General features: G+C 61.2%; 57 protein-coding genes and 1 other RNA gene (2 of these 58 only partly in view). 24 read left to right on the plus strand and 34 right to left on the minus strand.

All coding sequences use genetic code 11. The annotated features are described in order from the left end of the window. The 9 genes from JS82_06880 to JS82_06920 form a co-directional block, all read left to right on the plus strand. On the plus strand, nt 1–183 hold the end of the coding sequence (locus JS82_06880) for a hypothetical protein (protein QHK17846.1). The gene continues 372 nt to the left of window position 1, outside the view; the window shows 183 of its 555 coding nt (coding positions 373–555); its start codon lies beyond the left edge, outside the window; its stop codon occupies nt 181–183. A gap of 3 nt (nt 184–186) precedes the next feature. Beyond that, nucleotides 187–411: a hypothetical protein gene (locus tag JS82_06885; protein ID QHK17847.1), complete on the plus strand. Its 225-nt coding sequence runs from the start codon at nt 187–189 to the stop codon at nt 409–411. Between the two features lie 103 nt (nt 412–514). Next, nucleotides 515–676 (plus strand): hypothetical protein, encoded by a 162-nt coding sequence (locus JS82_06890; GenBank protein ID QHK17848.1) that lies wholly within the window; start codon nt 515–517, stop codon nt 674–676. A gap of 21 nt (nt 677–697) precedes the next feature. Further along, nucleotides 698–1,114 carry a hypothetical protein gene (locus JS82_06895; GenBank protein QHK17849.1) on the plus strand — a complete coding sequence of 139 codons (417 nt, stop codon included), beginning with the start codon at nt 698–700 and terminating at the stop codon, nt 1,112–1,114. Beyond that, entirely contained in the window at nt 1,111–2,859 is a 1,749-nt protein-coding gene (locus tag JS82_06900; protein QHK17850.1) for an ATP-binding cassette domain-containing protein, read from the plus strand. The genes JS82_06895 and JS82_06900 overlap by 4 nt, the downstream gene beginning before the upstream one ends. Continuing rightward, nucleotides 2,856–4,661 (plus strand): ATP-binding cassette domain-containing protein, encoded by a 1,806-nt coding sequence (locus JS82_06905; protein ID QHK17851.1) that lies wholly within the window; start codon nt 2,856–2,858, stop codon nt 4,659–4,661. The genes JS82_06900 and JS82_06905 overlap by 4 nt, the downstream gene beginning before the upstream one ends. A 101-nt stretch (nt 4,662–4,762) precedes the next feature. Beyond that, a complete protein-coding gene (locus JS82_06910; protein QHK17852.1) occupies nt 4,763–6,295 on the plus strand; it encodes a sodium/solute symporter in 1,533 nt (510 codons plus the stop codon). 92 nt (nt 6,296–6,387) lie between these two features. Continuing rightward, nucleotides 6,388–7,014, plus strand: coding sequence for a YigZ family protein (locus JS82_06915; protein QHK17853.1), 627 nt, complete (start codon nt 6,388–6,390; stop codon nt 7,012–7,014). A 69-nt stretch (nt 7,015–7,083) separates the two neighbouring features. Then, complete coding sequence (locus tag JS82_06920; protein ID QHK17854.1) at nt 7,084–8,889, plus strand: ATP-binding cassette domain-containing protein; 1,806 nt, start codon at nt 7,084–7,086, stop codon at nt 8,887–8,889. Nucleotides 8,890–9,129: 240 nt separating this feature from the next. On the opposite strand, the gene JS82_06925 is transcribed toward JS82_06920, so the two are convergent. Next, on the minus strand, nt 9,130–9,291 hold the full coding sequence (locus tag JS82_06925) for a 4Fe-4S dicluster domain-containing protein (GenBank protein QHK17855.1): 162 nt from the start codon (nt 9,289–9,291) through the stop codon (nt 9,130–9,132). A 185-nt stretch (nt 9,292–9,476) separates the two neighbouring features. Then, nucleotides 9,477–10,673 (minus strand): MFS transporter, encoded by a 1,197-nt coding sequence (locus JS82_06930; protein ID QHK17856.1) that lies wholly within the window; start codon nt 10,671–10,673, stop codon nt 9,477–9,479. 152 nt (nt 10,674–10,825) lie between these two features. Here JS82_06930 and JS82_06935 point away from each other — a divergent pair, with 152 nt between their 5' ends. Continuing rightward, nucleotides 10,826–11,239, plus strand: coding sequence for an NfeD family protein (locus JS82_06935; protein ID QHK18425.1), 414 nt, complete (start codon nt 10,826–10,828; stop codon nt 11,237–11,239). Between the two features lie 19 nt (nt 11,240–11,258). Beyond that, nucleotides 11,259–12,335 (plus strand): SPFH/Band 7/PHB domain protein, encoded by a 1,077-nt coding sequence (locus tag JS82_06940; GenBank protein QHK17857.1) that lies wholly within the window; start codon nt 11,259–11,261, stop codon nt 12,333–12,335. A gap of 48 nt (nt 12,336–12,383) precedes the next feature. Here the strand turns inward: JS82_06940 and JS82_06945 are convergent, their stop codons facing one another. The 4 genes from JS82_06945 to JS82_06960 form a co-directional block, all read right to left on the minus strand. Next, nucleotides 12,384–13,076, minus strand: coding sequence for an iron-binding protein (locus JS82_06945; GenBank protein ID QHK17858.1), 693 nt, complete (start codon nt 13,074–13,076; stop codon nt 12,384–12,386). A gap of 65 nt (nt 13,077–13,141) precedes the next feature. Further along, a complete protein-coding gene (locus tag JS82_06950) occupies nt 13,142–13,453 on the minus strand; it encodes a heavy metal-binding domain-containing protein (protein ID QHK17859.1) in 312 nt (103 codons plus the stop codon). Next, nucleotides 13,434–13,661 (minus strand): hypothetical protein, encoded by a 228-nt coding sequence (locus JS82_06955; protein ID QHK17860.1) that lies wholly within the window; start codon nt 13,659–13,661, stop codon nt 13,434–13,436. Before JS82_06955 ends, JS82_06950 begins: the two co-directional genes overlap by 20 nt. A gap of 46 nt (nt 13,662–13,707) precedes the next feature. Further along, nucleotides 13,708–14,061, minus strand: coding sequence for a hypothetical protein (locus JS82_06960; protein ID QHK17861.1), 354 nt, complete (start codon nt 14,059–14,061; stop codon nt 13,708–13,710). A 134-nt stretch (nt 14,062–14,195) separates the two neighbouring features. Between JS82_06960 and rnpB the strand changes: the two genes are divergently transcribed. From rnpB to JS82_06975, 3 genes are all read left to right on the plus strand, one after another. After that, nucleotides 14,196–14,488: RNase P RNA component (gene rnpB / locus JS82_06965), an RNA gene on the plus strand. Nucleotides 14,489–14,518: 30 nt separating this feature from the next. Continuing rightward, nucleotides 14,519–15,733: a YcaO-related McrA-glycine thioamidation protein gene (locus JS82_06970; GenBank protein ID QHK17862.1), complete on the plus strand. Its 1,215-nt coding sequence runs from the start codon at nt 14,519–14,521 to the stop codon at nt 15,731–15,733. Nucleotides 15,734–15,763: 30 nt separating this feature from the next. Then, nucleotides 15,764–16,429 (plus strand): HAD-IA family hydrolase, encoded by a 666-nt coding sequence (locus tag JS82_06975; GenBank protein QHK17863.1) that lies wholly within the window; start codon nt 15,764–15,766, stop codon nt 16,427–16,429. 198 nt (nt 16,430–16,627) lie between these two features. Here the strand turns inward: JS82_06975 and JS82_06980 are convergent, their stop codons facing one another. The 10 genes from JS82_06980 to atwA form a co-directional block, all read right to left on the minus strand. Further along, entirely contained in the window at nt 16,628–19,378 is a 2,751-nt protein-coding gene (locus JS82_06980; GenBank protein ID QHK17864.1) for an FAD-binding protein, read from the minus strand. Between the two features lie 62 nt (nt 19,379–19,440). Further along, complete coding sequence (locus tag JS82_06985) at nt 19,441–19,878, minus strand: DUF123 domain-containing protein (protein ID QHK17865.1); 438 nt, start codon at nt 19,876–19,878, stop codon at nt 19,441–19,443. Further along, complete coding sequence (locus tag JS82_06990) at nt 19,875–20,810, minus strand: methanogenesis marker 7 protein (GenBank protein ID QHK17866.1); 936 nt, start codon at nt 20,808–20,810, stop codon at nt 19,875–19,877. The genes JS82_06985 and JS82_06990 overlap by 4 nt, the downstream gene beginning before the upstream one ends. Continuing rightward, nucleotides 20,803–21,369 (minus strand): methanogenesis marker 17 protein, encoded by a 567-nt coding sequence (locus JS82_06995; GenBank protein ID QHK17867.1) that lies wholly within the window; start codon nt 21,367–21,369, stop codon nt 20,803–20,805. The genes JS82_06990 and JS82_06995 overlap by 8 nt, the downstream gene beginning before the upstream one ends. Before the next feature lie 9 nt (nt 21,370–21,378). Beyond that, on the minus strand, nt 21,379–22,602 hold the full coding sequence (locus JS82_07000; protein ID QHK17868.1) for a methanogenesis marker 15 protein: 1,224 nt from the start codon (nt 22,600–22,602) through the stop codon (nt 21,379–21,381). Continuing rightward, nucleotides 22,599–23,036 carry a methanogenesis marker 5 protein gene (locus JS82_07005; protein ID QHK17869.1) on the minus strand — a complete coding sequence of 146 codons (438 nt, stop codon included), beginning with the start codon at nt 23,034–23,036 and terminating at the stop codon, nt 22,599–22,601. The genes JS82_07000 and JS82_07005 overlap by 4 nt, the downstream gene beginning before the upstream one ends. Further along, complete coding sequence (locus JS82_07010; protein ID QHK17870.1) at nt 23,033–23,452, minus strand: DUF2102 domain-containing protein; 420 nt, start codon at nt 23,450–23,452, stop codon at nt 23,033–23,035. Before JS82_07010 ends, JS82_07005 begins: the two co-directional genes overlap by 4 nt. Next, nucleotides 23,449–24,966: a methanogenesis marker 3 protein gene (locus tag JS82_07015; GenBank protein QHK17871.1), complete on the minus strand. Its 1,518-nt coding sequence runs from the start codon at nt 24,964–24,966 to the stop codon at nt 23,449–23,451. Before JS82_07015 ends, JS82_07010 begins: the two co-directional genes overlap by 4 nt. Continuing rightward, entirely contained in the window at nt 24,963–25,583 is a 621-nt protein-coding gene (mcrC, locus tag JS82_07020; protein ID QHK17872.1) for a methyl-coenzyme M reductase I operon protein C, read from the minus strand. The genes JS82_07015 and mcrC overlap by 4 nt, the downstream gene beginning before the upstream one ends. 2 nt (nt 25,584–25,585) lie before the next feature. Next, a complete protein-coding gene (atwA, locus tag JS82_07025; GenBank protein ID QHK17873.1) occupies nt 25,586–27,193 on the minus strand; it encodes a methyl coenzyme M reductase system, component A2 in 1,608 nt (535 codons plus the stop codon). 139 nt (nt 27,194–27,332) lie between these two features. Here atwA and JS82_07030 point away from each other — a divergent pair, with 139 nt between their 5' ends. The 5 genes from JS82_07030 (at nt 27,333) to JS82_07050 (ending at nt 30,557) form a co-directional block, all read left to right on the plus strand. Continuing rightward, entirely contained in the window at nt 27,333–28,292 is a 960-nt protein-coding gene (locus JS82_07030) for a DUF2111 domain-containing protein (GenBank protein ID QHK17874.1), read from the plus strand. Beyond that, the gene (locus tag JS82_07035) at nt 28,285–28,632 is read left to right on the plus strand and encodes a hypothetical protein (protein ID QHK17875.1); all 348 of its coding nucleotides are present in this window, start codon (nt 28,285–28,287) and stop codon (nt 28,630–28,632) included. The genes JS82_07030 and JS82_07035 overlap by 8 nt, the downstream gene beginning before the upstream one ends. A 61-nt stretch (nt 28,633–28,693) precedes the next feature. Continuing rightward, the gene (locus JS82_07040; protein QHK17876.1) at nt 28,694–29,257 is read left to right on the plus strand and encodes a hypothetical protein; all 564 of its coding nucleotides are present in this window, start codon (nt 28,694–28,696) and stop codon (nt 29,255–29,257) included. 207 nt (nt 29,258–29,464) lie between these two features. Further along, nucleotides 29,465–29,986, plus strand: a complete 522-nt coding sequence (locus tag JS82_07045; protein QHK17877.1) for a hypothetical protein — start codon at nt 29,465–29,467, stop codon at nt 29,984–29,986. Continuing rightward, nucleotides 29,979–30,557, plus strand: a complete 579-nt coding sequence (locus tag JS82_07050) for a cytidylate kinase-like family protein (protein QHK17878.1) — start codon at nt 29,979–29,981, stop codon at nt 30,555–30,557. Before JS82_07045 ends, JS82_07050 begins: the two co-directional genes overlap by 8 nt. 274 nt (nt 30,558–30,831) lie before the next feature. Here the strand turns inward: JS82_07050 and JS82_07055 are convergent, their stop codons facing one another. The 9 genes from JS82_07055 to JS82_07095 all read right to left on the minus strand — a co-directional run bounded on the left by JS82_07055 (nt 30,832) and on the right by JS82_07095 (nt 39,370). Further along, the gene (locus tag JS82_07055) at nt 30,832–31,110 is read right to left on the minus strand and encodes a DUF2098 domain-containing protein (protein QHK17879.1); all 279 of its coding nucleotides are present in this window, start codon (nt 31,108–31,110) and stop codon (nt 30,832–30,834) included. Nucleotides 31,111–31,115: 5 nt separating this feature from the next. Then, nucleotides 31,116–32,774, minus strand: coding sequence for a coenzyme-B sulfoethylthiotransferase subunit alpha (mcrA, locus tag JS82_07060; protein ID QHK17880.1), 1,659 nt, complete (start codon nt 32,772–32,774; stop codon nt 31,116–31,118). A 5-nt stretch (nt 32,775–32,779) separates the two neighbouring features. Continuing rightward, complete coding sequence (gene mcrG, locus JS82_07065) at nt 32,780–33,556, minus strand: coenzyme-B sulfoethylthiotransferase subunit gamma (GenBank protein QHK17881.1); 777 nt, start codon at nt 33,554–33,556, stop codon at nt 32,780–32,782. Between the two features lies 1 nt (nt 33,557). Further along, complete coding sequence (gene mcrD, locus JS82_07070) at nt 33,558–33,992, minus strand: methyl-coenzyme M reductase operon protein D (GenBank protein ID QHK17882.1); 435 nt, start codon at nt 33,990–33,992, stop codon at nt 33,558–33,560. A gap of 9 nt (nt 33,993–34,001) precedes the next feature. Then, nucleotides 34,002–35,336 carry a coenzyme-B sulfoethylthiotransferase subunit beta gene (gene mcrB / locus JS82_07075; protein QHK17883.1) on the minus strand — a complete coding sequence of 445 codons (1,335 nt, stop codon included), beginning with the start codon at nt 35,334–35,336 and terminating at the stop codon, nt 34,002–34,004. Between the two features lie 279 nt (nt 35,337–35,615). Then, nucleotides 35,616–36,326, minus strand: a complete 711-nt coding sequence (locus JS82_07080; protein ID QHK17884.1) for a hypothetical protein — start codon at nt 36,324–36,326, stop codon at nt 35,616–35,618. A 74-nt stretch (nt 36,327–36,400) separates the two neighbouring features. Beyond that, the gene (locus JS82_07085; GenBank protein ID QHK17885.1) at nt 36,401–37,171 is read right to left on the minus strand and encodes an ATP-binding cassette domain-containing protein; all 771 of its coding nucleotides are present in this window, start codon (nt 37,169–37,171) and stop codon (nt 36,401–36,403) included. Next, entirely contained in the window at nt 37,168–38,205 is a 1,038-nt protein-coding gene (locus JS82_07090; GenBank protein QHK17886.1) for an iron chelate uptake ABC transporter family permease subunit, read from the minus strand. The genes JS82_07085 and JS82_07090 overlap by 4 nt, the downstream gene beginning before the upstream one ends. A 4-nt stretch (nt 38,206–38,209) precedes the next feature. Beyond that, complete coding sequence (locus JS82_07095) at nt 38,210–39,370, minus strand: ABC transporter substrate-binding protein (GenBank protein QHK17887.1); 1,161 nt, start codon at nt 39,368–39,370, stop codon at nt 38,210–38,212. A 379-nt stretch (nt 39,371–39,749) separates the two neighbouring features. Here JS82_07095 and JS82_07100 point away from each other — a divergent pair, with 379 nt between their 5' ends. Beyond that, nucleotides 39,750–41,546 (plus strand): ATP-binding cassette domain-containing protein, encoded by a 1,797-nt coding sequence (locus JS82_07100; protein QHK17888.1) that lies wholly within the window; start codon nt 39,750–39,752, stop codon nt 41,544–41,546. 2 nt (nt 41,547–41,548) lie between these two features. After that, nucleotides 41,549–43,291, plus strand: a complete 1,743-nt coding sequence (locus JS82_07105; protein ID QHK18426.1) for an ATP-binding cassette domain-containing protein — start codon at nt 41,549–41,551, stop codon at nt 43,289–43,291. A 149-nt stretch (nt 43,292–43,440) separates the two neighbouring features. Here JS82_07105 and JS82_07110 read toward each other — a convergent pair whose 3' ends face one another. From JS82_07110 to JS82_07120, 3 genes are all read right to left on the minus strand, one after another. Then, nucleotides 43,441–43,605 carry a 4Fe-4S dicluster domain-containing protein gene (locus JS82_07110; protein QHK17889.1) on the minus strand — a complete coding sequence of 55 codons (165 nt, stop codon included), beginning with the start codon at nt 43,603–43,605 and terminating at the stop codon, nt 43,441–43,443. Nucleotides 43,606–43,845: 240 nt separating this feature from the next. Beyond that, nucleotides 43,846–45,228, minus strand: a complete 1,383-nt coding sequence (locus tag JS82_07115) for a single-stranded DNA exonuclease RecJ (GenBank protein QHK18427.1) — start codon at nt 45,226–45,228, stop codon at nt 43,846–43,848. Nucleotides 45,229–45,238: 10 nt separating this feature from the next. Next, entirely contained in the window at nt 45,239–46,009 is a 771-nt protein-coding gene (locus JS82_07120; protein QHK17890.1) for an exonuclease, read from the minus strand. 376 nt (nt 46,010–46,385) lie between these two features. On the opposite strand from JS82_07120, the gene JS82_07125 reads away from it, so the two are divergent. Beyond that, the gene (locus JS82_07125) at nt 46,386–47,108 is read left to right on the plus strand and encodes a phosphoesterase (GenBank protein QHK17891.1); all 723 of its coding nucleotides are present in this window, start codon (nt 46,386–46,388) and stop codon (nt 47,106–47,108) included. A gap of 111 nt (nt 47,109–47,219) precedes the next feature. After that, nucleotides 47,220–48,254 (plus strand): MtaA/CmuA family methyltransferase, encoded by a 1,035-nt coding sequence (locus JS82_07130; protein ID QHK17892.1) that lies wholly within the window; start codon nt 47,220–47,222, stop codon nt 48,252–48,254. A gap of 159 nt (nt 48,255–48,413) precedes the next feature. Here the strand turns inward: JS82_07130 and argF are convergent, their stop codons facing one another. From argF to JS82_07145, 3 genes are all read right to left on the minus strand, one after another. After that, nucleotides 48,414–49,334: an ornithine carbamoyltransferase gene (gene argF / locus JS82_07135; GenBank protein QHK17893.1), complete on the minus strand. Its 921-nt coding sequence runs from the start codon at nt 49,332–49,334 to the stop codon at nt 48,414–48,416. Nucleotides 49,335–49,419: 85 nt separating this feature from the next. Continuing rightward, nucleotides 49,420–50,520 (minus strand): GTP-binding protein, encoded by a 1,101-nt coding sequence (locus JS82_07140; GenBank protein QHK17894.1) that lies wholly within the window; start codon nt 50,518–50,520, stop codon nt 49,420–49,422. A 47-nt stretch (nt 50,521–50,567) separates the two neighbouring features. Next, nucleotides 50,568–51,500 carry a hypothetical protein gene (locus JS82_07145; protein ID QHK17895.1) on the minus strand — a complete coding sequence of 311 codons (933 nt, stop codon included), beginning with the start codon at nt 51,498–51,500 and terminating at the stop codon, nt 50,568–50,570. A 116-nt stretch (nt 51,501–51,616) separates the two neighbouring features. Here JS82_07145 and JS82_07150 point away from each other — a divergent pair, with 116 nt between their 5' ends. After that, a complete protein-coding gene (locus tag JS82_07150; protein ID QHK17896.1) occupies nt 51,617–52,774 on the plus strand; it encodes a zinc-ribbon domain-containing protein in 1,158 nt (385 codons plus the stop codon). Between the two features lie 129 nt (nt 52,775–52,903). Here the strand turns inward: JS82_07150 and JS82_07155 are convergent, their stop codons facing one another. From JS82_07155 to JS82_07165, 3 genes are all read right to left on the minus strand, one after another. Beyond that, nucleotides 52,904–54,079 (minus strand): CBS domain-containing protein, encoded by a 1,176-nt coding sequence (locus JS82_07155; GenBank protein ID QHK17897.1) that lies wholly within the window; start codon nt 54,077–54,079, stop codon nt 52,904–52,906. Between the two features lie 170 nt (nt 54,080–54,249). Beyond that, the gene (gene glyS, locus JS82_07160; GenBank protein ID QHK18428.1) at nt 54,250–55,935 is read right to left on the minus strand and encodes a glycine--tRNA ligase; all 1,686 of its coding nucleotides are present in this window, start codon (nt 55,933–55,935) and stop codon (nt 54,250–54,252) included. 19 nt (nt 55,936–55,954) lie between these two features. Further along, nucleotides 55,955–56,750, minus strand: partial view of a CBS domain-containing protein gene (locus tag JS82_07165; protein QHK18429.1) — the 3' portion only. The gene runs 35 nt beyond the window's last position; 796 of the gene's 831 nt are visible here — the last part of the coding sequence; its start codon lies off the right edge, out of view; it ends in the stop codon at nt 55,955–55,957.

Raw genomic sequence — 56,750 nt, forward strand, 5'->3', positions numbered from 1 at the left:
AAGAACGACGGGTCGGGGTTCTTCGCTGTCCCGGTGTACGCGACGACCGAGGAGCTGGAGGACATGTACAGGAGGATCCTGGACATCATCCGTCCCGCTCAGGTACGCCAGAGCGCCGATCAGGATCTGCACACGCTCGCCTTCATCGCCACACCCCCCAATCGCACGAAGAGGGAGGCATAAACAATGGGACTAACTAACTTCCGCATAGTCAGACTCAGACGCAAGGACCTTGAGAAACTCAAGGAGACCGGTGAGAAGAGAGACATCGAGGTCGTCGGCATGGTCTACGCAGACGAGGACGTGGACCCGGAACTGGTGAAGGCGACCATCTCCAGCACCAAGATCTATGGCTCGATCCTCGGCAGGGCCGACACCAGGGCCGCGCTGCTCAACGTGAGCGCAATCTGACGGCGGGGCCATCCCCGCCCAATTCCCTTTCCAGAAACATTCCCTCAAAAGAAACGTTACCATTTTGGAAACATTCATATAAGCGCGTGACGAACGCTCCGCCATGACTCTGGAACTGGCGGAGATCCATGACTGCGTCGGGAATCCGCTGAAGCTCAGGATAATGATGCTCATCTCCCGGAACGGTCCGATGACGCCGAAGCAGATGCTGCAGGAGACCGGCGCGTCGCAGACCACTCTGTACAGGACGCTCAACTCGATGTAGAGCGATGGAATCCTCCGGATTGTGCAGGAGACGAAGGTCCGCGCAATGACGGAGAGGACGTACGACCTCTCCATCGACTTCAAGCACTTCGACGTGGACCTGGTGAACAGCAACGACCTCGACGGATACTGCAGCATGTTCAGCTCCTTCTCCCTCGGACTCATCAGGGACTTCCAGGAGTACGCGGACGACCCGGACGCGGACCTCGGCAGGGACAGCACCGGGTTCGCATCCGTGGGACTCTACATGACCGACGAGGAGGCCAAGGAGCTATCGTGGAAGATCGCCAAACTTGTGGAGCCGTACCTGTCCCGCTCCTCGCCCGAACAGAGCCTCCACACGATGGCGTTCATACTGACCCCTCCGCAGAAGAGGGAAAGCGTGTCCGAGAGCGGCGCCAACACCCTCGGGGTGAGAATAACAGGAGTGAATGAATGATACTGAAATACCTCAGAGGCCGCGAATGGGCGGCCATAGCGCTGTGCGTGGTGCTGATCGCGTTCATGGTCTACCTGGAGCTGGAGATCCCCGGCTACATGTCCACGATCACGACCGAGATCGTCAGCCCCGACACGGACATGGACGTCGTCTACGAGGACGGCGGAATGATGCTGCTCTGCGCGTTCGGAAGCCTCGTCGTCTCGATCGTCGTGGGCGGACTGGCGGCCTGGATCGCGACGTCGTTCTCCAGACGCCTGAGGGACCTGGAGTACTCCAGGGTCCAGTCGTTCTCGCTGGAGGAGATGAACAGGTTCTCGACCTCGAGCCTCATCACCCGCTCCACCAACGACATCACGCAGATCCAGATGACCACCGCCATGGGCCTGATGATCATGATCAGGGCCCCCATCATGGCCGTCTGGGCAGTGATGAAGATCCTGGACAAGAACTGGGAGTGGACCATGGTCACGGCCCTGGCCGTCGTCGCGATAGTCACGATCATCTCGGTGATCATGCTCTACGCCATCCCCAGGTTCAAGAGGATCCAGGGTTTGACCGACAACGTCAACAGGGTCACGAGGGAGAACCTCGCCGGCATACGCGTGGTCCGCGCCTACAACGCGGAGTCATACCAGGAGGAGAAGTCCGAGACCGCCAACAGAGAGCTCACGGACACCAACCTGTCCGCCAACCGCGCCCTGGCCGTGATGTTCCCGACCATGATGCTGGTCATGAACGGGCTCTCTCTGGCCATCTACTGGATAGGCGCCATGCTGATCGACGCCGCCGGAATGCCGGCGGACAAGATGGTCCTCTTCTCGGACATGATCGTGTTCTCGTCCTACGCGATGCAGGTGGTCATGTCTTTCATCATGCTGGTCATGATCTTCATGATCCTGCCTCGTGCCATGGTGGCCTCCAAGCGTATCCAGGAGGTCATCAACACGGAGCCATCCATCAGGGACGGCCACGGCGCCGATGCGCCCCGCGAGGGGTCCGTGGAGTTCAGGAACGTCTCGTTCAGATACCCCGGCACGTCTGGGTACGTCCTGCACGACGTCAGCTTCACAGCGTCGAAGGGCGAGACAGTGGCGTTCATTGGCGCCACGGGAAGCGGCAAGACCACCATCGTGGACCTGATCCCCAGATTCTACGACGCCACCGAGGGACAGGTCCTGGTCGACGGAGTCGACGTACGCGAGTACAGGCTCCACGACCTCAGGGACAGGATAGGGTACGTCCCCCAGAAGGCGTTCATGTTCAAGGGGACCGTCGACTCCAACGTGAGGTACGGGGACGGCTCCGAGGAAGTCACCGAGGAGCAGGTCAGGAGGGCGGTCCGCATAGCCCAGGCGACGGAGTTCGTGGAGGCCAAGGAGGGCCAGTACGAGTCCGAAGTCGCCCAGGGCGGTTCCAACCTCTCGGGAGGCCAGAAGCAGAGGCTCTCCATCGCGAGGGCGGTCTGCCGCGACCCCGAGATATACATCTTCGACGACTCGTTCTCGGCCCTGGACTACAGGACCGACAGGGTGCTCAGGGAGACCCTGAGGAACGAGATATCCGACGCCACCACGCTGATCGTGGCGCAGAGGATAGGCACGATAATGGAGGCCGACAGGATCGTCGTCGTGGACGACGGCGAGGTCGTCGGCATAGGGAAGCACGAGGAGCTGCTCCGCAACTGCTCGGTGTACCTGGACATAGCCAGATCGCAGTTCTCCGACGAGGAGTTGGGAATATGAGCCCCGCACCTAGGAGAGGGCCCCACGGGCACGGCCCCGCGATGCGCGGGGAAAAGGCGGACGACTTCAGGCTGGCCTGGAGGAGGCTGTTCCAGTACATGGACCGCTACAGGGCCCCGTTCATCGCGGCCCTGGTGATCGCATGCGTCGGGACCGTCCTGACACTGGCCGGACCGAACCTGATCAGCGACGTCACCGACCTGATACAGGAGGGCCTCTACGGCCCGATGGACCTGGACGGAATAGTCTCGATATGCCTGATCCTCGTGGCGCTGTACGCCCTGAGCGCCGTCCTGACGTTCGTCCAGCAGTACATCATGACCACGATCTCCCAGAGGACGGCGTCCAACTTCCGTCGCGACATATCGACGAAGATCAACAGGCTCCCCCTACGCTACTTCGACTCCAACACCACAGGGGACGTCATGAGCCGCGTGACGAACGACGTGGACACCCTGGGGCAGTCCATGAACCAGAGCATCAGCACCATGGCGACGGCCATCACGCTGCTCGGCGGGTCCGTGATCATGATGCTGTACACCAACGTCACCATGGCCGCGACGGCGATCCTGTCGTCCCTGGTGGGGTTCGCGTTCATGGCGGTGGTCATGGGGAGGTCCCAGAAGTACTTCGAGCGCCAGCAGTCCGACCTAGGCGACATGAACGGCCATGTGGAGGAGATGTACTCCGGACACCTGGTCATGAAGGCCTACGGAGGGGAGGCCGCCGCGAAGAGCGACTTCGACAGGATCAACGACAGCCTGTACAGGTCCGGATTCATGTCCCAGTTCCTCGGCGGAATGATGATGCCGTTCATGAACTTCATCGGGAACTTCGGCTACGTCATGGTGTGCATCGTCGGTGCCCTGCTGTGCATCGACGGCAGGATCTCCTTCGGGGTCATCGTGGCGTTCATGATCTACGTCCGCCTGTTCACGCAGCCGCTGACGCAGATCTCCCAGGCAGTGGTCTCGATGCAGTCCGTGGCGGCCGCGGCCGAGAGGGTGTTCGAGTTCCTCGACGAGCCGGAGATGGAGGACGAGTCCGAGAAGTCGGTGAAGCTGGAGAACGTCCAGGGACACGTCGAGTTCAGGGACGTCCGCTTCGGGTACTCCCCGGACAAGGAGATCATCCACGGCTTCTCGGCGGAGATCCTGCCCGGGCAGAAGGTGGCCATCGTCGGCCCCACCGGGGCGGGCAAGACCACCATGGTGAACCTGCTCATGCGCTTCTACGAGGTGAACGGCGGGGACATCCTGATCGACGGCGTCTCGACGAGGGACATGAGACGCGAGGATGTGCACGACCTGTTCTGCATGGTCCTCCAGGACACATGGCTGTTCGAGGGCACCATCAGGGAGAACATTGTGTACAGCAAGGAGAGCGTCACCGACGAGAGGCTGGACGAGGTCTGCAAGGCGGTCGGCCTGTACCACTACATCCAGACCCTGCCGGACAAGTACGACACGGTGCTCGGCGACAACGCCAACCTCTCCGCCGGACAGAGGCAGCAGGTCACGATCGCCCGCGCGATGGTCGACGGTTCGCCGCTGCTGATCCTGGACGAGGCCACGAGCTCGGTCGACACCAGGACGGAGAGGGTCATCCAGGAAGCGATGGACCGCCTGACCGAGGGCAGGACGTCGTTCGTCATCGCCCACAGGCTGTCCACCATCAGGAACTCGGACCTGATCCTGGTCATGCGCGACGGCAACATCGTCGAGCAGGGCACCCACGACGAGCTCCTGGCCAGAGGAGGCTTCTACGCCGACCTGTACAACAGCCAGTTCGACCCGGAATGAAACCCTTTACCCCTTAAACCCCTTTAACGCCGTTTCCCCGAGTTGGATGCAAGGGTCAATGTTTTATGTCCATTACTACGTGCCAGTCCCCGGTACATAGAATGGACGCAATGACACTGCTCGCGTTCGTCATCTACTTCATTGCCCTGATCATCATCGGAATCCACTTCTGGAGGACGAAGGACAGGGACAGCATGGAGGACTACATCCTCGGGGGTAGATCGTTCGGACCTTATGTAAGCGCCATGTCGGCGCAGGCATCCGACATGAGCGGCTGGCTCCTGATGGGTCTCCCGGGATCCATCGTCCTCGCTGGTCTTGGACAGGCGTGGATCGGAATCGGCCTTCTGATCGGATCGTACTGCTCCTGGCTCTTCGTGGCCAAGAGACTCAGAAAACACTCAGTCGTATCGAAGAACTCCCTCACGATGCCCGAGTTCTTCTCCAACCGTTTCGCGGACCACAAGGGCTATCTCAGGATCGTCTGCGCCGTGGTCATCCTGTTCTTCTTCACGATTTACGTGGGATCCGGATTCCAGAGCTGCGGTATCGTCCTGGACATGCTCCTGGACAACGGCGGATTCGAGGTCGGAATCCTCGTCGGAGGAATCGTCATCATCCTGTACACCTTCCTCGGAGGGTACAAGGCGCTCTGCTGGACCGACTTCTTCCAGGCCATCCTGATGGTCGTCGTCATCGTTCTCGTCCCGCTCGTCATCATCGGGCAGACCGGATGGGACACCATCTCCGCCGGATGGGACGAGCTCGCGACATCCCAGGGCCTCGAGGGCTACACCAGCCTGTTCTACAACGCTGGCGTCCCGATCAGCGCCGTGGTCATCATATCCGGACTGGTATGGGGACTCGGGTACTTCGGAATGCCCCACATCGTCGTCAGGTACATGTCCATCAGGAAGGTCTCCGAGATCAAGGTCGCACGCAGGGTCTCCCTCATCTGGGGTATCCTGGCGCTCTCCTTCATCTGCCTCCTGGGAGTCATCGCGGGAGTATATCTGCCGGACCACGGCATCAACATATTCGACTCGTCGATTTACGACTCCGAATACGTGTTCATGTACACCGCCCAGCAGCTGTTCCAGGACACCGCGCCGTTCATCCTCGGAGTCGTGTTCGCGGCCATCCTCGCCGCCATCATGTCCACGGCGTCCTCCCAGCTCCTGGTGTCCGCCTCGTCCATCACCAACGACATCCTCGCCAAGACCGACAGGGTGCACATCTCCGCGAAGAACCTCATGTGGCTCGCCAGAGGCATCGTCGTCGTGATCTCCATCATCGGCATGTGCCTGGCGCTGTTCGGCAGCGACAACATCATGGGCCTGGTGTCCTACGCCTGGTCAGGATTCGGATCCGCGTTCTCACCGGTCATGATCCTCGCCCTGTTCTGGAAGCGCATGAACTGGCAGGGAGCCATGGCAGCCATGATCACCGGATTCGCCGTCGTGGTGTTCTGGGAGACGTTCATGGACTTCACCGGCATGTACTCCCTGTTCCCCGGATTCGTCCTGGCGTTCATAGTCGCGGTCGTCGTCGCGAAGCTCACCCCGCCCCCGTCGCAGGAGGTCCTGGACGAGTTCGAGGCCGCACAGAACTACAAGGATCCCGAGGAGGCCTGAAACCCCTGACAACAGGGGCCCCAGGAGGGGCCCCTTCTTACCACTTCTTTCTGACCCCAAAGGTTGAACAACACCTCCCGCATGCACCCGTCATGGACCGCATCGCCGACTACGACACGATCTCGGACACAAGAGAGGCGGAGATCACCCTGAAGGGCTCTCGCTTCATCGGGATCGTCATGCCCTGCCCGTCGGAGGGCGACATCCAGCCCAACCTCGAGAGGGTTTCCCAGAAGTACAGGGACGCCACCCACTACTGCTGGGCCGCCGTGTACGACGGATCGTCCAGGCACGAGAGAAGCAGCGACAACGGGGAGCCGTCCGGCACCGCAGGGAAGCCGATACTGTTCAACCTCAAGGGGTCGGGGCTGTCGGACATCATGTGCGTGGTCGTCAGGTACTTCGGGGGCACTCTGCTCGGGACCGGCGGACTCGTCCACGCGTACGGCGAGACGTCGAAGCTCGCCCTCGAGGGTGTGGCGAGACGCACCAGGAGGTCGTGCGCGGTGTACAGGTTCACCCTCGACTACGGCTACTACAGCCAGTTCGAGAACAAGATGCGCGACCTTATGGCGAAGCGCCCTGATTGCGAGTACTCCGACAAGGTGGACGTGAGGGCATGGATACCCGTGGGCAAGGACGAAGAGTTCGAGCGCAGGATCACCGACCTGACGGAGAGGCACGTCAGGCTCTGGAAGATGGACGACGAGTACATCTGACCCGCGTCTCGCGGCCGTGACGGGGCGCCTCGACGAAATGATATCTACGATGAACCCATGGCCCAGACCATGCTCATAAAAGCCCAGTCCATCACGAAGGCGTTCGGACCACACAAGGTCCTGAAGGATGTCAGCCTCCAGATCAACGAGGGGGACAGCATCGGCCTCATCGGGGTGAACGGGGCGGGCAAGACGACTTTTCTCAAGATCATGCTGGGCGAGATGAAGCCGGACACCGGCGAGCTCACCCGCAACACCGAGAGGATAGGGTACCTCGAACAGTTCGCCGAGGACTCCCCCGACGTCACCGTCCGCGACGTTCTCGGCAGGCCCTACGGCCACATCGAGAACATCAAACGCAGGATCACGGAGATCGAGGAGCAGATGATGGCCGGCGGCGACATCGACTGGAACGCGCTGGCCGAGGAGAACGCCGCCCTCGAGGCACAGCTCGCCAAGTCCGACATGGACGACGAGGGCAACAAGATCGCCGCCCTGGAGAAGGTCGGTCTCTCCACCGACCTCATGGACCGTCCGATGTCGACCCTCTCCGGAGGGGAGAGGACCAAGGTCATGCTCTCCAGGATCGTGGTCCAGGCCAACGACTGCGACATCCTCGTCATGGACGAACCGACCTCGCATCTGGATATCACCACCGTGGAGTGGCTGGAGGACTACCTAATCGACTCCCACTGCTCCGTCCTGGTCATCAGCCACGACAGGTACTTCCTCGACAAGATCGCCACACGCATGCTGGAGATCGACCACGGGAAGTCCCGCGAGTACAAGGGGAACTACTCCGACTTCATCATGAAGAAGATGATCGACCTGGACAGGATGGAGAAGGAGTACAAGAAGTACGCCACCCAGAAGAAGAAGCAGGAGGAGATCGCCAGGCAGCTCCACGCCGACCAGTGGTACATGACCACCCACAAGACCAGGGAGAAGCTCATCGCCAAGATGGAGGAGAAGGAGAAGCCCGAGAAGAACAGGGAGATCACCGTCAGGATCCAGGCCGCCCACAAGTCCGGGAAGAACGTCATCACCACCAAGAACCTAAGCGTGGAGTACGACGGGAGGACCGTCCTCTCCGGCGTCGACCTGGACATCCAGAAGGGGGACAAGGTCGGAATCTTCGGGGCCAACGGCGAGGGCAAGTCCACCCTCGTGAAGGCACTCCTGGGCCTGATCCCGTCGAGGGGGGACCTCTGGGTGGCGCCGGGCGCCAAGATCGGCTACTACTCCCAGAACCACGAGCGCCTGGACATGAAGCTCACAGCCGAGGAGCAGCTCCTGCAGGTCACCGGCAAGGAGCGCAGGGGTGAGGTCAGGAAGCTCCTGGCGAGGTTCCTGCTGTTCGGAGAGGAGGTCGAAAGGCCCATCTCCACCCTCTCCGGAGGACAGAGGGCCAGGGTCGCTCTGTGCCTGATGCTCCTCGACGAGACCAACGTCCTCGTCCTCGACGAGCCCACCAACTACCTTGACATCCCCGCCAAGCACGCAGTCGAGGAGGCCCTGGTGGAGTACGACGGCACGATCATCACGGTCACCCACGACAGGTACTTCCTGGACACCGTCTGCACCAGCGTCATCGAGGTCAAGGACGGCACCGCGGTGGAGCATACGGGCACGTACTCGGAGCTGAGGGGGAGGCCCAACGTCAGAGAGATCGTCATGGACGCGGACGAGTACCGCGTTCTGGCACCTTTCACGAACTGGGTCACCGGCAGGAAGTACGCCAAGGGCGACAGGGTGCTCGTGACACCTGCGGAGCAGAAGAGCTTCCAATGGGCCCTGGACCAGGGCAAGCTCAAGAAGACGGGCGGCCGCCAGAGGAAGAAGGTGGACGTCAAGGACGAGCCGAGTCGGAAGTGAGCGTTGGGATCCGTCCCCGGACCGGCCTCCGATGTCAAGGCAACAGATTCTACACTATGCGGTCAGTGCCTCAGTACCTCTTTTCAGCCCGACGAAGACGTCCAGCTGAAGGCGAGCTCATTCATTTTCAGAATAGATTGCAGATTGAACGTCGTAGACACGAACAGTTGCTTAAAATGGGTAAGAAGGAAGGAAAGGAGTTTGGGTGACCTCGGTCACCCGATGATTCCCTGTTCGGAATCACTCGATGGCGCTGGAGGGGCACTCGTCGATGCAGGCACCGCAGTCGATGCACTTGGCAGCATCGATGACAGCGATGTCGTCGCAGGTGATGGCACCCTCGGGGCACACATCGACGCAAGCTCCACAGCCGACACACTCGGACTCTTTGATTGTTACCATCTTGATAACCTCTAATCATGGGACGGCAAGACCCTATAAAAAGGCATCGTAACGACGTTAAGGGATGGCTAAAAATTATGCGAATCCGTTAGGACATCCTAACAGTTCTAGACACAGATTTCGGATGTCTGGCACATCCGACGGAAGACGACACACGACACTGTCGAGAATCAGCCGTTCCGAAATCATGTGACTGAAGTGCCACGGCCCTCAGCCCGGCAGAGACGGCACACCGCGAACGTCATGGCGCTCGCCATCAGGATGCACACGCAGCCCGCGTAGCCAAGGTAGTTTATGCCCACGGTGTCGTAGATCACACCTCCGAGCAGGGAGGCGAAGGTTATCCCGATGTTGAAGGACGTGGGGTTGAGTGACGACGCCAGGGTGATGGCCTCCGGATAGTCGCGGTTGGCGATCTCCATCAGATGCATCTGCACCGACGAGTTGAACAGGTACATGAACAGGCCCATGATGAGGAGGTCTGCCATCCCGAGCACGACGCTGGCGACTGCCGTGGGCAGCAGGAACATGATCGCCGCCTCCGCGATGTATGTGAGACGGACCGTCCTGAGACCGCCCTTCTCCGAAGCTATCTTCCCCGAGACCAGGTTGCTGACGAGCATGACGATGCCCATCGCCATCAGGCCCACGCTCACATAGGCTTCAGGGAACCCGATCTCCTCCTCGAGTATCGGTGTGATGTAGGTGTAGATCACGTACATCCCCATGGCGCCGAAGACGGTGACGCAGGCTCCGAGCAGAACGCGCGGATCGCGAAGCATGCGGCCGGCACCGCCGATGCCGCCCCTAGCCTCAGGAGCGCCCAGTCTCGGTAGCGTCCTGAGGGCGAGAAGCGTCGCGCCCACGCCCATGACGAGGATCAGGACGAACACGCTCCTCCATCCGAGGAGGTGCGACATCGCCGTTCCCAGCGGGACCCCGATGACCGATGAGATGCTGAACCCGGCGAATATCCAGGAGACGGCCTTGGCCCGGTACCTGGGTGTGACCAGGTCCATGACGAACGTCATGCCTACCGCCAGCAGAGAGCCTGACGAGGCCGCCGTGACCACACGGGACAGCGCCAAAGACCAGTAGTCCCATGACACCAGGGTGAGGACGTCGGACAGGAGGAACACGCACATCAGGATGAGAAGAATCCTGAAACGCCTGAACCTCCCTGTGACGGCCGTTATCAGTGGCGTGCATACGGCGTAGCTGAGAGCGAAAACGGACACCAGACCGCCCACGAGGCTGTATCTGACCCCGAGGCCCTCGGAGATGTCCGGAAGGATGCCCATCACGATGAACTCGCTGGTGCCCATGACGAAGCTCAGGAGTATGAGCGTGACGACAGCGGGCGTGAAGAGCCGGTCCTCCATGAGACCGGGGAATGTGAAACTGCCGATAAACATGTCTCCCCGACGGCTCTCTGGTAAGGACCGATGAGTGTTTCGGTGAGCCTTCGGTCACCCATTATCTACATAGAGGTCGATACGGTAGCATGGATCCGTTCACCGTGGCGATAGCCCTGATAATCGTCGGGGCGATACTCCTCATCATAGAGGCTTTCAGCCCGGGCGCCTTCATGGTCATCCCAGGGACCGTCCTGGTCATCCTGGGTCTGATAGGGGCAGCCTTCCCAGACATCCTGTACTCATGGTGGTCGCCAGTCATCGCGCTGGTTGTCGCCGTACCCGTCACACTGCTCACCATCAAGGGCTATCAGCGCCTGGCGAAGCCGGAGCCGCCCACAACGACGGTGGTCGAGTCCCTCATAGGGAAGACGGGCACAGTGACCGTGGCGACGGAGGTCGGCAGCATGAGGGGCAAGGTGAGGATCGGATCCGACACGTGGTCGGCGACCTCCGACGAGCCCATAGAGGCCGGAGAGACGGTGGTCGTTGAGAGCAGCGAGGGCGTGCACGTTCACGTCCGCAGGCCGTGACCGCGGAGGTGCTTTTCCAATGGACAGTATACTGCTAACGCTAGTCATAATCGTGATAGTAGCGGCAATCGTGGTCATCACGAGCGGTGTCAAGATCGTCCAGCCGTACGAACAGGCCATCTACATGAGGCTCGGTAAGTTCGTGAGGGTGCTGAACCAGGGTCTGAACATCGTGTGCCCGCTGATCAACCAGGTGGTGAAGCTGGACCTCCGCACCGAGGTCCTGGACGTCCCCAAGCAGGAGGTCATCACCAAGGACAATTCCCCCGTCGAGGTCGACGCGGTCATCTACATCAAGGTCACCGACCCGAAGAACGCTTTCTTCGAGGTCACGGACTACCGCTGGGCCACGGTCAACCTGGCCCAGACCACGCTGAGGTCGATCATCGGAGAGATGGAGCTGGACCAGATCCTGTCCTCCAGGGAGAGGATCAACGTCAGCCTCAGGGACATCCTCGACGAGAACACCGACAAGTGGGGTGTCAAGATCGAGGCCGTCGAGATCAGGGAGGTCGACCCCGCGAGGAAGGTCAAGGACTCCATGGAGGAGCAGACCTCCGCCGAGAGGAAGAGACGCGCCGCCATCCTGGAGGCGGACGGTCAGAAGAGGGCGGCAATCCTGGAGGCCGAGGGTAAGAAGAAGTCGATGATCCTCGAAGCCGAGGGTAAGAGGCAGTCCATGATCCTGGAGGCCGAGGGAGAGAGGATCGCCACCATCCTGCAGGGTCAGGGAGAGGCGCAGAAGCTCAGGATAATGTCCGTCGGAGCGGCCTCCATGGACTCCAAGGCCATGTCCGTCCTCTCCATGCAGACCCTGCAGGAGGTCGGAAAGGGCGAGTCGTCTAAGTTCTTCTTCCCCATGGAGCTGACGAAGCTCGTCGAGGGCGTGTCCGAGTACATAGGTTCGGCCAATAAGGTCCCCGACAGGGAGGTCTCCGACACCGAGAGCATCAGACAGGCCGTGGGCGACCCGGAGGACATCCTCGGGCCCATCCCCTCCGCAGAGGAGATAAAGATGGAGACCGAGAGCGTCAAGGACCTCAAGAAGGAGATCGAGGAGGTCGACGAGATCGTCTCCGAGACCCCCAAGGCCTGAGAACGGTCACAAGAGGGGCGGTCGCTCGTCCGCCCCTCACTTTCAGTTTCACCTCTTCTTGAAAATCGATCCGCCGCGCGAATCCTTGAACATGCTGTTGATGTGCGTGGCGTCGCAGAACGGCTTGTCCCTCGAGTTCCCGCATCTGCAGAGGAGGACCCTGTTCCTGACCTCGTAAGGTTCCCCGTCAGCGGACGTGATCGGTATCCCGCCCATTACGTATATCCCGCTGCTGACGCCCCTGTCCTCATCCTGGACTATGTAGATGGACGGTTCTAGGACGTCCTCATGGACGGTCCCGTCCTTGTCCACCGCGACCGTCCTGCCGGTGGGGCACTCGCACGCCGCGCGGATGAGCTCGTTCCTCACCTCCGGATCGTCGGAGTCCTTCAGCATGTCCCATGTGGACCTCCCGCGGCGGTGGCAGAACATCGCCTTCCCGCAGCGGACGTCGTCCAGGAGATCGATCCCCTGTCCCTCCAGCCTCTCGGCCCTCTCGGCGTAGGGGCGCTTGTCCGCGGTCTCCTGGCCCTTGAACCTCTTGTGGGACCTGCCGTCGCAGAAGGGGGCATCGTCGGACCTCCCGCACCTGCACAGTGCGTAGGTCTCCGACTGGGGGAGCTCCCTGCCGTCCTCCCAGACGTACAGACCGTCCCTCCGGACTATCCTCTTCTCGTAGATGGGGACGCCACCTGTGACTATGTACGGCCCGTCCTTCGTTATCCTGATGGCCTTCTCCATGCTATCGGATACGAATCGACGGGTGAATCAAAAAAGGAATCGTCCCGGATGGGACGGAAGACGTTTCAGATGAACTTGACCGCGGTCCCGTACGCGAAGACCTCGGCGGCGGCCGCTGCGATGGCGGATGTCCCGTACCTGATGGCGACGATGGCGTCGGCGCCCTGACTCTCGGCCTCCTCGACCATCCTCTTAGTGGCGACGGCACGGGACTCGTTCATCATCAGGGTGTAGTCCTTGAGCTCGCCGCCAACGACGGACTTCAGGCTCTGACCGATGTCGCGTCCGATGTTCTTCGACTGGATCATGCTGCCCTTCACGAGGCCTATGATCTCGTAGTTCCTTCCAGGTATCAGATCAGTAGTAGTCAACAGCATCGTCCAATCCCTCGTCAATTTCCCTGAACCTCTCCAGAGCGTAATACACCATGAGAACCGCCAGAGCTATGTAGATAATCGCGGCGATCGCGACAGCGAACAGCGGCATCTCTATCACGAAGTAGAATACAGGAAGCGTCATGAAGAGCGCCACTATGACGACGGTGGTGGCGACCACTCCGAGCTTCTTGATCGAATTCTTCTCCATGATACAGGTGATGGATGACATGGATTTAATGTTTATCGATAAATCCTCAGATCCTCCGACCCTTCTCCATGGCTTCCGGCGTGCCCATGGTGACCGGCCCCATCTTCCTGTATATGCCGGGGGACAGCATCCCGCACTCCATCCAAGCCGCCTGGTACACGGCGATCGGGGCGGCGCATATCATCGACATGTTGCCGCGGACGGATTCCCTGTTGATCACGCTGGTCTCGAAACTGGTGATGTCATCCATCGAGATGACCCTGAGGCTCTCGGCGTAGTGGGCGAGCGCGGGACAGTCCGAGACTATCTCGACATCCATGTCCCCGTCGTCCCTGGATGTCACCCTGACCTTGATCCTCCTGTCGCAGATCGGCATGTCCACATCGATTTCGGAAGTCATGGACTTCCATCTGTCTGCGGATGTTTTCAAGATGTCGTTGTAAACACGACGTCCCGCCGTCGACCCTTTTCCATCGGATGCGATGGAGGGTGACCGACGCTGTTATAACCGCGTTCGCTTTCACTCGTGAGGCTGAGAGATGGAGGGTGACCGACGGTAGCCGCAGGGCAGCTGAGGAAGTTCCCCTCTCCAAGGGCAAGGTGGACGGACGCAAGTCCGTGCGGCGAGAGCCGTGGCAAGGGCACAGAAACGACACAGACCCGGTCCAAGGATGATCCGCTAGGCGGTGACGTTCCCGGGGATTTGGTGAAACGGCGACTCCCCACCGGAGCAAGTCCGCACAGCGGGGCAGACCGGCCCGGGACCCGCGGGTAGGACGCTTAGTTGAATGTCACCTGAAACAGAAAGGGGGCTACTACCATCACTCGGCTCTTCATATCCACACGAGGGACCACACATGATGCTGAACCGCTGTCCGAAGTGCTCGCCAGAAACCGGGATCAGGACCGTCCCGCCCGAGGAGACCCTCGAGAAGGTCCTGCCGCTGCTGAAGACGGCCGGCCTCGGCGAGCCCGAGGACATCACGGGCAAGGACGACGTGGGGATCCCCGTGTTCTCCGTGGACAGGCAGGAGACCGCCCTGGGCGTCCCCAAGTACTACAACGGCAAGGGCGTGACCAGGGACCAGGCGCTCGCATCCGCCGTCATGGAGTCCCTCGAGAGGTACAGCGCCGAGATGCGCGACTCGGACGAGGTCGTCTACGGCACGTACGAGCAGGCCTGCGACGTCATGATGACCGTGGACCCCAAGGACCTCATCCTCCCGATCCCCATCCTGGACAGGTACATGAACGACACCATCGCCTGGACCGAGGGGTGGGAGATGTTCAGGGGATGCCCCATATGGGTCCCTGCATGCGCGGTGTACTATCCGTACTATCCGGACGGCGACCTGCAGCTCTTCAGGTTCCACACCAACGGCATAGCGTCCGGGAACACCCTCGAGGAGGCCATCCTCCACGCCCTGTTCGAGGACATCGAGAGGGACGCCTGGTCCATATGCGAGTACATGGACATGACGAAGGGCGATGTCATCGTCGACGATGACGACTCCGTCCCCGCGCAGCTGATCGCCAAGTTCGCGGACCAGGGCATCGAGATCCACCTCAAGGACCTGACCAGCGACATCGGGATACCGACCATCGGCGCGGCTGCCGACGACGTCCGCACCAAGGACCCTGAGATGCTCACCATCGGTGTCGGGACGCACCTCAACCCCGAGATAGCGGCCATCAGGGCGATCACCGAGGTCGCACAGAGCAGGGCCACCCACAAGCACGGGGCCAAGATCAACGCCCAGCTCCAGAAGGTCACGCAGGACATGGGGTACGAGCGCATCAAAGAGGTCAACCGCATGTGGTTCGGGGAGAGCAGGAGGAAGATCAGGCTCAGCGAGATCCCCGACAGATCGACCCCTTACGTCCTGGACGACATCGAGGTTGTCCTGGGCAGCCTCATGAACGCCGGATTCGAGAGCGTCATCGCCGTGGACCTCACGAGGCCAGAGCTGAACGTCCCCGTGGTCAGGATGATCGTCCCGGGACTCGAGGTCAGCACCATGGACCCCGAGAGGGAAGGCGGCAGGCTGAGGGGCATGTGGCCCCCTCAGTGAGCCTTAATAGGACGTCGACGATTACCGTACATGGACGGGATTAAGGCGGTCGGATTCGACCTTGACGGCACCTTCATGAGGACGCGCGTGGACTACGCGAGGCTCAACGCCGCCGACCGCGAGGTCTGTCTGGACCACGGCATCCCGTTCGACGACATCGATTTCGGGGATTCCCCCAAACGCCCACGCGCACCCATAAGGGCGTGGCTCGAGGAGCACAGCCGCGGCGACGAGTTCTGTCAGGTGAGCAGGGACATCGACACGGCGTTCACGGAGTGCGAGTGCGAGTTCGTATCGGAGGCCGTCCCCTTCCCGGGATCGGCCGAGTGCCTCCCGGTTCTGAAATCGATGGGGTACAGGGTCGGGATCCTCACCCGCGGGAGCCTGGAGTACGCCACCAGAGCGCTCGGTCCGCTCTTCGACGAATTCGACGTCGTCATGGGCAGGGACCATTCCGAGTACGACAACGCCAAGCCGTCCCCGAGGGCGATGGTCGAGTTCGCGGAGGAGCTCGGCGTCGAACCGTCCGAGATCCTCTACGTCGGTGACAACTCCACGGACTGGATGTCGGCTCACGGTGCCGGGGCAAGATTCGTCGGAGTGAGGACCGGTTCCGGATCGGACGACCTGTGGGCGTCCGTCGACCCATCCATCCCGGTGATAGACCGCGCGGGGGATGTCGTCCGCCTTCTTTGAGCACACGTCTGGCCGTCCCTCTTCCTTTCTGTGACCGCGGACCCGGATGTCGGCGACACCCACGGTTCAAATGACACGATAATCCTCAGATGGGGGGACATCGGTCGGGTCTGGATTACGGTCGGTGAGAAACCGACGGAGAAATCGTGTGTGGGAAGGGGTTTGCCCGGCGGCCGATGCCGCCGGGCCTGGAATTGTTTACTCTGTTCCGTCTCCGAGCTTGTGGACACGGTCCAGGGTCTTCATGTGCTCGAGGTCGTCGTACCTGAACCTCTCGAGGTTGTAGGCGAAGGTCCTGTCAGCGGGCATGATCTTCTTGACGACCTGGATGAGGGTGCTTCCCATGGACATCAGGCCCTTGTTCATGTCGACTCCGAACCTGGTCATTCCGCAGACCACGTGTCCGGGGCTGACGACGTCGTGGGGGTCCAGGACGGTCTTGATCTCCCTCTCCATGGAAGCGGTGGCGGCGTTGTGGATGACGTCGGTGTTCCAGGCGAAGAAGACTCCGAATCCGGTGGTCCTTCCTCCGTACTTCATGGCGACGTCGCCGAGGTAGAAGTTGAATCCGAAGGACAGCATTCCGGTGAGCATCTCGTCGTCCTTGAAGTAGTAGGGCATGAACAGGGTGGTGTTCCTGTCGACGAGGACTCCGATGACTCCTCCGGCCTCCATCTTCATGTTGACGAATCCCTGGTAGCACTCGTCGGTGAACGCTCCCCAGTGGACGGTGGGCACGATGACCTCGGCGGGGATCTCTCCGACTCCGACCCTCCTGGCCCTGAACTCGTAGCACCTCTCCTCCCACTCGTGCTCGGCGATCTCTCCGGCGATCTTCCTTCCGCCGGCCTTCTCGGCCATGGCGTCGACGGCGGCCTCCTCGAGGTCGTTGTGCTTCTCGTCTCCCTGGAGGGTGACGAGCCAGAGGTTCTTCACGTCGGGGGCGTGGCAGCCGGCCCTCTTCTGGTTCTCGAAGTGCTTGTAGTCGGACCAGGCAACGTGCAGGGGCCTGACGGACGGGTGGTGGACGAGCTCCTGCATGGGTCCGTCCATGTCCTTGAGGTTGTCGAACTCGTAGGCGAGGCACCTGATCTGTCCCATGGGGTGCAGCCTGAAGGTCATCGTACCGATGACTCCGAGGGTTCCCTCCGCTCCGGAGAAGAACTGGTTCAGGTTGAAGGACGCCCTGTAGGACCCGGTGTCGGGGAATCCGGTGTTGACGACGGATCCGTCGTCCACGATGATCTCCGCGTTGACGACGTTCTCCCTGGCGCTTCCGTACTTGTAGGAACCGATACCCATTCCGTTGGTGGAGTACCAGGCGCCGATGGTTCCCGAGGGGAACGAGGAGGGGTAGGATCCGATGATGTAGCCCTCCTTCATGCAGGCCTCGAGGAGGTTCTTCCATGTGCATCCTCCCTGGACCTTGACGGTGAGGTTCTCCTTGTCGATCTCGACGACGTGCTTCATCTTGGAGGACATGTCGAGGAGGATTCCGGCGTTGGTGGGCATGCATCCGCCCAGTCCCCAGGAGGCGTTGCCTCTGGGTGTGACGGCGATTCCGTGCTCGTAGGCGAGGGCCATGACCTGGGAGATCTGCTCCACGGTCTCGGGCCTGACGATGACGTCGGGGATGTTCTTGAAGGCGAGTCCGGCCTCCTTCGGGAGGGGGGCCATGTCGTGGCTGTAGAGGACCTTGTCCATGCCGCTGACGGAGACGTTGACGGCTCCGACGATGGCCTTGAGCCTCTCGATGATGGCGGGGGTGACCTGCCTGGAGAGCTTGACGTCCTCCACGGGCCTTCCCATGTAGGCGTCCTCGATCCTCCTGATGAACTTGTTGGTGGCCTCGTCGCGGTACTTGCTGGGGCACCTGGTGCTGGACCTTCCTCCGAGCTCCTCGGCCTTGTCCGCGGCGGCGTCGTAGTCCGCGTCGGAGACCTCTCCGGTCAGCTTGATGGCGACGGTGCTCTTGTCGGGGACGTTTCCGGCGATGTCGAACCCGGCGACTCCATTGAAGGCGTCGATGGCCGTGGCCATGTTCCTCAGGGGGACGTACATGGTGGCCGCCTCGGGGTTGACGCAGGCGCCGACTCCGATGTTGCCGAACTTGTCGTCCGCGACGGACTGCTCGGCCTTCACCGCTCCGGCCTCGGCCATGATGGCGTCGAGGGCCTCGAGGTCCGCGTCGACGAACTCCTCGGCACCCTGGAAGGCGATGATGCTCAGCATGCCGTTGAAGGAGATTTGCAGGGGCTTGAGCGAGGGGCTCTGCCCGATTGCCTGGAAGACCTCCTGCATCTTCTCCACGGAGGGGAACTCGTATCCGACGGCCTTGGTCACTCCCATGGGGTGGATCTTGAAGGTGGCCTCGGTGACGATGGCGAGCCTTCCGGAGGACGCGGCGAGGGTCTGGATCATGTTGTATCCGGACATGTAGTAGCCGATCTCGTCGTATCCGGTCTCCAGGAGCTTGCCGGCGGCGTCGACGGCGCGGATGTTGATGACGGAGTCCTTGACGGTGCCGTACTTGTAGGATCCGATGCCCTCGGACTCGGTGTAGATCCAGTCCTCGACGGTGGGGTCCGCTCCTGCGGGGCGGACGCCGATGGTGTATCCCTCGGCCTCGACGGCCTTGATGATGGCGCTGAACTTGCATCCCGCCTGGGCCCTGACGACCTGGGCGTCGGTGTCGACGTCGATGAGGGCGTTCATCTCGGACATGTCGACGAGGACGTCGCCCTCGGTGTGGCTGCCCTTCCTGCTGAGGGGGGAGATGGATCCTCCGGCGGCCATGACCGCGGAGACGACCTTGGAGAGCTCGTCGGCGTTGGCGGGCTTGACGACAGTCTTGCCCTCGCACTCGGAGACCTTCGAGTTGCCGATCAGGGAGCACACGTGCTCGAGTGTGTCGGCGGACACTTTGGTGCATTCTGCGTTGCTTTTCATGATCTTGACCTCCACTGTTCGGCGCAGTGGCTGTATCTGAGAAAAGGGTACCGACTGATGCGTTATAAGGGTTTCCCGCTCGGAAAAGAAATGAGAGAAAATGAGATAAGCCCGGCCTCCCGGATGAGTCTGGCTATGGAGTCGGGGTCGGCTCTGAACAGGTGCGTGCGGCACCTGCAGTCGGAGCATCCGAAACCGTCCGCGAAGGGGACCATCCCGCAGGCCTCGGCCATGGACGCCAGGGTGCACTCCCCGATGAAGTCCGGGTACGAGACGTACGCATCGACGGAGTCGGCGGCCAGGGTGAGACGGTCTATGTGCCAGCGCACCTTCTTCTCGCGGGAGATGTGCCTCGAGACCCTCTGGTCGAGACCCCCCATGGCGCTGCCGACGTAGCAGTATGTGCCGCGGGGGAAGTTTATCTCGCCCAGGGCCCCGACCTCCAGTACGGTGTCGGAGCCGAGGGCGATAAGAAGTATGTAGGTTCCGGGGCGCTTCATGCGCTTGCGCGACGGCGGTCCTCGTCCTCGACCTGCGAGCGGGTCTTGATGCGGACGATGATGCTGCTGTCGTCGATCTTCGACGGGCTGATGTCGGCGATCTCGCCGAGCTTCCTGCCGTAGATCTCCACGTTCTCGAGGTACTCCCTGTGCTCCTTGTACGGGATCTTGATCCTGATCCCGTCCAGGTGCAGGACCATCGGTGACGGCCTGAGGCACATGTTGATCGGCTCGTACTCCTCCAGGACGGTCTTGACCTCCGCGGGGTGAACGAACAGCGGATCCTCCTCCAGGCTGCGCTTCTTCTCCTTCAGGACCGCCTCCATGGTGTCGGCGATCTCCTCCAGCTTGGCCCTCTCCGGCGGCGTCCTCATCCTGGCGGCCTTGCGGCCGACACCCGTGACGATGGCGTCGCATGTGTCCTCGATGCCCTCCGGGACGGGTCCCGACACGAGCACGGTGGGGGCGTGGATGTCCCTCATGAGCTCGGCCTTTGTCTCGACGCAGCTCTTGAAGTTGCCCATCATGAAGATGACCCCGTCGTACTCGTCGAGCGTGAGCCTCTCGGTCATCGAGATCTGCGACGTGGCCTTGCCGCGTCCCCTGGCCATACCCATGACCACTGTCACGGCGCCGTACCTCCTCAGCTCCTCCGCGATGTCGCAGATGGGGTGGGGCATGTGGTGCCTTCCCAGCGTGGGTCCGACCACGGCGATCTCCGTCCCGGCGAGCGGGACGCTCTTGACGACTCCGCCGATGTCGTTGCAGACCTTCTCGATGGCCTCCCTGTCCTCCTCGGGCACCGACATGATGACCGTGAGCATCTGGGAGCTCCTGTTCTTCTGGAGGACGACGCCTCCGACATCCTCGATGAGCTCGTAGAGCTCCTCGGAGCGGTAAACACCGCCGTCGTACATCATGACCTCAAACATCGTCGGAACCTCCCATCGCCTTGTGGACCTGCATCCCCCTCTCGATCATCTCGGGCAGGAGGACCTCCTCCGTGGCCACGACCGTTATCACGTTGCCACTGATCAGGGTCTTCCTGTTCTTGATTCCCTCTGGCATCGTCCTCCAGATGGCTCCCATGATCTCGCGCCTGTCGTCCTCTCCGGAGGCGACGACGATCGCGCTCACGTCCTCCTCCTTGGCGCCCTGGACGTCCATGTCGAACCTGGTCTGCTGGTACACGGCCTTCCTGCCGTACCTGGCCCAGAGCTCCTTCAGGATGTCCGGAGCGTAGCGCTCCTGGGTGATCGTTATGTGCACGCCGCCGACGTCCGTCCTGACGGTGGCGACGTCCCCGATGGTCTTGGCGGACGGGGCCGCCCTGAGGACTATCGAGAAGATGAACAGGGGCGTGGCCGGCTCCAGCGTCAGCTGGACCTTGTCGATCAGCACCGCCTTGTTCAGGTCGCTCATGATGTCGTCGAAGAGCTTGACGTAGGCTTCGTTGCCGTACGGGTCGCCTCCGATTATCTCTATGTCCATGAGACCGCCTCACAGGAACCCGGAGCTCAGCAGCGCGCCGCCGACCGCACCGATGTACTGGGAGTCCGGCGGGACGATGGGCTTCTCCCCGAGGACCTCGCCGACCTGGGTCACCAGACCGGAGATCAGGGACGTTCCGCCCACCTGGATGATGGGGTGCCTGACGTCGATCTCCTGGAGCTGCTGCTCGTAGACCTGCTCGGCGACGGAGTGGCATGCGGCTGCCGCCACGTCCTCGAAGCTCTTCCCCTCTCCGAGGGTGGTGACCAGGTCCTGGATTCCGAAGACGGAGCAGTAGGAGTTCATCTTGGCGTTCCTCCAGTCGCCCTTGTCGGCGAGCGCTCCGAGCTCGGTGACGTCGATCTTCATCCTCCTGGAGGTCATCTCCAGGAACCTTCCGGAGGCTCCAGCGCAGATTCCTCCCATGGTGAAGTTGTCGGGGACCCCGTCCCTGACGGTGATGGCCTTGTTGTCCATACCGCCGATGTCGATGATGGTGGCCTCCCCCCTCTGCCTGTCGGCGAGCCAGACCGCTCCCTTGGAGTTGACGGTCAGCTCCTCCTGGACCAGCTTCGCGTTGAAGTGGTCGCCGAGGGTGAACCTTCCGTACCCGGTGGTTCCGATGGCCTCGATGTCCTTCAGCTCGACGCCCGCCATCTTCATGGCATTCTCGAGGACCTGGGTGGCGGACTTGACGACGTCGCCCGACGGGGTCCAGTCCTTTCCGATGATCTTGTTGTCCTGCATGATGACCGCTTTCGTGGTCGAGGAGCCGGAGTCGAGTCCGGCGGTGAGACCGGTCTGCCTCTCCCTGGCCAGGAGCTCCTTCCTGGTGACGATGGTGACGAGGGCCTCCATCCTCGTGAGCAGCTGGGACGCCTTGAGCCTCTCCGTGAAGGAGTAGGTGACAACGGGCAGCCTGGTGTGCTCCTGGATGAACCTCCTCAGCTCGTTCCTTACGAGGGCGGCCTCGGCGCACCTGAAGCAGGTGGTGATGAACACGGCGTCGGCGTCGTACTTCTCGTCCGCGAGCTGGACGGCCCTGGCGATCATCAGCTTGAGCTGGGGGGAGCGGGGGTTGAACCCGAACCTCTTGACAGCCTCGTCGATGTCCGCGGCCGACACGTCGGGGTAGACGATCTTGGCTCCGACCGACCTGGCGGCCTTCTCTATCTCGTACTGTACGCTGCTGTACTCGGTACCGCATGAAAGCTGTGCGATCTTGATTGTCACTGCAGTCCCTCCAGGAACTCTTTGGTCTGAGCGACGAAGTTGACGGCCTGCTCGTCGTCCTCGGGGTAGCTCACGTGCAGCGCGGGGATTCCGCGCCTCTTGATCAGGTACTTCACCATGAGGTTGGACCTCTCGCACCCGACGCATCCGAAGCTGTAGGGGCAGTCGTCCATGATGATGGCGGCGTCCGCCTCATCGATCATCGGCCCCCACAGGGCGAGCCTTCCCCTGATTCCGGAGGGGACCTCGACTCCCGCGTACTTCAGACCCTTGACGACGTCGTCGAGGGTAACGTTCATGGGTGGCATGTCCACTTCAAGGTTGTCGACCCTCTCCTGGATGGCCGCCATCGCGCTGAGGGGCTCATGCCCGAACCTCTCAACCAGATCGAACAGCACCAGGCTGTTCGGCGGATCTATGAAGACCTTCATCACTGCACCTCGCAAATCTTCTTGAAATCGTTTACAGGAATGCGTTTCTTCTCCGCGGGGGGCACGTACTTGGCGCCCTCCTCGACCCTGTCAAGGGCGTACTGGATGTGTGCGAGCAGCGCCCACTCCTCCTCCAGCTGCGCGTATCCGGGCCTGGTCCCGTGCTGGGCCCTGCACCTGCGGGGGTCGCTGCACGGGTATGCCCTGACCTTCGAGAAGACCTCGTGCGGGTACTTCTCCCTGACCTTGGCCAGGATGCGCAGCACGGTCTCCCTGGGGGCCTCCACGAGGCACCCGTAGCATGTCTCCTTGATGATCGCCGCCTCGCCGTAGGAATGCACCATGCGGGACAGCTGGTCCGGCGTGAGCATGGACCTGGGCGATATCATGAACAGTCTCGTCTCCCTCTCCTCGCTCATAGTTCCTCCTCCGTGATGTAGACGACGTCCTCCTCCTTCAGGTCCTTCATTAGCCTGTCGAGGTCGTCGACGAACTTTCCGACGATGTTGGTTCCGTAGGGCTCCTCGCCGGTGGGTCCGAAGTCCTTGCTGTCCTCCAGCCTGATACCGATGAGCCCGTGGTGGGGCCTCGCCTGGTTGGTGAGGCCGATGTCGCCGCGTTTGATCTTCTTGAACGGGTCCTGCGGGTACAGGTTCTTCCCCCTGACCTCGTCCCCGTAGAAAGTAACCATCGGGAGTCCCTCGAAGGTGAACTGGACCTTCAGTATCCCGATGGGCTTGTGGCTGAGCCCGGTGACCTTCTTGAAGTAGTGCTCGCTGATGGGGTCCTTCTTGGATATCTGCACCCTGAAGACCCTGTCCTTCGGCACCCCGAAGGTCTCGACCTCGCCCTTCTTCAGGGCCTCGATGGTGTTCTCCGGACCCTGCTCCGCTATGATGGCGTCGTCCGACGTGTCTCCGGTCCTGACCTGCTTTATGCCCCTGGACTCCAGGAACTTGGCGCCCTCCGCCTGGGTCATCCCGACCGAGAGCGCCCTGGCGGGCTCCGTGACGACGGTCATCCTGCTGCCTGCCGGGGCGTGGGCGACGATCGCGCGCCCCATGGCGACCTGTCCGGCGGCGTTGTGCGAGAGCGAGACCTGCCTCCTCTCCTTGTACATGTAGAGGCGGCCGCCTCCGACGCCGTCGTACCTGACCGTTACCGCTCCGACATCCCTTACCTTGCTGTCCTCCTGCGGGATGTCGACATCCATGTCCTCCGAGCATGCCAGGAAGCTTCCGGTGGCCTCGGTGACCCCCATGGTCCCCTCGGACGAGAGGATGAGGAGGTGCTCGGCGGACTCCGGGGACTCCTGGTCCAGGACGATCTTGACGTTGGTCTCCACCCTGTAGCCGTCCTCGAGCTTCATGCTCAGGTCGTCGGTGACCTTCACGTTCTCCGTGCTGGTCTCGGACATCAGCGGGTGGACGGACAGGATTTTGTCGCCCTCCCTGATGTCGTCCAGGATGTGCCTGCCGACGGTGATCCTCCCTATTACGCCCTGGCCGGCACCGTAGCTGCCGGAGTGGTTGTCGCGGGCGATCATCAGGTAGGTGGTGTGGTTGTCGAATCCTCCGAGCGAGAGGAAGCAGTCGTAGGTCCTGTAGGAGTACGTGCCGCGGTCGGTCTCCAGCTCCGTGGGGAACGATCCGAAGGCGACGATCTCGTGGGTGACCCACCTGGTGTTGACGCTGGACATCCTGTCGATGAGCTGCGTCCTCCACATCTCGGCCTCGGGGGTGTCGTTCAGATGCATGACGAACGACCCGCGCTCGGTCTCGAACTCGAAGTCCCTGGTCTCGGAAACCACCCTCTCCTCTGAGAGATGGACCGCGATCAGGGTGCCCTTGACGTAGGGCTCGCCGGCGATGGCGGTCTTGAGGGTCGATCCGGCCCTGAGCTTCTTCTCCACGCCGTTGACTGTTACGATCATCTGTGCTCACCCTCCGGCAGCATGGACTGCACCTTGGAGACGATCTCGTCCAGCTTATCCTGCGGGGTCGTTACCCCCCTGACGACGCCGGTGACGATCTCCACGATCTCGCCCTTGGTCTGGATCTTGTCCTCGGGGGGCATGACGTACTTCGTCTTGCACCCGATCGCTGCGAAGTCCTCATAGTCCACGGGGCACTGCGCGACGATGATGGCGGGGACGTCCACGTTCCTGAGGATCAGCCTCGCCTTGTACACTATGTGGTTGCGGACGTTTCCCAGGTGGATCAGGGCGACCTTGTACTGCTGGATCCTGTCGGCCTCGATGGGATCCAGTCCGAAGCAGGACCCGGTGGTGACGTCGGGGGCGTCCGCGGGCACGCCGGATCCGGCGTTGACGACGAGGACGCTCGTGTCGATCCCCTCCTCCCTGAGGGCGTACGTGATCTCGCAGACGGGTTTGGTGATGTGCCTGCGGCCGGGGCCCATGGCTATGGCCACGACGTCCCTGCCGGACTCGGAGATGGTCGCCCTCTGGGCGAGCCCCCCTCCGACACCGAGACCCATCGACTCCCTGCACTCCACGAAGCTGAGATGCCTTCCCATCTTCTGCTTCATGGTCATTCACCTTCTGGGACCGGCTCCATTGCGAACTCTTCGAGGACCTCGTCGGGCTTACCGATGGCGACGACCTTGCCACCCTTCATGAAGGCCGCGCGGTCGCTGCAGTTGAGGACGAAGTCCATGTCGTGACTGACCACGATGAACGTCTCGCCGAGGGTCTCCCTCGCGCGGATGACGGACTTGGCGATGATCGTCTTGGTGATGGGGTCCATGGTTCCGGTGGGCTCGTCCAGGATGATGATACGGGGCTCCTTGATGAGGACCTGCGCGAAGGCGATCCTCTGGCACTCTCCCACGGAGAGCGAGTCGGGATAGGTGTACAGGAGCTTCTCGATGTGCTCCTTCTCGAACCCGACGCTCATCAGGACCTGGATGGCCTTGACCTTGGCGAGCTCGGCGGGCATCTTCATGCCGATGCATGTGGACAGGTTCTGGAGGACGGTGTCGAAGGGGTACAGTGTGTACTCCTGGTGCAGGAACCCGATGTAAGGGGTGGCTCTCCCCTTCCCGGCGAACCCGGACTCGGACATGTCGACCCAGTCGTCTCCGATCCTGATCTTGACGGACCCGGATGTGGCGGGGGTCATCCCGGCGATCATCCTGGATGTCGTGGTCTTCCCCGCTCCGGAGTACCCGACCAGGGCGAAGACCTCCCTCTCCTTGATGTCGAAGGACACTCCGTCCACGGCCTTGACGACTCCCCTGACGACAGAGAAGTAGTGCTTGGCGGCGTTGTCGAGGACGATGAGCGGGTCTCCGAGGTCCCCGTGCTGGGTCTTCTCGAAGTGGTAGTCCTTCATGAACTCGGTGGTGACCTCCTTGGGCTCGCCCTGCTTGACGACGTTTCCGGCGTCCAGCAGGATCGCCTCGTCGGCCATCCTCTCGATGGCCTCGGGCCAGTGGGAGGCGAAGACCATGCAGATGTTCTTCTCCCTGACGTAGTCGATGAGTCCCTTGTGGACGATCTCGGCTGTGGTGGGGTCGAGGGTTCCGGTGGGCTCGTCAGCCAGGAAGAACAGGGGCTCCTTGGCGAGCTGCCTGGCCATGACGACCCTCTGCTTCTCCCCTCCCGACAGGTCCCTGGCTATATGGGTCGTCCTGTGGGTCATGTTGACGAGCTTGAGCATGTCGATGGCCCTGTTGATGCGGTCGTCCCCCTGGACGTCCGCGGGGATGGCCTCCATGACGTTCTCGACGACGGTCATGTCGCCGAAGAGCGCGAAGGTCCTCTGGAGCATGATGGCTATGTGTCCCTTGACGGCCTGTCTGAGGGGGTCGTCGACCTTGAGGGACCAGAAGTCCACGGCGAGGGTCTCCGTCTCCCCTCCGCACTTGCAGCATTTCGCTCCCTTAATGGGGAGGTCGAGGTCGCCGCATTTCTTGCAGCGGTTGACGTTGTAGATCACGCGTCCGCTGTCGGGAGCGTACTCCTCGCTCCCCCTGAGCATGTGAATGAGAACACTCTTACCGGCGGCGCTCTTTCCGATGAGACCGAGGATCTTCCCGGTGGAGAGCTTGGCGCTGACGTCCTTGAGCACACAGCGCCCGTCGAACGACTTGGAGACGTTCTCGATAACCAGTAGGTCTACCGACTCTTGAGCCATGTTTCTCCGAACGGTTACACCGATATAAACTATCGCGGATTTTCCCTGAAAGAAATAACCGTTAACGTCGTGAAATAAGGATGGGTTACTATTTATATAGAGTACATATCTTTATTTATTGGATGAATGATACATCCATATGCTTTCCCGCCCATCGAACCTAGGCGGTCCCGTGCCGAAGTTCAACGACTACCACATTTGGAAGGCCTTCCAGTGCCTCGATGAGACGAACCCCGTCGGAAGGAAGAGACTGTCCCAGCTCCTCAGGATTGGAGAGGGCAGCACCAGGACCATCCTCTCCATGATGCAGGATCAGAACATGATCACCATCGGGAAGAGCGGGATACTTCTGACGGAGACCGGCGCCGAGTTCAAGAAGACTGTGCAGATGGACGTCGCCGACGTTTCGATAAGCGACCTGACGATCGGGGACAGGGACTGCGCGGTCCGCGTCCCGAAGATGGCCAGGAACGTCAAGTACGGATGCGAGGAGAGGGACGCCGCGATCAAGTCCGGGGCCACGGGTGCCACCACGCTCATCTACAGCAACGGGAAGCTCATCTTCCCCGGATCGGACTACCCGGTCGACCCCGACGTGGAGTCGAAGATAAGATCCGTGTTCTCGCTCAAGAACGACGACGTGGTCATCATCGGCACCGGACCCACCGAGGAGTCCGCGGAGGTGGGCGCGGTCATCGCCGGGCTCACGATAATGGGCGGCCTCCAGTTCAACAGGGAGCTAAAGGACATCCTCACCCAGAGGAGCACCGGGAACGAGCTCCTGTCCCTGGCGTTCGCCATACACGACCTGGTCGGGGGACTGCCGGTATGCGCGAAGAGCAGGGACAACCTCGGGATAAGGATCGAGAACGGGGCGGTCATCGACAACGCCTACAGCGGACCCGTGCTCGAAGAGGTAATAAATGCGGGTACCACAATCAGGAAGATCGCAACAGCCGGCCCCTACAAGGGTATCAGGGTCATAGTCACACCCATCGAACTGGACAACCGCATCATCGCGGCCATCGGGGTGGTGGACATCCGCTCCATGGCGGGGATCAACAACCTGATTAGGCTTAGGAGTGATGACAATGAGTGAACCGTGCATGGTCTGCGTCGACGCAGGCGTCTGCAAGATGAAGACCCTCATCATAGCCAAGGAGAACGACATGGGCATGGTGGAGATCGAGATAAAGAGCGACTGCCCCAACATCCTGAAGATGTCCTGGAGGCTGGAACCCATGAGCCCCTACGCCGAGGTGGAGGCGGAGTTCCACAAGTCCGAGGTCTACAAGCTGGCGAACGACGCCATCCCCCACACCGCATGCCCCGTCCCCGCCGGGATCGTGAAGGCCCTCGAGGTCGCCGGAGGACTTGGCCTCAAACGCGACAGCTCCATCAGCTTCGTCAACGACGAGAGCGAAGCGGGCCTGAAGTGAGCCGGGCATACATCCAGCTTTAACAAACCCTTTTATACAACTTCAGACTAATTCTACCTTCATGACTACCGATGTAGACGCCCCCGGCGACAAGCAGCTGGAGATAATCAGAGGATTGAGGGGGGTCGTCCATGCGTTCTACCTTGACAGGACGATCCTGGAGCAGGTTAAGGAAGAGGAGGCCAAGGTACGTGCGATGGGAAACATCGCCGTCGACAACCAGGGTTTCACCGAGGCCCTGAAGCGCGAGAGCGTGATATGCATCGTCAAGGACCCCAGGTTCAGACCGCCACCGGAACCCACCGTCGTGCTGGACGCCGGAGACGGGCAGCGCCTCGGAGAGGAGGTGTTCCCGTTCACCATGCACAAGTACGAGAACAGGCAGGATGTCGTGTGGCTGTCCGACGGCTTCGTGCTGTTCCCCACTGTCCACGCGGACGGCGGAGAGCAGTTCATCATGCCCCCTGTTTCCTTCCCCGAGCTCAATGAGAGCAACGGATGCAAGGATGTCATATCCTGCAGCCCCGCACCCACCTGCGATCTCATGATCAGGAAGTACTACGGACTGAAGGACGACCCCAAGCTGGCATCCGTGCTGGTCGCATTCAACAGGATCAAGGAGTGATCCACTTTTAATCCCGGCCCGGGCGCTGTCCCGGGTCGGACATTCCAGTATCTTTTCAGAACTATGATCTGTCGGGTCACCTTCAAGTAGACTTCGTAATTCGTCCCTCCGAGCCCTTCAGGGCTACACCGGCGCTCACGCGTAAAACAGAAGGTGAGATTCCATCGTCCACCGGAAACAGCGTGTCGTCCGAATCGGAGGAAAACGATGGAGGAACTTAGATTTCCATGGAACGACAGGGAGGGTCTGCTCTACGGCGGCATCATCGCCGGGATCACCGCCTATCTGATGGTCCTCTTCAACATGAGCAGGGCCATCGGGGACTTCAAGCCCGAATACCTGTATCAGACGATCCCGACGTACATCGTCGCCTGGGTCGTGGTCATGCTACTCATGACGTTCGTGGTCGGGAGGATCTCGGACCGTGCGATAGGCAGGTACCTCCTGCCGTCCGACAGCGCCAACGCGAGGATCCTGGCGAACATCGTCGTCTGCGTGTTCTGCATGTCGATGATCATGTCTGCACTCGGGCCCGTCATCGGGACCGTGGTGGGAGGGAACCTGAACTTCGATCAGGTCCTCAGATGGCCCTACAACTGGCCGTACAACTTCTGCGTGGCGTTCATGATCGGGCTCATAATCGCCCAGCCTGCGGCCAGGGCCGTGATGAAGAGGATCCACATCCGCAGACTTGAGGCGACGAGATCCGGAGGTGCCACCGATGAGTGACCTGATAATCACGATAGGCAGGGAGAACGGCAGCGGAGGCCGCGAGGTCGGCCGCATAGTCGCGGACATGCTGGGAGTGAAGTGCTACGACCGCGAGATCGTGGAGGCCACAGCAAGGAACGCCGGGGTCAGCGTGGAGGAGGTCGAGAGGTCCGAGGAGAGCAGACGCCGCTCCCCGCTATACTTCGGCGGGATACCCTCATCCAATCCCATGTTCGAGGAGCAGTCCGAGACGATCAGATCGCTCGCATCGAACGGACCGTGCGTGTTCGTGGGGAGATGCGCCGACTACGTCCTCCGGGACAAGAACAATGTCATCAACGTCTTCGTCACCGCACCGATGCCCGACCGCATCAGACGCTCGACGTCGAGAAACGGGATATCCGAGGCGGATGCCGAGGAGAGGGTGAGGAGGAAGGACGCGGAGCGCGCGGAGTACTACCGCCGCTACACCGGCCGCATCTGGGGGTCCGTATCGAACTACGACATCTCCGTCAACACAGGCAGGATCGGCACCGAGAACAGCGCGAGGCTCATCGTCGAGTACATCGACATGTGCAGAATGGACTGAGGTCCATCGAACAACCGCCCTCGGCACCTATACGTGCCGGGGGCCCCATCATTCTTTTCCCAGACCCCGGAACGGCCGGGACACATTCTCTTTCACTCCCCTCATCGACGCGGTTACATCCTGCCCACATGACCGCGGGAAACCGTAGAGGACCACACGTGCACCTGTGGATCGGATGACGGCGTTATGGAAGCGGAGAGGGTCGAAGGGAAACAAAACAAAAAAACTGAGACCACAGGGGGATCACCCCTGTGTAAGAGGTTTGAGTTAGCGTTTATCCGCCTCCAGAGGGCATCATCTCGGAGATGTCGACTTCCTGTGTCTCCCGCTTGATGTCCTCGATGGACTTCATCTGTCCACGCTCGGACACCTTGCGTTCCTTGAAGGAGACCTCGATGTACTCCGACGGATCCGCGGGGATCAGGGTCGTGGCGTCGTAGTAGAGGTCGGTGAAGTCCAGTTTGACCCAGACCCTCCCGTCCTTCTCCTGGACGTCAGTCACCTTGCCCACAGTGGAAGTGGGGGTGTACTTCAGCAGGTCGCCAACCTTCAACGAGATCATCCCTTGATGACTGCGCTTCTCTCTCCGGCGGGCTGGAACTCCCTGAGAGCTCCACGTCCGATCTCCTTCGTCACGTTGGCGAAGTCGAAGACCAGAGCGGGGTCAGCGAAGGCGACCCTCACGAACGGGTTGGCGGTGAAGGCGTCTCCGCGAGCGACGTGGGCCGCCTTGGGGATACCGGTGTATCCGGACAGGTGACCGACGTTCATGGCGTAGTTGGGGTAGTTGGGTCCACGGACCTCCATGGGGAGACCCTCATCAGACCTGTAGGCGAACGAGTTGGCGGAACCGCACTGGTCCTGGAGGTCGAATCCGTAGAATCCGAGCCTTCCGGTCCTCTCTTTGTGCTGGAGCATGGAGAGGTACCAGCAGTTCAGACCGCAGTCGGCAACTCCAGTGGCCATAGCTCCGGCGATACCGGTGGCGGCAGCGGAGACGGTGGCCCTCTGGGATCCTCCGAAGTGGGTCTCCATGACGGCGGGGTAGCGCTCGTACATCTCGAGGGCGTAGGCGTTGACATCGTCACCGAGTTTGATGAGCTCATCCATGTTGGTGGGGTCCAGTTTGCAGAATCCTCCGTACCTGGATTTGATCTGGTCGATGGCGTAGTAGACGTAGTCCTCGAGGATGTTGTCGGTGTACGCAGCGGTGGCGTACTGGGTGAATCCGACTCCACCGGACATGTATCCACCGAGGTAGACCTGGTCGAAGACAGCGGCTCCGAGGGCGACAGCCTCGAGGGCGGCGCGTCCGGGGTCGTCGGGGTAGACACGGTCGGACTGAGCGATATCAGCCATGTATCCGAAGGGAATTCCTCCGGGCTCGTTGGGTCCCCTTGCACGCCTGGCGGGCATCATGGTTCCCATGGCGAGGGACTGGTGTTTGGCGGAGTACGCGAAGTCAGCGATGGCGGCCTCTCCGGCTGCGAGTTTGTAGGCGGAGATGAAAGCCATGGAGATCTGCATGGCGGCATGCCTGGAGACGGTAGCTCCATCCATGAGCCTTCCGACGATGGTGGGCACACGGACAGCCTGCATGAGGGTCTTTCCGATTGCTTTCTTCAGCTGCTCGGCCTGCTCGGCGGGGAACAGTTTGTTGATGTCGATGACGAACCTGGGGTCGATCTCGTCGATGAGCTCGTCGTCTCCGGAGTAGACTTTGACGTAGGAGTCCCAGACGAGGGCAGGGTTGACCTCGGCCATGTGCTCCTGAACGACAGCTCCACCGGGCATGGTGTGGTTGACGGTCTCGAGGTAGGTGTTGATGGTCTCAGGTGTGACCTCTTTTCCGAGCCTCCTCTCGATTGTCTGGTGAGGGGAGTCCAGTCCGACGAGGATGGTCCTCCTGATGTCGTCCCAGGCCTGCTGGATAGCGCAGTTGTTGACGCAGTGCAGGTCATCGGCCTCGGCGAAGATGTCGGTGTGGGACAGCTGGTAGGGCATCCAGCTCCTCTGTCCGAGAGGAACTCCGATGTCCTCGTTCATCATGGGGATGCCACGTTTCTTGGCGATCTCCATGGCGGAGTTCTGGAACTCTACCTTGGACTTCGACTGTTTCCATCCACCATAGCAGTAGTACTTGGTGGTCATGTCGGTGGGCTCTTCTTTGAACTTCTTTTTGCATGCTTCCATGAACAGCTTCTCTTTTCCTGCCATGGTAATCACTCTCCCTTAACCTTCCAGGGCTGGTATCCGCCCAGGGTCCTCAGCTTGTGGATCCTGAGTCCGTACATGGTGACCTCTTTGTCGTCCCTCATGTCGACACCATCGGCTCTGAAAATGGTGGTCCTCTTCTTCAGGTCGGACATTGCGGCGGGCTTGCCGACGGAGATCCTCCTGTCGAGGGGGATGGCGACCTGGTCTTTCACATAGACGACCTCTTTCTTCTGGTCGTCCCAAACGTACCTCTGCCAGCCGTCGAACATCAGTCCGTGCTCGTCGAGACGGCAGGCGTGTCCGTGAACGGTTGCTCCCCTGATTCCGGTGAGGGCGGGGTCGAAGGTCTCGTTGTCGATCATCTCTTTGGCCATGACCTCAAGGTCCCTCTCACGGACCTCGATGATCTGCCTTCCGGAGAGAGTTCCGGTGTCGACTCCCCTGTACCTGGAGAGGTACATCCAAGCCCTCTGGTAGGGCGAGATGGGGGCGAAGTAGACGGAGTCGGTGAACTGGATGTACCTGACACGGTCTCCGTGCTTGGCTCCCTCGATGGGGACGACGAGTTTCCTGATGGGGCAGTCGGGCTCCTTTCCCTCCTCGATTGGGGGGTGGATGGACTTGTAGTCCTCTCCAGGGTTCCTGTGTCCCATGATCCTGACGACGTCATCCATGGCGACGTCGCGAAGTTTCTTCAGTTTGACTTTCGGGTCCATGTATCTGCGCCTGTTTTTAGCAGGTGTAGTGGTTCCCGGATAGAACTGCCTCTTGTAAGCTGCCATTTTATTCACTCCTGTAATCATGAAGCGTGGGCTTGTATTTCGAGTACCTTCCAACCTGAAGCGTGTAACCGTGCTCTATGGTCGCGTTGCACGCCTCTTTGATCTCCTCCAGCCTCTTGTCCAGAGTCTCCTCGTCCTCGACATCCAGCTCAATGTAGAACCCTCCGACCAGGTAGCGGAGCTCGACCTCCTGACCTCCAACGTGGATCACCTTGCGCTCTGAGTGATTGTTGGGAAGGCCCTTGCCAGGTCCGCTGTTGATCGTCTTGGGAAGGCTCTCGCCGGTCATGTTGATCTGCCTGATGTTCGGGATGATGTCCAGTGCGTTGAGCACCTTCTCGGTCGTCTCCGCGCTGAGCAGGCGGTTCGTGAGGATCTGGACCTCCGGGAGCGGTACCCCGGCGTAGTCGGCTGCGGGAGCGGATTTACTCGTCATACTCATGCCTCACAGTTTCTTCTTCACCTTCTTGGCCTCGGCAGCGACGTACTGCATGGGCTTGCTGAACTCTTCGATGTCTCCGAAGACCTCTTTGAAGAGACCGGATGTAGCCTCAGCGGAGAAGGTCTGGGTTCCGCCGTCCAGGCAGTTTCCTGCGGTGATGGCGGGAATCACGACGCCCTTGGCGTGCCTGGTAACGACGTGGTTTCCGTGGAACAGACCGGGTCCGCCTCCACCGTAGATGGAGTGGGAGAAGAAGGACATTCCAACTCCGACACCCTCGGCCCTTCCGTAGTCGACACCGGGAAGTCCGGACTCGTGCTCGAGAAGATCGTTGTAGTACAGGATGGTACTGGGAACACCCTGGGCAGCCCTGGCGGCTCCGACGTTGACCATAACGGCGGCAACCATTCCGGCGGCGGCGTAGGCGTTCCATTTCGGAAGGTCGTCGGTGGTGTAGACCTTGTATCCGCTGGGCAGGGTCTCTTTCACGCGGATGACTCCGTCGTCGATGGCCCTTCCCATCAGAGACTCGATAACGGTTCCGACGGTTCCGGTCTTTCCGTTCTTTTTGACGAGGGAGTAGACCATGTTGTTGGCGTTGAGTCCCTCGTAGGCGAGAGAGAGCAGAGCGCCCCTCTCGAAGTTGCCGATGGTGTCTCCCATCTCGTAGGATCCGCACTGCTCGAAGATGGCGGAGAGGGCGGTTCCCTGCATGGCGTTCCTGTTGACAAGAGAGACAACGTGGTTGGCCATGATGTTCCTCAGGGCGAATCCGGCTCCCTCGTTGTTCTGGGGGACCTCGAGGATGGATTTGACGTTGGCGCCCTGGAATGTGATGGTCTGGGGGTACCTTCCCCAAACGGCGGCTTTGACCATGTTGGCTTTGTACATCGGAACGTCGAAGGTGTCGATGATGGCCTCGGTGGTCGCGGCGGCGGTGACGGTGAATCCGGTTGTGTACTCGACACCGGCGTTCATCCTGTCCTCGGGGACGATGACGACCAGGTTCTTTCCGCCAGATTTCACTTTGACGACAGTGTCGTCTCCGTCGTAGACCTGAACTGCGTTCTTGACGATCTCGGCGATCTTGTCCGCGTTCTCGACGAGAGGGATGTCGATCTCCTTTCCCTTGATGACAACTCCGCCTCCGGTCATGGAGCCGGTCTTGAGGGCTTTCTCGATGCCGGCCAGGTTGACGGCGACGGTCCTCTTTGTCAGGGACACGATCTTCTTGATCGCGTTGTTGCGCAGCGGACTGATGGCTTCGAGCGGAACGTCTTTAGCGATGCGTTTGCCGCAGTCGTCATACAAGTCAACTACGTCCTCGTATTTTGGCATTTCATACCTCCTTGTTCATTTTGCCGGCCCTTTCGGACCGGGCATCCCCTTGCAGTCGGTATAACCTGCTTTCTGAATATAAAACAATGGGAAAAACGGTGTCAAATTGAAGAAAAACGTTATAAATCGGGTCTCCGGCGGACCCGCGTGTTACCGGATTCCGGTGCTCCGCTTTTAGTTATATTATTTAAAAGTGGGGATGAGCCAGCACCATCGCATAACAAAGACACTGCGATGGTGCTGTAAGTGATACCAATATGTTTGTGAGTGTTACTGGACTCAGTCGCGCTTGGCCTTGGTCATCACACCAGTCTCGTACTTCCTGAGGTGCTCGACGAAGTCGGGGATCATGTCGTAGGGGATGCCGGCGGCCATCTCGTCTGCGGCCATCGGTGTCTTCTTCCTGCATCCGAAGCATCCGAGGGAGATGTTGGGCTTCCCGGTGCATATCGGGACGGCGACGATGTCCTCGCAGGCGCACTGGAACGGGGAAGTGGAGAACTGGACCCTTCCGCCCTCCCTTGCGGTGGCGAGGGGCACGATCCAGTAGACCCTCTCGGGGATGTCCTCTATGGTGACGACGTCCGGCACGAAGTCCGCGTCCTTGAGGGGGCAGACGACCTCTCCCTCGCTCTCGAACGGGGGGACCATGCGGTCTCCGATCATCTTGCCGGCGGCTGCGGGGGAGTCGTGCATGCCGATGCCCGCGTGGAACTCCCCGCTGGCGACCTTCTCGGGGGTGGCGGTCATGTTGAGGGCGGAGCATCCGACCATGCAGTTCTCGGCCTTCAGGGGGAGCTTGAAGGAGGCGCCCTCCCTGGCCTTGAAGATGGCCTGGCAGTGGCTCATCTGGGCCTCGGGCTCGGTGTATCCCTCGGGCCACGCCTCGCCCCTGCGGACGAGTTTGACGGCGACCGGCTCGCCCCTGAGCTTCATGATGGTCTTCATGGCCTCAGCGTACTCTCTGTTCTTCTGGAGAATTTCCGACATGGATGATGGATTCAGGTCCCATCTATATATTGGTTCTAAAGAAGGTAAGAAGTTTAATGGCGTTAGACCCAGCATCACCAGCGGGCCATGGGACGGATGGGGTCCACGCGGACGTTGCCCGAGCTGACGACCTTCACCTCTGCCTCCACCCCGTAGACGTCGCGGATCATCTCTTGGGTCAGGACGTCCCGGGGAGCGCCGTGGTCGTACACCTCCCCGTCCCTTATGACGGCTATGCTGTCCGCGTAGCGGGCGGCGAAGTTGATATCGTGGAGAACCGCCACGATCGTGAGGCCGCGCTCGCGGGTGATCCCGCAGACGGTTTCGAACATCTCCAGCTCCCTGCGCAGGTCCAGGTTGTTCATAGGCTCGTCGAGCAGCATCAGCTCCGGGTCGGCCACCAGGCACTGGGCTACCATGACCATCTGGCACTGCCCTCCGCTGAGCTCCCCGAGGTCCCTCGGCGCCAGATCCTCCAGGTGCAGCAGCTCGAGTGCCCCGTAGCACTTCTCGATGTCCTCCTCCGTGACCGAGATGGAGAGGGTCCTGACACGTCCCAGCAGCATCACCTCCAGCACCGTCGCCCCGACGGTGCGCGGGAGCTCCTGTGACAGATATGCCAGGCTAGGCCCGTCCCTCCTGCCGGAGAGCAGGTCTTGCCCGTCGAACCTGATCGTCCCGCTGTCCGGCCTGTGCACCCCGGCGACGCACTTGACCAGGGTCGACTTGCCGGCACCGTTCGGGCCCAGAATCGCCGTGACCCCCTTCCCCATCTCCAGGTCCAGACCGTCCAGCACCCTGCGGTCGCCGTAGGAGAATCCCAGCCCCTCTATCTCCAGGGTCATACCGGCGCCCTCCTCTTCGACAGTATCAGGTACAGGAAGAACGGCACGCCCACCAGGGATGTGATGACCCCTATCGGCATCGAGATCCCCGCACCCTTGATTATCACAGCTGCGGCGAGCAGGAAGACCGCCCCGCATAGGGCGGACATCGGCAGGAGGAACCTCTGGTCGTCCCCCACCAGTATCCTGGCCACGTGGGGTCCGACGAGACCGACGAACCCTATCGTCCCCGTGAAGCTCACGGCGGTCGCCGTGAGGACCGAGATCCCCAGGATCATGTTCCTCCTCAGCTTGGACACGTCTATGCCGAGACTGTAGACCTTGGCGTCGCCCAGCTTGAGCGCGGAGAGCTTCCAGAGGTTCGACGCGAAGAGGGCGCCGACCAGGAGGACCACCAGCAGCATGACGAGGACGTAGTCCATGTTGACGTACCTAGAGACGCTGCCGAACATCCAGAACGAGATCGATGCGGATGCGTCGCTTCCCGCCAGCACCTGCACCGCGTTCACCAGCGCCTGGAACAGGAACAGCAGGGCCACACCCGTGAGCACGATCGTGGTCCTGCTGGAGGACCGCCTCATCGCGACGCCGTATATCATCATGCACGCGGCCATAGCGCACACGAAGGCGCACACTATCGTGGCGTACCCGCCGAGGATCTCGGAACCCCAGCCGAACCCTATCACCAGGGACGCACCGAAGGCCGCCGACATCGATATTCCCAGGGTGTACGGCTCCGCCAGGGGGTTGTTCAGGATGGTCTGCATCTCCGCCCCGGCCATGCCCAGGGCGACACCCGTGAGAAGCGCGAAGCAGCTCTCCGGCACGCGGTAGCTCCACACCGTGTTCCTCAGACCGGTGGTCGCCGAACCGGGGTCGAAAAGCGTTTGGAGGGCCTCAGACGGGCTCCATCTCATGAAGAACGTTGTGTTCACAATGAAGAGGACGACGGCCGCCGCTACCATGGCCAGAACTATGGCCTTCCTGCGGCGGACCATTCCCCTGTATATCGACTGCCCGACCGAGGCCCCCATCGTCTCATGCTCCGACGAGATAGGACCAGGTGCCCTCGAAGCCGAAGGGCGAGAGCTCGTCCAGACCGGCGATTACGCCGTCCAGGTCCTCCTGGGTGACCAGGTCGGGGTAGATCATCATAGCGACGCTGTACAGGTCCACCAGGCCGAAGACGCTGTTCCTAAGCTCCCCGTAGCAGAGCAGGACGTTCCCGTCCTTCACCGCACCCAGGTCGCTCCAGCCGGGACGGTCGAGGTACCCCGAGACGGCGTCCGCCAGCTCCCCGTCGGTTGGCGACGCCCCGTAACCGAGCGTAGACAATCCCCCGTAGTACGGCGTGCAGACGAGCACTATGTAGTCTGGGCCGTCGCCGTCCGGCTCCAGCATCTTCTCCAGGTTCCAGTCCGTGTCCACGCCTGCCGCGCTGTCGCAGATGTTGTTCCCTCCCAGGACGTTGAACTCGGGACATCCCATGGCGACGACGTTCCCGTAGACGGACTGGTCTGAACCGGGAAGCTCCACGTAGTACGAGAACTCCCTGGATTCACCGGCGATGGCGCCCATGACATAGTCGAGCTTCTCGTTGTAGAAGTCCACGACCTTGTCCGCGGTCTCGGAGGTGCCCATTATATCCCCGAGGATGCCGTAGTTGCTCTCGGCGATGCCGTCCGTGAACGACTTGTCGTAGAACTCCAGGTACACGACGGAGATTCCGTCGCCGAGCGCCTCTATCTGCTCCTCCATGCCTGGCATGTAGTTGACCGTCGCCCCCGCGAGGAGGACCAGGTCGGCCTCGGTCTCGTAGATGAGCTGCGCCGGGATCGCTCCGGTGCTGAAGACGTCCCCGCACATGGGGACGTCGGCGAGCTCCGGATAGCTCTCCAACAGAAGATCCCATTTCGCGGGCTCCCTGGTCTTGATGTCCTCCGGCAGAAGGCAGACGTAGTCCTCCCACCCCTCGCCGACGGACATCGCGAAGATCTCAACGATCGTCGGGTCGCATATCGCAACCCTCTCAACCGGCAGGGAGACCTCGATCGTCCTGCCGGAACTATCTGTAACCGTTATCGAATCGCCCTTGGGCTCATCGCTTCCACCGTCATCACCTGCAAGCTGCCATACGGCGACCGCCGCGACGATGACCACTGCCACGATTGCTATCGCGGCCACTGCTTTGCTGTTCACGTGATTCCTCCTTCAGAGGAGCCACTCCGAACCTTCCGACACCGACACCATCGATGGATTCGTATTTAATATTAGGTATTCCTAAAAACTATTTGGCCGCCCGGAACGCGATGCCGTCCCAGTAATCTGTTTAAAGGGTTTAGAAAGGGTTTCTGATGCCTACCGCAACCGGCGCCTCATGCCGCCACATTGACGTAGATGAACGCGGCGAGCAGGATCACGATGACGGCACCGATGAAGGTGACGTCCATGATTTCCCTCTTGTTCATATTAGCCTCCGATAGGTTTGCATCGGTCTCTGAAACGAGTTAGGTTAGGCGTGATATAAATATTTTAGGAGTACCGAAAAATTAAATTTAGGAATAACTAAATCACCCTCATGGAGAAATCTAGCAAGAGCGGATCCAGACTGGACCGCCTCGCGGCTTACGCCGGCCCGTACAGATGGCTGACCTACGCCGCGCTGGTGATGTCTGCGGTCAGCGCCGCACTGTCAGTCGTGCCGTACTACTACATATGGCGCATACTGGACGAGGTGCTGGCCGTGTACCCGGACCTGGAATCCGCATCAGGTATCGTCCACAACGGGTGGATGGCGCTCGCGTTCACGGTGCTGTCCATCGCGTTCTACATCGCCGCCCTAATGTGCTCGCACAAGGCGGCGTTCCGCATTTCCAAGAACATCAAGAAGAGGGCCCTCGACCATGTCCTGGGCCTTCCCCCCGGAGCCTTCGACATGATCGGCAGCGGCAAGGTGCGCAGGACCATCGTCGACAGCGCCGAGGCCACGCACACCTATGCGGCACACCAGCTCCCGGACCTCGCCGGCTCCGTGGTGCTGCCCATCGCCATCATCGTGATGCTGTTCTTCTTCGACTGGAGGCTGGGGATCGCATGCATCATCCCGATAGCCTCCTCGATGGCGGTCATGTACACCATGATGGGGAACAAGGCGCTGAGCGAGTTCATGGGCATCTACCAGACCGCGCTCGGCGACATGAACAGGGAGGCGGTGGAGTACGTCCGCGGCGTCTCCGTGGTGAAGACGTTCCAGCAGAGCGTACACACGTTCCAAAGGTTCAAGGACGCCATCATGAGGTACGGGAAATTCGCCTCAGAGTACGCGAGATGGTGCAGGGGCAGGATGGTCGCCTTCGTCGTCCTCTGCAACCTGGCGTTCGCGTTCCTCATCCTCGCGGCCATGGCCATCAACGGAGGCATAGAGGCCGCCGACCCGGGATTCCTCAGCGACTTCCTGTTCTACGTCATATTCTCGCCGCTGGTGGCGATCCTGATGATGAGGATCATGTACTCCAGCGAGGACGGGTACAAGGTCGACGACGGCCTGGACAGGATCGACGAGCTCCTGGCGATGGAGCAGCTGCCTGAGCCCTCCGAGCCCAGGATGCCCGAGGACATGACGGTAAGGTTCGAGAACGTGACGTTCTCCTACCCGGGAACGGCCGCACCCGTAGTGGACTCCCTGTGCCTCACCATGAGGCCGGGGACCGTCACCGCTCTGGTCGGCCCCAGCGGCAGCGGCAAGAGCACCGTGGCCAGCCTCGCCAGCAGGTTCTGGGACCCGCAGGGCGGCAGCATATCGATCGGCGGGGTCGACCTCAGGGAGATCGGGTCGGCTAACATCGCCAGGCTGGAGTCTTACGTGTTCCAGAGCAACTCCCTGATCAAGGGAACGCTGCTCGACAACGTCCGCCTCGGGAGGCCGGACGCGACACCCGAGCAGGTCGCCGACGCGCTCAGGGAGGCCAGGTGCGACGACATCGTCGCCAAGATGCCCGACGGCCTGGACACCGTGATCGGGCCGGGGGGCGTGTACCTCTCCGGAGGGGAGACGCAGAGGGTCGCAATCGCGAGGGCCATCCTCAAGGGGTCGCCGATCGTCATCCTCGACGAGGCGACCGCCTTCGCCGACCCGGAGAACGAGCACCTGGTGCAGCAGGCGTTCGAGAGGCTCGCCGAGAACAGGACGGTGCTCATAATAGCGCACCGCCTGACCACCGTCCGCGACGCTGACTGCATCTGCGTGGTCGACGGCGGCAGGATCAGGGAGACCGGCACGCACGCCGAACTGATGAAAGAGGACGGGGAGTACCGGAGGATGTGGGACGACTACCAGAGGTCCCTGTCCTGGAGGGTCGCGGGGGTGGCACAGTGAGCCTGCGCGTCTCCGTGATGCGCAGGTTCGCCCTGTCCGAGGACGGGTACAGATACCTTTGCAGGAGCTCCCTCGCCTGCATACTCAAGGACCTGGCGCTGATGTTCCCGGTGATGGTCCTCTTCATGTTCGTCTGTGACATCATGGGAGGCCCCGGCAACCCCTACGACCTGGACCTCGGCGCATGGGCGTACATCGCGATGATCGTCGTGTCCGCGGCCCTGATCGCCGTCACATACGTTTTCGAGTACAACGAGACATACTTCAACACCTACAAGGAGAGCTCCGCGAAGCGCATCGCCCTGGCGGAGAAGCTGAGGAGGCTGCCCATGTCCTACTTCGGCAGGAAGGACCCCACCGACCTGACCGTGAGGATCATGGGGGACTGCACGATGCAGGAGCAGTCCATGTCCCACTGGTTCCCCGAGCTCATCGGTTCGATGATCTGCATCTCCATGCTCGGGATCATGATCCTGGCGTTCGACCCCGTCATGGGTGCGGCATCCCTCTGGCCCATACCGGTGTCGTTCGCCATCGTGATCCTGTCGAAGAGGTTCCAGGACAAGTACAACAGGTACAAGTTCGACAGGACCCTGGAGGCCACCGAGGGTGTCCAGGAATTCCTGGAGACCTCGAGGGACCTCAGGGTCAACGATGCGGGCCGCAGGTACCTCGACGGCCTGTTTGGGAAGCTCGACAGGGTGGAGGGCGCTGAGTTCAAGGCGGAGTACATGGTGGCGATCTTCGTGGTGTCCGCCCAGCTGGTGCTGAAGTTCGGCATCGTCACCACCGCCCTCGCCGGAGGCTACATGATGGTCTCCGGAAGCCTCGACATCTTCGTGTTCATCGCCTTCCTCATCGTCATATCCAGACTGTACGACCCCCTGAACAACGCGCTCCAGAACCTGGCCGCCATGATAAACGCCGAGTACAACATGGAGCGCCTCCAGGAGATCGCGGACCAGCCCGTCCAAGGCGGCTCCTCCGAGTTCAGGCCGGACGGATACGACATCGTGTTCGACCACGTCCGGTTCTCCTACGACGGGGAGAGGGACGTCCTCAGGGACGTCTCGTTCACCGCCAGACAGGGCGAGGTGACGGCCATCATCGGGCCGTCGGGAGAGGGCAAGACGACTGCTGCTAAGCTCGCGGCAAGGTTCTGGGACCTCGACAGCGGGAGGATCACCGTCGGCGGCGTCGACATCTCCGGGATCGACCCCGAGACCCTCCTGTCCTGCTACTCCATCGTGTTCCAGGACGTGACGCTGTTCAACACCACCGTGATGGACAACATCCGCATCGGCAGGAGGGGAGCCACCGACGAGGAGGTCATGGTCGCCGCGAGGGCGGCAAAGTGCGACGACTTCGTGTCGAGGATGCCCGAGGGCTACATGACCGTCATCGGGGAGAACGGGGCGAAACTCTCCGGCGGGGAGAGACAGAGGATCTCCATCGCCAGGGCCCTGCTCAAGGACGCGCCGATCATCCTGCTTGACGAGGCCACGGCATCCCTGGACACGGAATGCGAGACCCAGGTCCAGCAGGCGATCTCGGAACTTGTCAGGGACAAGACCGTCCTCATAGTGGCGCACAGGATGCGCACGATCGAGGGTGCGGACAGGATCGTCGTGCTCAGGGACGGCACCGTGGAGGAGGACGGCAGCCCGGACCAGCTCATGGCCGAGGGCGGGACGTTCTCGAACATGGTGCGCCTGCAGAGCAGCTCCGAGGGCTGGACGCTCTGAGACCAAACGGCGGGGCGACCCGCCAACTTCCATTTTTCACACAAGGTCCGGCCCCGGAGGGCCGGTGATAGAACGAAGACTTTTTGCAAGGAGGTTTCCACGCGGTTCAAGGGTGCCGCGCGGTCATGACGCCCGCATCGCGGACGGTCTCATGCCGAGATGCAGCTGGAGGGGCACTCGTCGATGCAGGCTCCGCAGTTGCTGCACTTGGAGGTGTCGATCACGGCGACGTCCTCGCAGGTGATGGCGTTCTCGGGGCAGACATCGACGCATGCACCGCATGCGACGCACTCGGAAGCGTTGATTGTTGTCATTTGGACTACCTCTGAAATAGTGATTTCAGAGGAGAGTATATAAATCTACCTAATTATGAGTTAGGAATCTCTGAAAATACCGATTTTTTATTAGCCGCTCCTAACTGCGATTTCATACGTTTCAGGAACGTCTGGCCATGCTTCCACATAACTGCTGAACAGCAATTGTATCGGGGCGTATATGATTAACCAACCCTAAATTCAGTAGAGTTAGGGAGTCCTCATCCGCCGGCGGAGACCTCACTCCACCTGCGAGGACACGAGGTCCTCCACGATGTCGAGGAACTCCTCCTTCTTGTCAGGAGGTATCGTGGCCCCGGCGGCGACGGTGTGCCCGCCCCCGTATCCCCCCACCAGCCCCGAGGCGGTCTTCATGACCTGCGACAGGTCGAGCCCCTTGTCCACGAGGCTCCTGTTCGCCCTCGCAGACACCTTGACCCCGTCGTCCGAGTCGGCGAACGCTATTATTGGGATGTTCCTGGAGCACTCGCCAGAGCTGAGGACCATCCCCGCGACTATGCCGACGACGGTCTCCTTGATCTCCGACCCTGCGTCGAACCACTGGATGAACCTCCTCTCCCTCAGGAGGTGGTTGTCGCGGATGTACGACATCGCCGACGAGATGTGCTTCCTGTGCTCGGCGCGGTTCCTCTCGGCGTCCTTGAGGGCCGTCATGTCGCCGCGGCAGATCCTCAGGCCCGTCTCGGCGTCGTCGTAGCGCCCGCAGGAGTTCAGGACGGTGGCGAACTCCTTAGCGTCCCTCAGGCCCGTGCCCTCTGGCTCGTTGGGGAACCTGTACATCTCCCCGAAGGCGCGCTCCCTGTCGCCCTCCGGCATCATGTCCAGGATGGCCTCGGTGGCCCTCTCCCTCTCCTCCTGCGAGAGGTCGTCCCAGTGCCTCCACCTGCCGCCCTCCTTTCCCTTTATCCCCATCCTGTCCAGGAACTGGAGGCAGGCCGCCGCGTTGTCGCTCAGTCCGGGGATCTGGGGGTCGCTGCTGAACTGGAGGTACTGGTTGATGGCACGGGTCTCCCTGCCGAAGAACCTCAGGTCCTGGTCCACGACCAGGTCCCCGTTGGCCTGGGCGTCCGCCATGACCGTGCGGTTCATGCTGACCAGGGCCGAGTGCCCGGAGTCCTGGAAGTCCCCGACCGCCCCGACGACCGCGAGGTATGCCAGGTCGACGTTGGCCGGATCCACGGCCTTGGACAGCAGGTAGGTCATGCCCGCGCCGCAGATCTCGTAGGAGCCGTCCATTCCGTAGGAGTGGGGGTTGAGATGGGTTATTCCCGAGAAGCTGTCCAGGACGGTCTGCTTCCTCCTCCACCTCGGGTCCGGGACGTGGTGGTCGGTGACGATAATCCCGTCCCGGGAAAACTCGGACAGGTAGCCGCTGCCCAGGTCGCATATCCAGACGACGTCCTCCGAGCTGGAGTTGATCGTCTCCAAAGTCTCCTCGGAGATCTTCTTCTCGAACCTCACGGTGTGGTCCTTGCCGAGCCTCTCCGCGGTGATGTCCGCTATGGCCCCGGCCGATATCCCGTCCGCGTCGATGTGGGACACGATCAGCACCGTCCCGGCGTCGCGCAGGGTCCGCGCCGCGGCGTCCAGGTCCCTCTGCATCCTGCGGAGGTCACCAGCGGTAGCCGGCATGCTCCCTCACCAGCCTGTCGTAGATGATGTCTGCGATCCGCTCGAGGTTCACGGTGTCCGCGCGGTTGTACTCGGTGAGGATGTCCAGCGCGTCCCTGTCGCCGTTGTCGCCGTGCTTCTCCCAGAACTTCCACAGGCGCACGGCCTCGGCGCCGTCCACGCCCTCTATCTCCTCGGCGCGGGTGATGCCCAGCTCGATCTCCAGGGGCTTGAGCCCTCCCCTGTACCCGACCTTCCTGGAGGCGAAGCGCAGGTCGAACTGCGGTATGTCCCAGTCGACCTCGGGGAAGCTGTTCCTGAGAACGGGCACGTCGAAGCAGCTTCCGTTGAACGTCACGAGGACGGCTGCCCCGTCGAGGGCGTCCGTCAGCGCCTGGGGTGTCAGGTCGATGCCCTCCGTGAGGGTCACCGTGTCCCCGGGCCTGTGGACCGTCACGACGGTCACCAGGGCGTCCCTGGAGAGTCCGTCCGTCTCGATGTCCAGATAGGCCGCCCTGTCCCTGAAGTGGCGGTACATCCTCCACACCTCCCCCTTCGGCATCATGTCGGCCAGCGACCGGGCGTCGCCGTCGTCCAGGAGCTCGGAGGCCTGGGTCAGCAGGACATCGCCCCGCTCCTTTGCATCCGGCCTCATGGCCTTCACGGTCTCGGAGGACAGGAAATCGTCCCAGCTGCGGACGCCGTCCTCCCAGATGGCCCTCTCCTTCTTGGAACCGACCGACGGAAGTATCTGGAATGTGTGGGTTATCATGGACACGGGGTGTAGATTCTACTCGGTGATAAGCTTGTCCAGAACCTCCCGTGACCAACTCGGAAACAGGTAGTTCCTATCCGAAGTGCCAGACCTCCGGGGGACCATCCATCCAACAACGTTCCGTGGTTGTTTATGCCCGAACGGGTAGCAGGGAACCCCTTTTAACCGCCGCCCGGGATTGAAGATTCATGAGATGCACCTACTGCGGACATGAAATCCCTGCGCTCTACCCGTTCTCGATGTGCCCCACATGCGGACAGCCTGTGGACAGGCCCGTCGCCTCCGGGAACTGAGACGAGCGCCCGGCCCCTCCGCTTGCCATGAGGGGGCCGGGAAGCATCTTTCTTATTGTGATTCGCTCTTCACCGCCATCATGAGGTACAAGGAGATCCTGCCGGGAGTACGCATCACCAGCGACAGGTGCCTCATCCTGGAGGAGGGGCCGACCGTCGTCATGGGCGACCTCCATCTCGGCTACGAGCGCGCCCTCGAGCAGGAGGGCATGTACATACCCAGGATCAACACGGAGTCCATCCGCGACGCCCTGAACGACATCCTGTGCAGGTACGAGCCGGAGCGCGTCGTCCTGCTGGGGGACATAAAGCACGACTTCAAGCGCGCCGGGTTCGAGGAGAAGCGCGAGGTGCGCAGGATCATAGGGCTGCTCGCCGAGGCCGCGGAGACCGTGGTCATCAAGGGGAACCACGACAACTACATCCAGAACATCATCGGCGACATGGGGATACTGGCCGTCGACAACATAGACATCATGGGCTACCGCCTGGAGCACGGGCACGTGGACTCGGGGGTGAGGCCGGTCATCATCGGCCACGAGCACCCGTCCGTCAGGATCCCCGGCGCCGTCGGCGGCGGGATGAAGATCCAGTGCTTCGTCCACGCCAGGAGGGACGGCGTGATCGTGCTCCCCCCGTTCAGCCCGTTCTCGTCCGGGAACGACCTGGTCCTGGACAAGGAGTGCGTCATGGCACCCGCCCTCAGGGACTCCGACTTCGCCTCTGCGGAGATCTACGGCGTGACTGACATGGGGCTCATGGACCTCGGGACGCTCAGGGACCTGTCCGACGTCGTCATATGACCCGTGAGTGATTCCTTAGAACGCGCGCGTAATAAAGAGCCGCAACCGATGTCCCCTTTGTTTTAATATGAGAAAGACATTGCTTCAACCAAGGAGATATTCAAAATGACAATGACTCCTAAAGAGAGAGTACTCGCTGCAATGAAACAGGAATCTCTGGACAGGCCCCCCGTGGCCATCTTCACCCAGTCCGCCACCCTCGGACAGATGGAGAAGACCGGAGCCGCCTGGCCCGAGGCCCACAAGAACGCTGAGCTCATGGCCAAACTCGGAGCCGCTCAGGCCGACATCTTCGGCTACGAGTGCTGCAGGGCACCTTTCTGCCTGACCGCTGAGTCCGAGAGGCTCGGCGCCACCGTCCAGGTCGAGAAGAAGGACGCCGCCCCCATGATCAAGGCCCACCCCTTCAAATTCGACCCCATGACCAGCGAGTACGACGACCCCGCCAACCTGATGTCCCCCGAGGAGTTCATCCAGGGCGGCAGGCCCGCCATCGCCATCCAGGCGATCGAGCTCCTCGCCAAGTCCCACGGAGAGAACTACGCCATCGTCGCTGGAAACACCGGACCCTTCACCCTGACCGGAAACCTCGTCAACACCGAGAACCTGGTCTTCGGAATGATGATGTGCCCCGAGGAGGTCGACAAATGGGTCGACGCCGTCAACCCCATCGTCACCGCCTACACCCACGCCCTGATGGACGCCGGTGCAGATGTCGTCCAGTGCTCCGAGCCCTCCGGATCCACCGACATGCTCGCTCCCGACATGTTCGACGAGGCCGCCGGACACCACGTCAAGACCGCCCTGAAGCCCAAGGATGGAAAGTACACCGTCCTCCACATCTGCGGAGACACCTACCCCATCCTCGACCAGATGGCCGCCACCGGAGTCACCGGAATCTCCATCGAGGAGAAGGTCGACCCCTTCAAGGCTGTCGAGAAGGTCGGCGGAAAGACCGTCCTGGTCGGAAACGTCGGATCCGTCAGGCCCCTGTTCCAGGGAACCGTTGAGGAGACCATCGAGGGAACCAAGAAGTCCGTCGATGCCGGATTCAACGTCATCTCCTCCGGATGCGGAATCGCTGTGGCCACTCCCGATGAGAACATGAAGGCCATGGTCGACACCGTCAAGTCCTACGGAAACTGAATCTGAGGCTATAACAAACCATTTCCCCCTTCGGGGGGATTCCCATTTTTGAATCTCGTATCGCTGTGAGAGTCTCCTGTTGAGGGATTCCAGACATCGGAGATTGCGAACCGGGTCCGCGATGAGAAAAAACCGGCGGGAATCCGCCGGAAGTTGTTTTCAGTCCTTCATCAGGGTGTAGAGGACGGCCTTCTGGGCGTGGAGCCTGTTCTCGGCCTGGTCGAAGACCACGCTGTGCGGACCCTCGATGACCTCGTTCGTGATCTCCTGTCCCCTGTGGGCGGGCAGGCAGTGCATGACGATGCATGTGGGCTTCGCGATGGAGAGCAGCTGGTCGTTGATCTGGTAGGCCTGGAACAGCTTGATGGCGTCCTCCTCGGAGGTCTTGTCTCCCATGGAGATCCATGTGTCGGTGTAGAGGACATCCGCGTCGACGCAGGCCTCCTGGGGATCGTGGGATGCGATGATCTGGGAGCCGTTGGCCTCCGCGATCTTGGACGCCTTCCACATGATCTCGGCGTTGGGCATGCGGACTGCAGGGCAGCATGCGACCATGTCGATGCCCATGATGGCGCAGGCGTACAGCAGGGAGTTGCAGACGTTGTTCCCGTCCCCGAGGTACACGAGCTTCTTTCCGCGGAAGCCTCCGAGCTTCTCCTTGATCGTGACCATGTCGGCGAGGGCCTGGCAGGGGTGCTCCAGATTGTCGAGTCCGCTGATGACCGGGACGGTCGCCCACTCGCCGAACTTGTCCATCATCTTGTAGTCGAACGCCCTGTACATGATTCCGTGGACGAAACGGCTCATCACCCTGGCGGTATCCTCGACAGTCTCGCTGTGGACACCCATCTGCATCTTGGACTCGTCGATGTAGAGAGCGTGTCCCCCGAGCTCCGTGATGGCGACGTCGAAGGAGATCCTCGTGCGGGTGCTGGGCTTCTCGAAGATCATGGCCAGCGTCTTTCCCTTGAGGGGGTCGCCGTGGTGTCCGCGCTCGGCCTTGAGCTTGATGGCGAGATCCACAAGCTGAGGCCACTCGTCCTGCATGTCAGAAACTGAGATCAGGTCTCTCTTTGCCATGCTGGGGCATCCGAAGGATTGTATTTCACTATTATGTGCTATAATGGACAACGGAAAAGACGGTTGTCCATCTCTGGACAGAGGCTCATCTCTTGACGATGATGCACACGACATCCTCGTCCGCCACGACGTGGTCCATGCCCACGGTCTGGCCGGGGAACTTGGCGCTCTTGCCCCAGACCATCGCGTAGCGGAAGTTGTTCCTGAAATCCCTGTGGATGAGCTCGCACACGTCGCCAACGGTGTTCCCGCGCTTGACGATCAGCGGGATGTCCATGTCCGCCTCCTGGCCCTGGGGCTTGAGGTAGATGCGGATCATGTCGATGGTGTCGTAGAGGGCCTGCTTCAGGTCGTCGACCCCGTATCCGGTCGCCGCCGAGATCGGGACGCAGCGGTACTGCTTGTGCATCTCCAGGACGGCCTCCAGCTGTCCGGGCTTGGCCAGGTCCACCTTGTTGATGGCCATGACGGCCTTGATGTACACCCTGTTGCCCGCCAGCACGTCCAGCATCTGCTCCACGTCGATGTCCTCACGGACGACGACGGTCGCGTTCACGTGTCCGTAGGCCGATGTCATGTCCTTGATCGTGTCCACGTCGATCTTGGTGAGCTTCAGAGTCGGCTTCACCAGGATCCCGCCGTGGTCGGAGTGGGTGATGACGACGTCGGGCTTCTTCTGGTTCAGACGGATGCCCGCGTTGTACAGCTCCCTGAACAGGACGTTCATGTTGGGGTTGAATATGTCGACGACCAGGAGGATGACGTCCGCGGACCTCGCGGCGGCGATGACCTCCCTTCCCCTTCCCTTTCCGCGGGAGGCGTCCTTGATCAGTCCCGGCATGTCCAGGATCTGGATCTTGGCATGGTTGTACTCCATGACTCCGGGGACGACGTCGAGGGTGGTGAAGTGGTATGCACCCACCTCGGACTTGGCGCCGGTGAGCTGGTTGAGAAGAGTGGACTTTCCCACGGACGGGAATCCCACCAGAGCGACTGTGGCGTTCCCCGCCTTCTTGACGTAGAAACCCTTGGTTGGCGCCTTGGAGGAGCGTCTCTTCTCCTCCTCGAGGGTGAGCTTGGCGATCTTCGCCTTGAGCTTGCCGATGTGAGCTTCGGTAGCCTTGTTGTACTTGGTCTTGGAGATCTGGTCCTCCAATTCCTTGATCTGCTCCTCGATGGTTGCCATGACTCGCTCCGGGACTCTCCCATGCCCAACGCGTATTAAGCATTTGTTCAGCTGGAGTACATCTGGAGGTACTCCGCGACCTGCTCCTTGGCCTTGTCTGCGTCGATCTCCCCGTCCAGGTACGAGTCGGCGATGTCCCTGACGTTGGCGCCGATGGTCGAGATGTCCTCCTCGAGCCATCTCTGCACGAGCCCGTCGATGGCCTCGTCGCCCACGACGTCGCATGCATCGTAAATCGCGTCGCCGAAGATCCTCACGAAGTCCTGCAGGGAGTATATCCAGTCCCTGATGTCGTTCATCTCGTCGTCGTCACCGGACATCGAGTCCGCCTGGTCAACCAGCAGTCCGCTGACGTGCATAAAGTCCGTGCACAGCTCCAGCTGAACCCTGATGTCGGGCTCCACCTCCGGGTAGTCCAGGAGAAGGTTGAACAGCGTCTCCGCGACGATCGCGGCGTCCTCCGGCACCCTTATGAGCTCGGGCGTCTGGGCGAGGGCGTAGAACAGCGAGGCGATGAGCATGTTGGGTCCGGAGTCCTCCCCGTACTCCTCGATGAGCCTCGCGATGTCGGCGACTCCCCCAGCGTAGGCCTCCCCGTCGGCGATGCAGTCCACAAGCCATCCGGCGACCACGTCGTGCATGCACTTCTCGATCTCCGTGCTGGCGTCCTTGTTGGCGTCCAGGAGCTTCGCGAGCTCGTCCGCCGCCCCTTCGGCGTCCCCCTCGATGAGCATCGACTCTATCCTTTGGACGTCGGGGTACCAGGGCTCCCCGCTGTAGTCCGCGGGCTCGAACGACTCGTCCCCGATGGCTCCGGAGAGCTTCAGGGCGGATTCCACCACGGGTTCCACGGGCACGGCGTTCTCCACCGCCACGTCCTCGAACCTCTGTCCGCAGTGCATGCAGTAGCTGCTCTCGTCTTCGTCGTCGATCAGGGTCCTCTTCTCGCATCCGGGGCATATCAGGGTCAGGATGGCCATGCGCTCCCCATCGTCGTCCAGCGTTATATCCCCCTCGGTCCGGATGCGCTGACATAACGCGAAGCATGTCCGTCCCCTCCAATGCCTTTATAAACAGTACCTGTTACGTATGACCAATGACTGAAACAGTGGAGGGCAAGAAGTCACCGATGGCGGGATTCATCGACGACTTCAAGTCCCTCACCCCGAAACAGTGGCTTGGGATCGTCGCCGCCATTGCACTGGCGCTCATCCTCGAGATCTACATGGGCACGAACTGCATGGGATTCCTCGTGGTGGCCGTAGTGCTGTACATGATCCCCCACCTCCTGAAGGTCATGTCGGTCAAGGTCAAGACCGTGGTCGGAGTGATCTTCATCGTGGCAGCCCTCCTGCTGGGCACGTTCGCCTTCTCAGGCACCCTCGCCAGCAACGAGAATCTGATCAACACCGACAGCAACCAGATCAAGGACGTGACCTACGACGAGGCCACGGACACCATCGAGTTCTACGTCAATCCCGAGCTCGAGGGCGAGGACTGGGATGTCCTGGTGCAGTACGTCCCCGTGGTGGGCATATCCTTCGGAATGGCCAACCGTGCGGGCTCGGAGGCCGTGAACACGTACCTTGAACCGTCCAGCATGACATTGGAATCGGACGGATGGTACCACGGGACGATAACCGGCCTCGGGCTGCAGGACGGCCAGTACTACCAGATAGGCATAGGCATCATGGAGAACGCGCAGACGGAGTCGGAGTCCACGGCGGCATCGCTGGTGTTCTGGTACGACTACAATGCGGACACGACCATGATATGCCTGACCGGAACCGCCTACACCGTCGCGTTCGCCGCGATCCTGTTCTTCATGATCCTGGTGTTCTCCGCCATGATGAGGAGCAGCGCCGAGAAGACCCGCGCCAAGATGGAGGCCGAGGGAAGGCTGTACCCCCAGGGATACGGAAGGTGCAAGCAGTGCGGCGCCATGGTCCTGCCCGGAGAGGTCAACTGCAGGAAGTGCGGGGCGTACATCGACGTCCCCGACGAGCTCAGGGTGAAGAAGAAGGACTTCTTCCAGTGCTCCGAATGCGGTGCGGAGGTCCCCTCCGACGCGACCGAGTGCCCCAAGTGCGGAGCGAAGTTCGACGAGGCCCAGGAGAACGTCGTCGTCCACGCCGACGGAACCGAGGACATCTCCACCGAGAGCATCGTCTGTCCCGAGTGCGGAAGCACCGTCCCCTCCAACGCGGACTGGTGCCCCAAGTGCGGCAAGATGCTCAAGGACAAGAAGCAGTGAGCCTAAACCCCGGCGGGGAACCGCCGGGGACTTTTACCCTCCGGGAGGAGGGGCGTGTTTCTCAAGAATCGCTAAAAGTGACGGAAGGGATTTCCGCGCAGGGCACGGCCCCGCGCGGGTGGAATGCGATCACTTCTTCCTCTTGCGGAAGGTGACCTTCGAGTCCTTCATGTTGATGACGGCGTCCTCGAGCTTGGTGATGAGGTCGCTGGAGGTCTGGATGAGGTCCCATCCGACCTGCTTGGCCATGACGGCCTCGCCGTTGATGAACAGCCTGGCGCTGATGCTGTACTTGCAGCTGTCCCCATCGTCGTTGTACCTGGAGACGTGCATGTTGAAGGACTCCGGCTTGTAGATCTTGGAGATCTTGGCGACCATGGCCTCGATGTCCTTGTAGATGGCGTCGACGGCGTCCTTCTCGTTGTCCTCCAGTCCGCTGATCTGCACGAAGAGCATGTCCCTCTCCCTGCAGGCGGCGAGCAGCTCGATGATGTCGTACTCGGTGATGACTCCGACCAGGTCCTTACCCTCCACCACGGGGAGGGTGGAGATCTTGTTGTCCATCATCATGTCGACGGCGACGGAGATGTCGCTGTCCCACGGGATGGTCTTGACGGATGTCAGCGCAATCGACTCGACGGTGATCTGGGAGCGGGCGCTCTTCTCCAGGTCCCCGATCGTCTTGTTGTCCTTCTTCCAGTTGTTGTCGATGATCTCCCTCATTCCGACGATACCGACGACGTTGTTGGTCTCGTTGACGACGGGGATGGTCCTGTAGTCCTCGCGGATCATGATCTCCAGGGCGTCGTCCATCAGGTCGTTGACCTTCACGGACTCGACGGGGTTGCTCATGATCTCCCAGACCTTGATCTCCTTCAGGGCCCTGATGTCCCTGACGATCTCGATGAGCTTCGTCCTCCTGATGACACCGACGACCTTCTTGCCGTTTACCACGGGAAGCTGCCTGCAGTTGTTGGAGACCATGAGCTCCGAGATCTTGGTGATCTCCATGTCGGGCGACACGGACGGGAGCTGACGGATGAAGTTCTTCACCTTGGCATCCAGGGTGACGCTCTTCTTCCTGAGGATAGAAGCGTAACTGACCATCCCCACGAACTCCCCGTTGTCGACGACGGGCACGTCCTGGTACTTGGTCTCTCTCATGACCGACAGCGCATCCGAGATGCGGTCTTCCGACGAAACAGTCGGGAAGTCGACGGACATAACCCTCTCGATGGAGATGCCGTCGATCTGCGATCTGAGCATGGTAATCTTCTTCAGATCCTCTAGGTCCTTTACAGCCATAGAATTCACCTCTGGATGATGATACGATGTGCTCCGGATATAATGGTTGTTAATTGTAACATCCGGTTCTACGTAAAACCAGGTCCGGACTGCGGAATCCGAAAAGGAAGGGGTTTGTGGTTGGGGTTTGTCGTCGCCGGAGCGACGGTGACTGCGAGGTATTAAATATCTCAAAGCTCGGCGAAGGGCTTGCCAGCCAGCAGGTCGTCGACGATCTCCGCGACCCTGTCGACGGGGATGCGCTTCTGCTCGGTGGTGTCCCTGTCGCGGATGGTCACTGTACCCTCGGCGGCGCCTCCCGGGAGGGAGTCGTAGTCGACGGTGATGCACCACGGGGTGCCGACCTCGTCCATGCGGGCGTACCTCTTGCCGATTGTTCCGGAGCCGTCGTAGTAGGCCTCGACCCTGTGGGAGTGCACCTTGGCGTAGATGTCCCTGGCCATGTCGTCCAGGCCGTCCTTCTCCATCAGGGGGAAGACGCCGACCTTGATGGGGGCGACGGCGGGGGCGAGCCTAAGGACGGTGTAGTCCTCCTTCTCGTCGTGCGAGTACGCGTGCTCCAGGACGGAGTAGAAGATCCTGTCCAGTCCGTGGGAGGGCTCGATGACGTGGGGGATGACGCGCTCGCCAGCCACCTTCTCGGTCACCTTGGCGACCTCGAAGTACTCGTCGGTGAGCTCGATGTCCTCGCCGTCGACGTTCACGGTGAGCTTCCCGTCCCTGACGGCGGAGGGATCCATGGACTCCATGGCCGCGGCGATCGCCTTCGCCTTGCCCTTGAAAGTGGGTCCGAGGGCCTTGTGCTTGGCGCGGATCTTCTCCACCTCCATCTCGCGGGGCTCGTCGAACCTCTTGAAGTGCGTAAGGTCTGCGCCGGAGAACTCGGCGTGCCTGGAGAGGTCCCAGCATCCCCTGTCCGCGATACCGACGATCTCGGTCCATCCGTAGGAAAGGAGGACCTCGGCGTCCCAGCAGTCGGCGGCGTAGTGGGCCATCTCGTCCTGCAGGTGCTCCCTGAACCTGAGCCTGGCGGGGTCGATGCCCACGCGGGTCAGGAGCTGCTTCGTCGTGTAGACGAAGTATGCCAGCACGCGGTTGGCGATGACGCCCTTCTCGACGGCCTCCTTGACTGTCATCGTGACGGGCTCGCAGGTGGTGTTGGGGATGAGGTCCAGGGTCTCGTTCTCGATCTCGTGGAACCTGGGCCAGTCCTTGTCCTCGGGGTCCACGAAGAGCTCGACCTCCATCTGGTTGAACTCCCTCATCCTGATCATACCCTGGCGGGGGGCGATCTCGTTCCTGTAGCTCCTGCCGGTCTGGATGACCCCGAGGGGCATCTTCTCCCTGTTGTACCTGTAGAGGTTGGGGAAGTTCACGAATATGCCCTGGGCGGTCTCGGGCCTGAGGTATCCGACACGCGTGGACCCGGGGCCGATGTGGGTCTTGAACATGAGGTTGAACTCCTCGACCGGACCGAGGTCGCCGCCGCAGTCGGGGCACTTGATGTTGTGCTCGACGAAGGCCTCTTCCAGCTGCTTGGCGGAGAGGACGTCGGCGTTCTCGTAGAAGTCCTTGACCAGGTGGTCGGCCCTGAAGGGCGCCTGGCACTTGGTGCAGTAGGTGAGGAGGTCCGCGAACTCGTCAACGTGCCCGGAGGCCTTGAAGACCTCCCTGGGGTTGACGGTCTCGGAGTCGATCTCGACGAAGCCCTCGCGGCCCTTGTAGATGGACCTCCAGACCTCGACGATGTTGTTCCTGAGGGAGCATCCCAGCGGGCCGTAGTCGTACATGCCGGCCACGCCGCCGTAGAGCTCGAAAGAAGGCCAGATGAACCCTCTGCGTTTGCAGAGGGACATCAGGTCGTTGGCGTTTGAATCACTCATTGATATTACCTGAGAGGGCGCATAGCACGTCTACATCATAAACCATGCCCACGAGCTCGTCCTTGTTCCCGTGGACGGGAATCTGTCCGAAGTCGTTGGTCAGCATGATCTTCGCCACCTCAGATACGTTCGTCTTCTTGAACACGGTGTAGGGGTCCTTCACCATGAAGTCCTTCACCTTCCTGTCGTCCGACATGTACTTGTCGGTCGCCGTGTAGAACAGCGGGAGGACGTTCCTGGCACCCGCCATGTTGCCCACGTCGGCGATACCCAGGGCCTTCAGGTCGTCGGTGTTCTTCACCTGGTCGCTGAACAGGTCCCTGTCGGTCAGGATGCCCACTAGCTTCCCCTGTGCGTCGAGCACGGGCAGCGCGGGGACGTCGCTGATCCTCATCGCCGGGATCGTGTAGGTGAGGGGCTCGTCCTCGTACGCGGTGACGCATGTGGTGCGGATCACGTCCTCGGCGAGCAGGTCGGTCTTCATCTCCTTGACGAGACGGAGCATGTCGGTGGGTGTGACGATGCCCACGAGCTTGCCGTTGTCCACGACGGGCAGCCTGTGGATCCTCTTGGTGCTGAAGATCCTCGCGGCCTCCTCGATCGTGGTCTCGGGCGTCACGGTGATGCAGCCCTTCTTCATGATGAGCGAGAGCTGGTCCTCGTCGAACTTCCTGAACACGTCCCTCCTGGACACGACTCCCATGAGTTTGCCGTCGGAGGAGCGGATGACCGGCAGTCCGGTGAGCCCGTTCCTTACCATGATGTTGATGGCGTCGCTGCGGCTCCCG

The sequence above is a fragment of the Methanomassiliicoccaceae archaeon DOK genome (assembly GCA_009911715.1).
Lineage (GTDB): Archaea > Thermoplasmatota > Thermoplasmata > Methanomassiliicoccales > Methanomethylophilaceae > Methanoprimaticola.

What these genes read in the sequence shown, in the direction of transcription:
- JS82_06885 (QHK17847.1), top strand. Translation starts at nt 187, where the DNA reads ATGGGACTAACTAACTTCCGCATAGTCAGACTCAGACGCAAGGACCTT.
- JS82_06890 (QHK17848.1), top strand. Translation starts at nt 515, where the DNA reads ATGACTCTGGAACTGGCGGAGATCCATGACTGCGTCGGGAATCCGCTG.
- JS82_06900 (QHK17850.1), top strand. Translation starts at nt 1,111, where the DNA reads ATGATACTGAAATACCTCAGAGGCCGCGAATGGGCGGCCATAGCGCTG.
- JS82_06905 (QHK17851.1), top strand. Translation starts at nt 2,856, where the DNA reads ATGAGCCCCGCACCTAGGAGAGGGCCCCACGGGCACGGCCCCGCGATG.
- JS82_06910 (QHK17852.1), top strand. Translation starts at nt 4,763, where the DNA reads ATGGACGCAATGACACTGCTCGCGTTCGTCATCTACTTCATTGCCCTG.
- JS82_06915 (QHK17853.1), top strand. Translation starts at nt 6,388, where the DNA reads ATGGACCGCATCGCCGACTACGACACGATCTCGGACACAAGAGAGGCG.
- JS82_06920 (QHK17854.1), top strand. Translation starts at nt 7,084, where the DNA reads ATGCTCATAAAAGCCCAGTCCATCACGAAGGCGTTCGGACCACACAAG.
- JS82_06925 (QHK17855.1), bottom strand. Translation starts at nt 9,291, where the DNA reads ATGGTAACAATCAAAGAGTCCGAGTGTGTCGGCTGTGGAGCTTGCGTC.
- JS82_06930 (QHK17856.1), bottom strand. Translation starts at nt 10,673, where the DNA reads ATGGAGGACCGGCTCTTCACGCCCGCTGTCGTCACGCTCATACTCCTG.
- JS82_06940 (QHK17857.1), top strand. Translation starts at nt 11,259, where the DNA reads ATGGACAGTATACTGCTAACGCTAGTCATAATCGTGATAGTAGCGGCA.
- JS82_06945 (QHK17858.1), bottom strand. Translation starts at nt 13,076, where the DNA reads ATGGAGAAGGCCATCAGGATAACGAAGGACGGGCCGTACATAGTCACA.
- JS82_06950 (QHK17859.1), bottom strand. Translation starts at nt 13,453, where the DNA reads ATGCTGTTGACTACTACTGATCTGATACCTGGAAGGAACTACGAGATC.
- JS82_06955 (QHK17860.1), bottom strand. Translation starts at nt 13,661, where the DNA reads ATGGAGAAGAATTCGATCAAGAAGCTCGGAGTGGTCGCCACCACCGTC.
- JS82_06960 (QHK17861.1), bottom strand. Translation starts at nt 14,061, where the DNA reads ATGACTTCCGAAATCGATGTGGACATGCCGATCTGCGACAGGAGGATC.
- JS82_06970 (QHK17862.1), top strand. Translation starts at nt 14,519, where the DNA reads ATGATGCTGAACCGCTGTCCGAAGTGCTCGCCAGAAACCGGGATCAGG.
- JS82_06975 (QHK17863.1), top strand. Translation starts at nt 15,764, where the DNA reads ATGGACGGGATTAAGGCGGTCGGATTCGACCTTGACGGCACCTTCATG.
- JS82_06980 (QHK17864.1), bottom strand. Translation starts at nt 19,378, where the DNA reads ATGAAAAGCAACGCAGAATGCACCAAAGTGTCCGCCGACACACTCGAG.
- JS82_06985 (QHK17865.1), bottom strand. Translation starts at nt 19,878, where the DNA reads ATGAAGCGCCCCGGAACCTACATACTTCTTATCGCCCTCGGCTCCGAC.
- JS82_06990 (QHK17866.1), bottom strand. Translation starts at nt 20,810, where the DNA reads ATGTTTGAGGTCATGATGTACGACGGCGGTGTTTACCGCTCCGAGGAG.
- JS82_06995 (QHK17867.1), bottom strand. Translation starts at nt 21,369, where the DNA reads ATGGACATAGAGATAATCGGAGGCGACCCGTACGGCAACGAAGCCTAC.
- JS82_07010 (QHK17870.1), bottom strand. Translation starts at nt 23,452, where the DNA reads ATGAGCGAGGAGAGGGAGACGAGACTGTTCATGATATCGCCCAGGTCC.
- JS82_07015 (QHK17871.1), bottom strand. Translation starts at nt 24,966, where the DNA reads ATGATCGTAACAGTCAACGGCGTGGAGAAGAAGCTCAGGGCCGGATCG.
- mcrC (QHK17872.1), bottom strand. Translation starts at nt 25,583, where the DNA reads ATGAAGCAGAAGATGGGAAGGCATCTCAGCTTCGTGGAGTGCAGGGAG.
- atwA (QHK17873.1), bottom strand. Translation starts at nt 27,193, where the DNA reads ATGGCTCAAGAGTCGGTAGACCTACTGGTTATCGAGAACGTCTCCAAG.
- JS82_07030 (QHK17874.1), top strand. Translation starts at nt 27,333, where the DNA reads ATGCTTTCCCGCCCATCGAACCTAGGCGGTCCCGTGCCGAAGTTCAAC.
- JS82_07035 (QHK17875.1), top strand. Translation starts at nt 28,285, where the DNA reads ATGAGTGAACCGTGCATGGTCTGCGTCGACGCAGGCGTCTGCAAGATG.
- JS82_07040 (QHK17876.1), top strand. Translation starts at nt 28,694, where the DNA reads ATGACTACCGATGTAGACGCCCCCGGCGACAAGCAGCTGGAGATAATC.
- JS82_07045 (QHK17877.1), top strand. Translation starts at nt 29,465, where the DNA reads ATGGAGGAACTTAGATTTCCATGGAACGACAGGGAGGGTCTGCTCTAC.
- JS82_07050 (QHK17878.1), top strand. Translation starts at nt 29,979, where the DNA reads ATGAGTGACCTGATAATCACGATAGGCAGGGAGAACGGCAGCGGAGGC.
- mcrA (QHK17880.1), bottom strand. Translation starts at nt 32,774, where the DNA reads ATGGCAGGAAAAGAGAAGCTGTTCATGGAAGCATGCAAAAAGAAGTTC.
- mcrG (QHK17881.1), bottom strand. Translation starts at nt 33,556, where the DNA reads ATGGCAGCTTACAAGAGGCAGTTCTATCCGGGAACCACTACACCTGCT.
- mcrD (QHK17882.1), bottom strand. Translation starts at nt 33,992, where the DNA reads ATGACGAGTAAATCCGCTCCCGCAGCCGACTACGCCGGGGTACCGCTC.
- mcrB (QHK17883.1), bottom strand. Translation starts at nt 35,336, where the DNA reads ATGCCAAAATACGAGGACGTAGTTGACTTGTATGACGACTGCGGCAAA.
- JS82_07080 (QHK17884.1), bottom strand. Translation starts at nt 36,326, where the DNA reads ATGTCGGAAATTCTCCAGAAGAACAGAGAGTACGCTGAGGCCATGAAG.
- JS82_07085 (QHK17885.1), bottom strand. Translation starts at nt 37,171, where the DNA reads ATGACCCTGGAGATAGAGGGGCTGGGATTCTCCTACGGCGACCGCAGG.
- JS82_07090 (QHK17886.1), bottom strand. Translation starts at nt 38,205, where the DNA reads ATGGGGGCCTCGGTCGGGCAGTCGATATACAGGGGAATGGTCCGCCGC.
- JS82_07100 (QHK17888.1), top strand. Translation starts at nt 39,750, where the DNA reads ATGGAGAAATCTAGCAAGAGCGGATCCAGACTGGACCGCCTCGCGGCT.
- JS82_07110 (QHK17889.1), bottom strand. Translation starts at nt 43,605, where the DNA reads ATGACAACAATCAACGCTTCCGAGTGCGTCGCATGCGGTGCATGCGTC.
- JS82_07115 (QHK18427.1), bottom strand. Translation starts at nt 45,228, where the DNA reads ATGCAGAGGGACCTGGACGCCGCGGCGCGGACCCTGCGCGACGCCGGG.
- JS82_07120 (QHK17890.1), bottom strand. Translation starts at nt 46,009, where the DNA reads ATGATAACCCACACATTCCAGATACTTCCGTCGGTCGGTTCCAAGAAG.
- JS82_07125 (QHK17891.1), top strand. Translation starts at nt 46,386, where the DNA reads ATGAGGTACAAGGAGATCCTGCCGGGAGTACGCATCACCAGCGACAGG.
- JS82_07130 (QHK17892.1), top strand. Translation starts at nt 47,220, where the DNA reads ATGACTCCTAAAGAGAGAGTACTCGCTGCAATGAAACAGGAATCTCTG.
- argF (QHK17893.1), bottom strand. Translation starts at nt 49,334, where the DNA reads ATGGCAAAGAGAGACCTGATCTCAGTTTCTGACATGCAGGACGAGTGG.
- JS82_07140 (QHK17894.1), bottom strand. Translation starts at nt 50,520, where the DNA reads ATGGCAACCATCGAGGAGCAGATCAAGGAATTGGAGGACCAGATCTCC.
- JS82_07145 (QHK17895.1), bottom strand. Translation starts at nt 51,500, where the DNA reads ATGGCCATCCTGACCCTGATATGCCCCGGATGCGAGAAGAGGACCCTG.
- JS82_07150 (QHK17896.1), top strand. Translation starts at nt 51,617, where the DNA reads ATGACTGAAACAGTGGAGGGCAAGAAGTCACCGATGGCGGGATTCATC.
- JS82_07155 (QHK17897.1), bottom strand. Translation starts at nt 54,079, where the DNA reads ATGGCTGTAAAGGACCTAGAGGATCTGAAGAAGATTACCATGCTCAGA.
- glyS (QHK18428.1), bottom strand. Translation starts at nt 55,935, where the DNA reads ATGTCCCTCTGCAAACGCAGAGGGTTCATCTGGCCTTCTTTCGAGCTC.